General features: G+C 64.0%; 52 protein-coding genes and 2 pseudogenes (1 of these 54 running past the window's edge). 23 read left to right on the forward strand and 31 right to left on the reverse strand.

What is annotated here, in order from left to right; translation table 11 throughout:
* The 8 genes and pseudogenes from C100_RS32370 to C100_RS32405 all read right to left on the reverse strand — a co-directional run.
* A pseudogene (locus tag C100_RS32370) lies at positions 1–250 on the reverse strand (hypothetical protein); the annotation flags it as partial.
* A 4-nt stretch (positions 251–254) separates the two neighbouring features.
* A complete protein-coding gene (prsR, locus tag C100_RS32375) occupies positions 255–1,619 on the reverse strand; it encodes a PEP-CTERM-box response regulator transcription factor (RefSeq protein WP_024019172.1) in 1,365 nt (454 codons plus the stop codon).
* Positions 1,620–1,690: 71 nt separating this feature from the next.
* Positions 1,691–3,760, reverse strand: coding sequence for an XrtA/PEP-CTERM system histidine kinase PrsK (gene prsK / locus C100_RS32380; RefSeq protein ID WP_024019173.1), 2,070 nt, complete (start codon positions 3,758–3,760; stop codon positions 1,691–1,693).
* A 9-nt stretch (positions 3,761–3,769) separates the two neighbouring features.
* Entirely contained in the window at positions 3,770–5,158 is a 1,389-nt protein-coding gene (locus tag C100_RS32385) for a TIGR03013 family XrtA/PEP-CTERM system glycosyltransferase (protein ID WP_024019174.1), read from the reverse strand.
* A gap of 163 nt (positions 5,159–5,321) precedes the next feature.
* On the reverse strand, positions 5,322–5,570 hold the full coding sequence (locus C100_RS32390; protein ID WP_024019175.1) for a hypothetical protein: 249 nt from the start codon (positions 5,568–5,570) through the stop codon (positions 5,322–5,324).
* Positions 5,571–5,619: 49 nt separating this feature from the next.
* The gene (locus C100_RS32395) at positions 5,620–6,255 is read right to left on the reverse strand and encodes a sigma-70 family RNA polymerase sigma factor (RefSeq protein ID WP_031309027.1); all 636 of its coding nucleotides are present in this window, start codon (positions 6,253–6,255) and stop codon (positions 5,620–5,622) included.
* A 116-nt stretch (positions 6,256–6,371) separates the two neighbouring features.
* On the reverse strand, positions 6,372–6,500 hold the full coding sequence (locus C100_RS49310) for a hypothetical protein (protein WP_024019177.1): 129 nt from the start codon (positions 6,498–6,500) through the stop codon (positions 6,372–6,374).
* A 78-nt stretch (positions 6,501–6,578) separates the two neighbouring features.
* On the reverse strand, positions 6,579–7,370 hold the full coding sequence (locus C100_RS32405) for a response regulator (RefSeq protein ID WP_024019178.1): 792 nt from the start codon (positions 7,368–7,370) through the stop codon (positions 6,579–6,581).
* Positions 7,371–7,459: 89 nt separating this feature from the next.
* Here C100_RS32405 and C100_RS48575 point away from each other — a divergent pair, with 89 nt between their 5' ends.
* Positions 7,460–7,891: a NepR family anti-sigma factor gene (locus C100_RS48575; RefSeq protein ID WP_161633904.1), complete on the forward strand. Its 432-nt coding sequence runs from the start codon at positions 7,460–7,462 to the stop codon at positions 7,889–7,891.
* A gap of 7 nt (positions 7,892–7,898) precedes the next feature.
* On the forward strand, positions 7,899–9,491 hold the full coding sequence (locus C100_RS32420; protein ID WP_024019181.1) for a sensor histidine kinase: 1,593 nt from the start codon (positions 7,899–7,901) through the stop codon (positions 9,489–9,491).
* Between the two features lie 3 nt (positions 9,492–9,494).
* On the opposite strand, the gene tgt is transcribed toward C100_RS32420, so the two are convergent.
* Together tgt and C100_RS32430 are read right to left on the reverse strand one after the other, a co-directional pair.
* On the reverse strand, positions 9,495–10,625 hold the full coding sequence (gene tgt, locus C100_RS32425; RefSeq protein WP_024019182.1) for a tRNA guanosine(34) transglycosylase Tgt: 1,131 nt from the start codon (positions 10,623–10,625) through the stop codon (positions 9,495–9,497).
* Positions 10,626–10,672: 47 nt separating this feature from the next.
* On the reverse strand, positions 10,673–10,852 hold the full coding sequence (locus C100_RS32430; RefSeq protein ID WP_024019183.1) for a hypothetical protein: 180 nt from the start codon (positions 10,850–10,852) through the stop codon (positions 10,673–10,675).
* A gap of 238 nt (positions 10,853–11,090) precedes the next feature.
* On the opposite strand from C100_RS32430, the gene C100_RS32435 reads away from it, so the two are divergent.
* Positions 11,091–12,041 carry a crotonase/enoyl-CoA hydratase family protein gene (locus C100_RS32435; protein WP_024019184.1) on the forward strand — a complete coding sequence of 317 codons (951 nt, stop codon included), beginning with the start codon at positions 11,091–11,093 and terminating at the stop codon, positions 12,039–12,041.
* 12 nt (positions 12,042–12,053) lie between these two features.
* On the opposite strand, the gene C100_RS32440 is transcribed toward C100_RS32435, so the two are convergent.
* Positions 12,054–14,036 carry a putative bifunctional diguanylate cyclase/phosphodiesterase gene (locus tag C100_RS32440; protein ID WP_024019185.1) on the reverse strand — a complete coding sequence of 661 codons (1,983 nt, stop codon included), beginning with the start codon at positions 14,034–14,036 and terminating at the stop codon, positions 12,054–12,056.
* 106 nt (positions 14,037–14,142) lie between these two features.
* Complete coding sequence (putA, locus tag C100_RS32445) at positions 14,143–17,745, reverse strand: trifunctional transcriptional regulator/proline dehydrogenase/L-glutamate gamma-semialdehyde dehydrogenase (protein ID WP_024019186.1); 3,603 nt, start codon at positions 17,743–17,745, stop codon at positions 14,143–14,145.
* A 98-nt stretch (positions 17,746–17,843) separates the two neighbouring features.
* Here putA and C100_RS32450 point away from each other — a divergent pair, with 98 nt between their 5' ends.
* Positions 17,844–18,335: an Lrp/AsnC family transcriptional regulator gene (locus C100_RS32450; RefSeq protein ID WP_024019187.1), complete on the forward strand. Its 492-nt coding sequence runs from the start codon at positions 17,844–17,846 to the stop codon at positions 18,333–18,335.
* Here C100_RS32450 and C100_RS32455 read toward each other — a convergent pair.
* The 8 genes from C100_RS32455 to C100_RS32490 form a co-directional block, all read right to left on the reverse strand.
* The gene (locus tag C100_RS32455) at positions 18,319–19,548 is read right to left on the reverse strand and encodes an SGNH/GDSL hydrolase family protein (RefSeq protein WP_024019188.1); all 1,230 of its coding nucleotides are present in this window, start codon (positions 19,546–19,548) and stop codon (positions 18,319–18,321) included. The genes C100_RS32450 and C100_RS32455 overlap by 17 nt on opposite strands.
* 110 nt (positions 19,549–19,658) lie before the next feature.
* On the reverse strand, positions 19,659–22,556 hold the full coding sequence (locus C100_RS32460) for a TonB-dependent receptor (RefSeq protein WP_024019189.1): 2,898 nt from the start codon (positions 22,554–22,556) through the stop codon (positions 19,659–19,661).
* A 145-nt stretch (positions 22,557–22,701) separates the two neighbouring features.
* On the reverse strand, positions 22,702–24,168 hold the full coding sequence (locus C100_RS32465; RefSeq protein ID WP_031309029.1) for a mannitol dehydrogenase family protein: 1,467 nt from the start codon (positions 24,166–24,168) through the stop codon (positions 22,702–22,704).
* A complete protein-coding gene (uxaC, locus tag C100_RS32470) occupies positions 24,165–25,580 on the reverse strand; it encodes a glucuronate isomerase (protein ID WP_024019191.1) in 1,416 nt (471 codons plus the stop codon). Before uxaC ends, C100_RS32465 begins: the two co-directional genes overlap by 4 nt.
* A 2-nt stretch (positions 25,581–25,582) precedes the next feature.
* Positions 25,583–26,869, reverse strand: coding sequence for an MFS transporter (locus tag C100_RS32475; protein ID WP_024019192.1), 1,287 nt, complete (start codon positions 26,867–26,869; stop codon positions 25,583–25,585).
* Between the two features lie 50 nt (positions 26,870–26,919).
* Positions 26,920–28,131: a D-mannonate dehydratase ManD gene (gene manD, locus C100_RS32480; protein ID WP_024019193.1), complete on the reverse strand. Its 1,212-nt coding sequence runs from the start codon at positions 28,129–28,131 to the stop codon at positions 26,920–26,922.
* Positions 28,132–28,208: 77 nt separating this feature from the next.
* A complete protein-coding gene (locus C100_RS32485; protein WP_024019194.1) occupies positions 28,209–30,596 on the reverse strand; it encodes a glycoside hydrolase family 3 N-terminal domain-containing protein in 2,388 nt (795 codons plus the stop codon).
* Positions 30,593–32,932 (reverse strand): glycoside hydrolase family 3 N-terminal domain-containing protein, encoded by a 2,340-nt coding sequence (locus C100_RS32490; RefSeq protein WP_024019195.1) that lies wholly within the window; start codon positions 32,930–32,932, stop codon positions 30,593–30,595. Before C100_RS32490 ends, C100_RS32485 begins: the two co-directional genes overlap by 4 nt.
* 176 nt (positions 32,933–33,108) lie before the next feature.
* On the opposite strand from C100_RS32490, the gene C100_RS32495 reads away from it, so the two are divergent.
* Together C100_RS32495 and C100_RS32500 are read left to right on the forward strand one after the other, a co-directional pair.
* Positions 33,109–35,253, forward strand: a complete 2,145-nt coding sequence (locus tag C100_RS32495; protein WP_031309032.1) for an alpha-glucuronidase family glycosyl hydrolase — start codon at positions 33,109–33,111, stop codon at positions 35,251–35,253.
* A 74-nt stretch (positions 35,254–35,327) separates the two neighbouring features.
* Positions 35,328–36,401: a LacI family DNA-binding transcriptional regulator gene (locus tag C100_RS32500; RefSeq protein WP_024019197.1), complete on the forward strand. Its 1,074-nt coding sequence runs from the start codon at positions 35,328–35,330 to the stop codon at positions 36,399–36,401.
* 66 nt (positions 36,402–36,467) lie between these two features.
* Here C100_RS32500 and purB read toward each other — a convergent pair whose 3' ends face one another.
* Positions 36,468–37,784 (reverse strand): adenylosuccinate lyase, encoded by a 1,317-nt coding sequence (gene purB, locus C100_RS32505; RefSeq protein WP_024019198.1) that lies wholly within the window; start codon positions 37,782–37,784, stop codon positions 36,468–36,470.
* A 276-nt stretch (positions 37,785–38,060) separates the two neighbouring features.
* Here purB and C100_RS32510 point away from each other — a divergent pair, with 276 nt between their 5' ends.
* Positions 38,061–38,501, forward strand: coding sequence for an EF-hand domain-containing protein (locus C100_RS32510; RefSeq protein WP_031309033.1), 441 nt, complete (start codon positions 38,061–38,063; stop codon positions 38,499–38,501).
* Between the two features lie 218 nt (positions 38,502–38,719).
* Here C100_RS32510 and C100_RS32515 read toward each other — a convergent pair whose 3' ends face one another.
* A complete protein-coding gene (locus tag C100_RS32515; RefSeq protein ID WP_024019200.1) occupies positions 38,720–38,914 on the reverse strand; it encodes a hypothetical protein in 195 nt (64 codons plus the stop codon).
* Positions 38,915–39,079: 165 nt separating this feature from the next.
* Here C100_RS32515 and C100_RS32520 point away from each other — a divergent pair, with 165 nt between their 5' ends.
* From C100_RS32520 to C100_RS32550, 8 genes are all read left to right on the forward strand, one after another.
* Positions 39,080–40,225: a fumarylacetoacetate hydrolase family protein gene (locus C100_RS32520; protein WP_031309035.1), complete on the forward strand. Its 1,146-nt coding sequence runs from the start codon at positions 39,080–39,082 to the stop codon at positions 40,223–40,225.
* Positions 40,222–40,998, forward strand: coding sequence for an SDR family NAD(P)-dependent oxidoreductase (locus C100_RS32525; protein ID WP_024019202.1), 777 nt, complete (start codon positions 40,222–40,224; stop codon positions 40,996–40,998). The genes C100_RS32520 and C100_RS32525 overlap by 4 nt, the downstream gene beginning before the upstream one ends.
* A 1-nt stretch (position 40,999) precedes the next feature.
* The gene (locus C100_RS32530) at positions 41,000–41,875 is read left to right on the forward strand and encodes an SMP-30/gluconolactonase/LRE family protein (RefSeq protein ID WP_031309037.1); all 876 of its coding nucleotides are present in this window, start codon (positions 41,000–41,002) and stop codon (positions 41,873–41,875) included.
* Between the two features lie 21 nt (positions 41,876–41,896).
* On the forward strand, positions 41,897–43,309 hold the full coding sequence (locus tag C100_RS32535) for a sugar porter family MFS transporter (protein WP_031309038.1): 1,413 nt from the start codon (positions 41,897–41,899) through the stop codon (positions 43,307–43,309).
* Positions 43,310–43,326: 17 nt separating this feature from the next.
* Complete coding sequence (locus tag C100_RS0124370) at positions 43,327–44,196, forward strand: aldose 1-epimerase (RefSeq protein WP_031309039.1); 870 nt, start codon at positions 43,327–43,329, stop codon at positions 44,194–44,196.
* A 32-nt stretch (positions 44,197–44,228) separates the two neighbouring features.
* Positions 44,229–44,579 carry a lipopolysaccharide assembly protein LapA domain-containing protein gene (locus C100_RS32540; protein ID WP_024019206.1) on the forward strand — a complete coding sequence of 117 codons (351 nt, stop codon included), beginning with the start codon at positions 44,229–44,231 and terminating at the stop codon, positions 44,577–44,579.
* Positions 44,576–45,250 (forward strand): orotidine-5'-phosphate decarboxylase, encoded by a 675-nt coding sequence (pyrF, locus tag C100_RS32545; RefSeq protein WP_024019207.1) that lies wholly within the window; start codon positions 44,576–44,578, stop codon positions 45,248–45,250. Before C100_RS32540 ends, pyrF begins: the two co-directional genes overlap by 4 nt.
* Positions 45,251–45,413: 163 nt before the next feature.
* On the forward strand, positions 45,414–45,707 hold the full coding sequence (locus C100_RS32550; protein ID WP_024019208.1) for a hypothetical protein: 294 nt from the start codon (positions 45,414–45,416) through the stop codon (positions 45,705–45,707).
* 160 nt (positions 45,708–45,867) lie between these two features.
* Here the strand turns inward: C100_RS32550 and blaSGM are convergent, their stop codons facing one another.
* The 4 genes from blaSGM to C100_RS32570 are packed head-to-tail and all read right to left on the reverse strand — an operon-like array spanning position 45,868 to position 49,345.
* Complete coding sequence (gene blaSGM / locus C100_RS32555; RefSeq protein ID WP_024019209.1) at positions 45,868–46,833, reverse strand: SGM family class A beta-lactamase; 966 nt, start codon at positions 46,831–46,833, stop codon at positions 45,868–45,870.
* An 8-nt stretch (positions 46,834–46,841) separates the two neighbouring features.
* Positions 46,842–47,177, reverse strand: coding sequence for a 2Fe-2S iron-sulfur cluster-binding protein (locus C100_RS32560; protein ID WP_024019210.1), 336 nt, complete (start codon positions 47,175–47,177; stop codon positions 46,842–46,844).
* An 18-nt stretch (positions 47,178–47,195) separates the two neighbouring features.
* Positions 47,196–48,284, reverse strand: a complete 1,089-nt coding sequence (locus C100_RS32565; protein ID WP_024019211.1) for a cysteine desulfurase family protein — start codon at positions 48,282–48,284, stop codon at positions 47,196–47,198.
* Positions 48,281–49,345: a cysteine desulfurase family protein gene (locus C100_RS32570; RefSeq protein ID WP_024019212.1), complete on the reverse strand. Its 1,065-nt coding sequence runs from the start codon at positions 49,343–49,345 to the stop codon at positions 48,281–48,283. Before C100_RS32570 ends, C100_RS32565 begins: the two co-directional genes overlap by 4 nt.
* A 168-nt stretch (positions 49,346–49,513) precedes the next feature.
* Between C100_RS32570 and C100_RS32575 the strand changes: the two genes are divergently transcribed.
* Entirely contained in the window at positions 49,514–50,170 is a 657-nt protein-coding gene (locus C100_RS32575) for an alpha/beta hydrolase (protein WP_024019213.1), read from the forward strand.
* Positions 50,171–50,326: 156 nt separating this feature from the next.
* Here C100_RS32575 and C100_RS32580 read toward each other — a convergent pair whose 3' ends face one another.
* The 3 genes from C100_RS32580 to C100_RS32585 all read right to left on the reverse strand — a co-directional run bounded on the left by C100_RS32580 (position 50,327) and on the right by C100_RS32585 (position 51,643).
* Positions 50,327–50,875 carry a hypothetical protein gene (locus C100_RS32580; RefSeq protein WP_031309043.1) on the reverse strand — a complete coding sequence of 183 codons (549 nt, stop codon included), beginning with the start codon at positions 50,873–50,875 and terminating at the stop codon, positions 50,327–50,329.
* Positions 50,876–51,092: 217 nt separating this feature from the next.
* Positions 51,093–51,347, reverse strand: coding sequence for a hypothetical protein (locus C100_RS0124380; protein ID WP_031309045.1), 255 nt, complete (start codon positions 51,345–51,347; stop codon positions 51,093–51,095).
* Between the two features lie 86 nt (positions 51,348–51,433).
* The gene (locus C100_RS32585) at positions 51,434–51,643 is read right to left on the reverse strand and encodes a hypothetical protein (protein WP_024019217.1); all 210 of its coding nucleotides are present in this window, start codon (positions 51,641–51,643) and stop codon (positions 51,434–51,436) included.
* A gap of 164 nt (positions 51,644–51,807) precedes the next feature.
* Between C100_RS32585 and C100_RS32590 the strand changes: the two genes are divergently transcribed.
* Both C100_RS32590 and C100_RS32595 read left to right on the forward strand, forming a co-directional pair.
* Positions 51,808–52,917, forward strand: coding sequence for a sensor histidine kinase (locus C100_RS32590; RefSeq protein ID WP_024019218.1), 1,110 nt, complete (start codon positions 51,808–51,810; stop codon positions 52,915–52,917).
* A 7-nt stretch (positions 52,918–52,924) separates the two neighbouring features.
* The gene (locus tag C100_RS32595; protein ID WP_024019219.1) at positions 52,925–53,668 is read left to right on the forward strand and encodes a LytR/AlgR family response regulator transcription factor; all 744 of its coding nucleotides are present in this window, start codon (positions 52,925–52,927) and stop codon (positions 53,666–53,668) included.
* A gap of 28 nt (positions 53,669–53,696) precedes the next feature.
* Here C100_RS32595 and C100_RS48845 read toward each other — a convergent pair whose 3' ends face one another.
* The gene (locus C100_RS48845) at positions 53,697–53,864 is read right to left on the reverse strand and encodes a hypothetical protein (protein WP_024019220.1); all 168 of its coding nucleotides are present in this window, start codon (positions 53,862–53,864) and stop codon (positions 53,697–53,699) included.
* 104 nt (positions 53,865–53,968) lie between these two features.
* Between C100_RS48845 and rpiB the strand changes: the two genes are divergently transcribed.
* The 5 genes and pseudogenes from rpiB to C100_RS48245 all read left to right on the forward strand — a co-directional run bounded on the left by rpiB (position 53,969) and on the right by C100_RS48245 (position 57,410).
* Positions 53,969–54,406 (forward strand): ribose 5-phosphate isomerase B, encoded by a 438-nt coding sequence (gene rpiB / locus C100_RS32605; RefSeq protein ID WP_024019221.1) that lies wholly within the window; start codon positions 53,969–53,971, stop codon positions 54,404–54,406.
* Positions 54,407–54,417: 11 nt separating this feature from the next.
* Entirely contained in the window at positions 54,418–55,719 is a 1,302-nt protein-coding gene (glyA, locus tag C100_RS32610; protein ID WP_024019222.1) for a serine hydroxymethyltransferase, read from the forward strand.
* Between the two features lie 111 nt (positions 55,720–55,830).
* Positions 55,831–56,292 carry a transcriptional regulator NrdR gene (nrdR, locus tag C100_RS32615; RefSeq protein ID WP_024019223.1) on the forward strand — a complete coding sequence of 154 codons (462 nt, stop codon included), beginning with the start codon at positions 55,831–55,833 and terminating at the stop codon, positions 56,290–56,292.
* Positions 56,293–56,381: 89 nt separating this feature from the next.
* A pseudogene (locus C100_RS32620) lies at positions 56,382–57,095 on the forward strand (RNA methyltransferase); the annotation flags it as partial.
* Positions 57,096–57,149: 54 nt separating this feature from the next.
* Positions 57,150–57,410 (forward strand): hypothetical protein, encoded by a 261-nt coding sequence (locus C100_RS48245; RefSeq protein ID WP_152536429.1) that lies wholly within the window; start codon positions 57,150–57,152, stop codon positions 57,408–57,410.
* 32 nt (positions 57,411–57,442) lie between these two features.
* On the opposite strand, the gene C100_RS32625 is transcribed toward C100_RS48245, so the two are convergent.
* Positions 57,443–57,671 carry the final stretch of a competence/damage-inducible protein A gene (locus C100_RS32625; protein WP_024019225.1) on the reverse strand. 533 nt of this gene lie beyond the right edge of the window, so the window shows 229 of its 762 coding nt (coding positions 534–762); the start codon falls outside the window, past its right edge; its stop codon occupies positions 57,443–57,445.

Below are 57,671 nucleotides of genomic sequence, written 5' to 3' on the forward strand. Positions count from 1 at the left end.
CTGCGCCATCGCCCAGTTCGGCGAGCGCCCGTGCCTGCGCGGCCCGTGCGTCGGCGGAGCGGGGATTGCCCTTGATCGCGTTCATCAATTCGACCCGCGCGGTGCGAACATCGCCCTTGTTCAGCGCGGTGATGCCCCGTGCCAGAGCCGCGCTGCCATCGCGTTCATGCGCGCGCCATTGCCACAGCCCCACCATGGCGAGGAGCAGGCCGGCGATCCCGGCGATCAGGAACAGGCGTGACCGGCGCATCGGATCAGCCTTGAATCTGATATTGTTTGAGCAGATCGTAGAGCGTCGGCCGACTGATGCCCAATATCCTCGCCGCACCGGAGATATTACCGTCCGTTCGGGCAATCGCGCGGCGGATCGCGCGGCGATCGGCCATTTCACGCGCGGCCTTGAGGTTCACGACATCACCGCCGTCCGCGCGCTCCTCGTCAAGGTCGAGGTCAGCGGCGGTAATCAGCTTGCCATCCGCCATGATGATGGCGCGCTTCATGCGGTTTTCCAGTTCCCGCACATTACCGGGCCAGCCCCACGCGTCCAGCGCCGCAAGCGCGTCAGGCGCGAAACCCTTGACCTGCGGGTTCATGTCCGGCGCGAAGCGGTGGAGGAAATGCCGCGCGAGCAGCGCCGGATCCCCCGGCCGGTCCTTCAGCGCGGGGATGCGCACGACGATTTCGGCGAGTCGGTAATAGAGATCCTCGCGAAAGGTGCCCGCGGCGATCATCTCCTCAAGATTCTGGTGCGTGGCGCAGACGATGCGCACATCGACGGGGGCGGGCGGAGGTCCGTCACGCCAGTCGACCACCCGCTCCTCCAGAAAGCGCAACAATTTCACCTGGAGCGTGAGCGGAATATCGCCGACTTCGTCCAGGAACAAAGTGCCGCCATGCGCCTGCGCGATCTTGCCCGACAACGTTCCGGTCCCGATGGCCAAGGCGCCTTTCTCATGCCCGAACAGTTCCGATTCCAGCGAGGTTTCGGGAATGGCCGCGCAATTGACGGCGACGAACGCTCCTTTGCGGCGCGGGCTGGCATCATGAAGGCCCTGCGCCAGCAATTCCTTGCCAGTGCCGCTGGCGCCCAGCAGCAGGACGGATATGCCGGCGTTCGCAACCCGCTCGATCGTGCGGGCGACCCTGGCCATTTCGGATGCGCCGGTGATGAGCCGGCCCAGCACGCGCCCATCCTCCGGCGCGGTTTCGGCGAGGCGGGCATTTTCCCGTTCCAGCGCATGGACATGGAAGGCGCGGCGGACGATCAGGCCCAGTTCGTCGATATCGACCGGCTTCTGATAGAAATCATAGGCCCCGCCCGCAATGGCATCGAGCGCGCTTTCGCGCGCGCCATGGCCCGATGCAACGATGACCTTGGTGTCCGGCTTGATCCTGAGCATCTCCGCCAGCGCCGCGAAGCCTTCGCTGGTTCCATCGGGATCGGGCGGCAGACCCAGGTCCAGCGTCACCACATCCGGCGCCTGCGCACGCAGCATCTCGATCGCCTCATCCCGGTCGCCGGCGATGAAAAGCTGATAATCCTCATAGGCCCAGCGCAACTGACGCTGGAGGCCCGGATCATCCTCGACGATCAGCAATTTGGGGCGCATGTCGCTCATCAGGCGGCCTTCTCGTTCGTCGGGGTTGCCAGAGTCCGGGGCGCCAACGGCAGGCGCAGGGGGAAGCGGCATCAGGCGGCCTTCTCGTTCGTCGGGGTTGCCAGAGTCCGGGGCGCCAACGGCAGGCGCAGGGTGAAGCGGCTGCCGATGCCCGGCTTGCTCTCCACCTCGATCCGCCCGCCCATCGCCTGCGCCAGCGTCCGCGCCTCGAACGCGCCCAGGCCAAAGCCACCTGCCTTGCTGGAGGCGAAGGGCTTGAACAGGTCGCGGCGGATGAACTCGGCGTTCATGCCCCGTCCCCTGTCGATCACCTCCACGATCGCGTCCTGCCCGTCGGCGGACAGGCGCAGATCGACCGGACTGCCGGGCGGACTGGCGTCGATCGCATTCTGCACCAGATGGGTGAGTATCTGTTCAGTGCGGACCGGGTCGGCCAGGACGGGCGGCGCATCGCCTGTGACGATGACCGGATGCTGACGCGCCCGCATCCGCGCCACCTGGGCCAGCAGGTCGCCCATCGGCATCGGGCGCGGTTCTTCGGTCCGGCCCTTGTTATGCTGAGACAGGCGGGCGAGCAGATCGTTCATCTTGCCCACGGATTCCTTGAGCGTCAGGACCATGTCGGCGCGGAAATCGGGATTGTCGGCGTGCCGTTCGGCATTGCGGGCAAGCAAGGAGAGCTGGCTGACCAGATTCTTGACGTCGTGCATGATGAAGGCGAAACGGCGGTTGAACTCGTCGAATTGCCGGGCGTCGGCAAGCGCCTGCTGTCCCTGCGCCTCGCTGATATGGCTCGCCGCCTGCCGTCCGGCGGCGCGCAGCATGTCGAAATCCTCCCAGTCCAGCCGGCGGTCGCCCGGCGGCCGCGCCAACAAGATCGCGCCGATCAGTCGACCATAATGGATGAGCGGCACCAGCGCCCAGGCGCGCCGGTCCCGCGCCAGCCAGCCCGGAAGCTGCTGCGCCTGGTCCGGCTTGCCCAGATCGGCGATCCATCCCTGCTCCAGCCGCATAGCCAGGTCCACAGGGATCGTTACCGCGTCGGGCAGGTCTATGCTCCAGTTCCAATCGGTTTCCAACGACAGGGCGCCACTTTCATCGCGCAGCAGCAACATGGCCGAAGGCGAATCGGTGATGTCCGCCACCGCTTTCGCCACGCGCTGGCCGAGCGGCGCGGGGTCTTCGCCCGGACGACCGATGGTTTCGCCAAAGCGCATCCATTCGGTGCGATAGTCATAGCGGTGCTGGAAGAAATGCTTCGCTACCTGCACCTTCCAGAAGGCGCGCAGTTGCGGCGAGGGCAGCAGCACCAGCACGGTTACGGCCGTGAAGAAGACCGCGCCGATCTCCACCAACCGCGCATATGGTCCGGCGATCAGTTCGATCAGCACCGCCACCGCCGCCAGCAGGATCACGTAGAGCGCGATGGCGAAGACTGACAGCGACTGGAAGGTGAGGGTGCGGGAAAGCTGGAGACGCCCGGCCATGTCCTTGCGCACGCCCACGGCAACGACTGGCGCAAGCAGCGCCATCAGCAGGCCACGCAGCGCATACAACTCGTTCACTCGGCCGGGCGCGAAATAGCCGATCGCATAGAGGTTAAGGTCATAGGTCCACATCGCCGCCAACGCGCCGAGCAGCAATGCGACCCGCGCCCGATCACGGGACGGCCAGGCGGTATAGAGTTGATGTACGAGCAGCAGGCTGCCGATCGCGGTCATCATCCGCAGGATCAGAGAGCAGGTGATGAGCGCGGTCTGCACGTCGCTGGCGAGCGGCAACTGGCGCCAGACAAGGTCGGTGAAGCTTTGCAGCAGGATCAGACCGGCGACGGCGGCATAGACGGCCACCACAGCGCCAAATGTGCCGTTCCGCCCCACCGGGCCGCGCCGCAGCATGACAAACATCGTCAGCAGCCAGGCGGCATTACGGATGCTCTCGCCAATACCCGACAGCGGCTTCGACACGCCGCCGAAGGAGACATAGAGCGCCCAGCAGGATGTCAGCAGCAACGCGGCCGACAGGATGCGCAGTTCGACCGCCTCTTCCCGCCGGCGCAACAGGAAGATGCCAAGTGCCGCGAACAGCACCGCCGCCAGCGCATGGCCCCAATCGCCGACAAACTGGAGGAAGATGCCCACGCCCTATCCTCAGCGCGCGCCGTCGGGCCAAAGGACGACGCGCACCGTTTGGAGCAGGATCAGCAAATCAAGGAAGGGCGTGTAGTTTTTCGCGTAATAAAGGTCATATTCCAGCTTGTGCCGGGCATCCTCGATTGATGCGCCATAGGGGTAGTTGATCTGCGCCCAGCCGGTGATGCCGGGCTTCACCATATGGCGCTCGGCATAATAGCGTAGATGCTGTTCCAGATCCTCGACGAACTGGCGGCGTTCCGGCCGCGGGCCGACGAAGCTCATCTCGCCCTTGAGCACCGTCCAGGTCTGCGGCAATTCATCGATGCGCAGCTTGCGCAACCAATAGCCCAGCCGCGTGATACGCGGATCGTCCTTTTCCGCCCAGACTGCCTTTCCCGCGACTTCGGCATCCTGGCGCATGGTGCGCAGCTTCACGATCCAGAATTCCTGGCCATAGAGGCCCACGCGCTGCTGCCGGTAGAAAGCCGGCCCCTTGCTGTCGAGCTTCACCAATATGGCTGCGAGCAGGATGATCGGCCCGGTCAGGATCAGCAGGATCAGGCTGGCGGCGATGTCGAAAACCCGCTTGGCGATACTCGACAAACGCCGGCCGGCGGAAAAGCCGTCTGAAAAGATCAGCCAGCTCGGGTTGACGCTGGCGAGGTCGACCCGACCGGTTTCCCGCTCCAGAAAGCTGGAGAGGTCGTTGACATGGACACCCGTGGTCTTGATCCGCAGCAGGTCCGACATGGGAATGGCATTGCGTCGTTCCTCCAGCGCCAACACGACCTCACTGGCGTTCAGGCGGACCACGAAATCGGCCAGGTTGAAGACCGCGTCGCGATTAATCGCTTCCTCGATCACCTGCGATCCGTCGTTCATCGCGATATAGCCGACGACAAGGAAGCCCGAACCCTTGCGGCGTTCCAGTTCACGGATCCGGTGGGCGCGATTGCCGGCGCCCAACACGACCAGCCGACGCTTGAACGCTTCGCCGCCCAGCATCGAGCCCAGCAGCAGCCGGATGAGCAGCAGCAGCGCCAGGGCAAGGCCCATGGCGTAGAGCGAATTGGATCGCCAAAGCGTCATGCCCGGCATCAGGAAGTACAGGATGGAGAGAAAGATGACGCCCAGCGACACGGCCACCAACAGACGCGCCAAAGCAAAGCGAATCGACTGAAGCGCTTCGGGTCCGTAGACACCGACTGCGATCATCGCGGTCTGGATCGCCAGCGCGAAGCTGAGCAAAGGCCCCATGCGACTCGCGATCGGCTCCACGGCCATATCGATCTGATGCGCCCGCAGAACCCATCCCGCCTCGGCCGCGCCGAACAACAACAGGAAATCGAGCAGCCCCAGCAGCAGCACCGCGTGCGGCACATAATGTTTGAACAGCCTGATCATCGTCGCGCTTCATCCCGCTGTCGCCGCGGGCGACATGGCCGCGCCGACGCTTCCTTACACTCGCTGTAAGAAAATCCGACGCTGTGCGCAGAGTTGACCGAAAATAACAAAAAAACTCTGAATCAAGCGCAAGATAACGAGGCGAAGCGACTGACCGGCTTCATCAATTATGGTTGCGCAGGTCGTGAGCGGCGTCTCTGGCCGCATCGCCCACGCCAATGACCATCTGGTCCGCGGAGTCAGCGGCCCGCGTCACCTTGTCGGCCCGACTATCGCCTCGGCGGTCGTTGGTGAGGTAAAAAAAGCCGATAGCCAGAATGAGCGCCAACGCGACTAGAGCCAGTATCACCCCGCTGCCGGAGCGCGCCGGGTTGGGGTTTGAGGGGGGTAGTGCGTCGGGATCATCGCCCATGTCGTATCTCTCCTACCAAGACAACGGCATAGGCGAGAAACCGTTCCGGTCAGTCTGCTCCGCCTCGTCCCTCGCCACCGCGGCTCAAGCGATCTACATCTTCCATGATCTCGTCCAGCACCGCAGTTTCCGTCGTTTCCTGGCTGCGGCGCGAAGGAAGATCGCCACTTTCCAATATCTGTTCCAGCGCCGCGCGACCACGCGCAACGCGGCTCTTTATCGTGCCTACGGCAACACCGCAGATCTCGGCCGCCTCTTCATAGGCGAAACCGCCGGCACCCACCAGAATCAACGCCTCCCGCTGGGGCTGGGGCAGTTGCAACAGCGCACGCTGCATATCGCTGAGTTCGACATGCTTATCCTGCCCGGCCGGCGCGGCAAGGATGCGATCAGCCGTCAAATCATCCCAATCGCCGCGAAACCGGGACCGTCGCATCTGCGAGAGATAATGATTGCGCAAGATGATGAAGGTCCAGGCACGCATATTCGTCCCGGCCTGGAACCGCGCGCGTGCGGCCCAAGCCTTCAACAGCGTTTCCTGCACCAGATCGTCTGCGACATCACGGTTGCCCGATAGCGAGCGTCCAAAAGCGCGCAAATGGGGGATGACGGCGGCCAGTTCCTGCTTGAAATCCGAATCCGACAGCGCAGCGCGCTCCTCGGAGCCGGCAATATCCTCATTCATGGGAACAACCCCCGTGCTGGCTGCCGCTCCCGTCGTCTGAACCGACATCGTCAAAGCCATAAATCGCCCATATCCTAACCCGTTTGCTTCTCAAGACCAATCGCCATGTGCTGCCGTCACATCCAGAGCACCAGCAGCATCACTATCACGGCGAGTCCGAGCGAGATGCCGAGCACATAGCGCACGACATTTTCGGTCGAACCGGCCCGCGCTTTATCCGTCGCGACATGTGGTTCATCGACCATGATCTGTCTCCCGATCGTTACGCTTGATTAACGCGACGTTCGTGTGGGAGTTCCGTATCGATCGAAAAGGGGCGCCGTTCAGGCCGGTGCCGTTGCCTGGTCGAAGAACAACGCTTGGGAAATGGCCGCCTTCACCGTCGACCGCTGAAACGGCTTGGTGATGAGGAAGGTCGGCTCGGGCCGCTCGCCGGTCAGCAGCCGTTCGGGGAACGCAGTGATGAAGATCACCGGCACCGAAATTTCGGCGAGAATATCCTTCACCGCATCGATCCCGCTCGAATCGTCGGCAAGCTGGATGTCGGCCAGCACCAGTCCGGGCCGCTCGCTCATCGCTTCGCGCACGGCATCCTCGCGCGTCACGGCAATTGCCGTGACCTCATGCCCCAGGTCACGCACGATCGTCTCGATATCCATGGCGATGATCGGTTCATCCTCGATGATCAGCACCTTCGCACGAGTCTGCGCCTCGATCTCCGTAAGCGCTTCCTCCACCAGTGCCTCAACATCGGCGCTGTCCATGCCGATCAGATAGGCCACGTCCTCGACGGTAAAACCTTCGAGCGCCGTCAGCAGCAGCGCCTGGCGCGGCAGCGGCGTCAACCGCGCGAGCCGGGCCTGCGCAATCGCTTCGCGACCATCGTCCCCCATGAAAGGGCCATCTTCCATGTGCGCGGAGGACCAGATAGCGTGAAAAGTCTTGTAAAGCCCCAGCCGCGGATCGACGTCGGACGGAAATTCCTCCGGCGCGGCAACGATTGCTTCCAGCGTAGCTCGAACATAGGCGTCGCCATGCGCCTGGCTGCCGGTCAGCGCCCGCGCATAACGGCGCAGAAACGGAAGATGGGGGTGCAATTTCTGTCCAAGCGACATCGTCAAATCTTCTCCCTGCCCATAACAGGCTTCGTGTAACCCGGCCTCGTGAGGCAAATGAAAAGGGAGGATGGAATGTCAATGCCGCCATGGCAAGCCCCGCCCCCCTCTGTCATGACCGCCAAACCGGCAGCGCCAAAAAAAAAGCGCTTCGCTCACCGGAACCATCGACATGCCAAATTGTTTCGCAGCCATATGGTTTTTTTCGACGATTTCGTGAATTTGGCGCAGATGGAGCGGAACGACGAATTGACGTTCGGCGCATTTCCCGCAACTACGGGCAAACTGGCGTGACAGAGATTGCTTCAGAGGGGCAGATTTTGGTTTCTTCAACGACGGAACGACAGTCAGCCGGCTCCGGTGAGAATGGGAGCGGCAAGACCCCCGCTCCCCGCAAGGGCCGCGCAGCCGGGGCCAAGGAGGAGGGTCATGTCTCGCAAGCGTTGCGGACTGTCTATCAACGCGCGGTGGACGAAGCCGTCCCGGCGGAAATGCTGGATCTTCTGAGCAAATTGGACTGAGAATGTCATGATCGGGGGCAGCCATCCTCCGGCAGCCCGGTCGCTGACGGAACCGCTCTTCCGCTTTTTCGGGTCCACCGGCGTCAAGATGTTCCTCATCCTGACGCTGGCCCTGCTGCCACTCGGCATCATCGCGCTGGTCGCATCGCTCCAGGCGATCCAGACCGCTGACCTCGAAAAAGAAGCGCTGCTGCGAGTGGCCGTGACTCAGAGTGCGCGCAAATTGACGGCGGACCTGGAATCCGACCGCACGGCGTTGCAACTGACGGTCAATAACCTTGCGGCCTCTCCGTCCGACACAAGCATCTGCGACAGGTTCAGCCTGTTCCTGGCCTCGAACGACCGGGACGGCGGACGCTATTTCATCTATGACAGAGCCGGTCGCAAACTCTGCGCGTCGCCCGAGGGCGAGCCAGCCATCCTGCCCAGAGAAGCGCGCTTCGATGGTCCGGCGGCCCAGTTGCTGGACAACGCCCCCTATCTGCTGACGCGGATGCGTAGCCGGGACGGCCGGCTGGTCGGTCTGGTCTATTACTCGCGCGCGCATCTGGAAAGCGTGGCCGATCCCGCAACCGCACTTCAGAACGGACGCCTCAGCCTGCACGAAGGCAAACGGCGTCTGGCCATCACCCCGCCCCGCGCGATTCCCACCGGCGGGGCGATAACCAGCCTGTCGGCCCGATTGGAACCGCCCAACATCGTCCTGACCATGACAGTGCGCGATCCGCCCGAAACGCTGGCGCGCACCCTGTCCTTGTTCCTGCCGCTGGTAATGTGGTTCGCGGCGGCGGCGGTTGGATGGTTCGTCGTCAACCGGCTGCTCATTCGGCCGCTGGTGCTGCTGCGCCGCGCTGTCGCGGGCTACCATCCCGGCGAAGTGTTAGAACCGATGCGCCGGGTTCGGACCCCCGCGCGGGAGATCATCGCCCTGGGCGAGACTTTCCGCGAGATTAGCGAGGATGTCGCCAGCCATGAGGCCGAGATGGCGGAGAGTCTGGAAACGCAGCGCAAACTGACGCGGGAGGTCCATCACCGCGTCAAGAACAACCTCCAGATCATCGCCAGCCTCATCAACCTGCACGCGCGGTCGGCGCATGATCCCGAAGCGGTCGAGGCCTATGCCTCGATCCAGCGGCGCGTCGATGCCCTGTCGGTCGTGCATCGCAATCATTTCGCGGAACTGGAGGAAAATCGCGGCGTGGGCGTGCGCGCGCTCGTCAGCGAATTGTCCGCCAGCCTGCGCGGCACGGCGCCCGCCGATGCCCGCCGCTTCGGCATTCAAATCGACAGCGACGACCTGCACATCAGCCAGGATGTTGCCGTGCCGATCGCCTTCCTGGTCACTGAACTGGTGGAACTGGCCATGCGGCTCGATCCGCTGGGCAAGATGCGGATTTCAGTCCATCTGCAAAGCGACGACAATGCGCGCGCGCTGCTGGCGATCGATTCCCCCGGCCTGCGGCATTCGCCGGCCATGAGTTCATTTCTGGACGACCGCTATGGACGAGTACTGACCGGCCTGTCCCGTCAGTTGCGCGCGCCCCTGGACCATGATGGCGACGCAGGTCGGTTCGCCATCGCCATCAGCGTCCTTCCCTGACCATCAGGCGCGCCGATAATCCCGGCGAAAGTCGGCAGCGAAGGCGGCAAAGCGGCCTGCGGCGATGGCATCGCGGATCGCCTGCATCAACGCCTGATAGAAATGGATGTTGTGCTGCGTCATCAGCATGGCGCCCAGCATCTCGCCCGCCTTCACCAGATGATGAAGATAGGCGCGGCTCCATGTCGCACATACCGGACAATCGCAACGCGGGTCGAGCGGTTCCAGATCCTCCGCGAAGCGCGCGTTGCGGATATTGAGCGGTCCGGCCCAGGTGAAGGCCTGTCCATTGCGGCCCGACCGGGTCGGCAGCACACAATCGAACATGTCGATGCCGCGCTCGACCGCGCCGACGATGTCGTCGGGCTTGCCCACGCCCATCAAATAGCGCGGCTTGTCGAAGGGGAGCATGTCGGGCGCGAAGTCCAGAGTTGCGAACATCGCCTGCTGCCCTTCACCGACGGCAAGCCCGCCGACCGCATAGCCGTCAAAGCCGATCTCGATCAGCTTTTCCGCCGAGACGCGGCGCAGTGCTTCATCCAGCGAACCTTGCTGGATACCGAAGAGCGCAGCGCGCTCCGCATGGTCGCCGCCGGCATCGAACCCGTCGCGCGAACGCTTCGCCCAGCGCATGGAGCGCTCCATCGACTTCGCCGCCTCGTCATGGGTGCAGCCATTTTTGGTACATTCGTCGAACGCCATGACGATGTCGCTGTCCAGCAGCCGCTGAATCTCCATCGAACGTTCGGGCGTCAGCATATGCTTTGAACCGTCGATATGGCTGGAAAAGGCGACGCCCTCTTCATTCATCTTCGTCAGCGCCGAAAGGCTCATCACCTGATAGCCGCCACTGTCGGTCAGGATCGGCCGGTCCCAGCCCATGAAGCTGTGCAGCCCGCCCAGTCGCGCCATGCGCTCGGCGCCGGGGCGCAGCATCAGATGATAGGTGTTACCCAGGATGATGTCGGCGCCGGTCGCGCGCACCTCGGCGGGGCGCATCGCTTTGACGGTGGCCGCCGTGCCTACCGGCATGAAGGCTGGCGTTCGAATTTCGCCACGACGCATGTGGATCGCGCCGGTGCGGGCCTTGCCGTCAGTTGCAGCGATAGCGAAGGAAAAGCGGGGCATTGTCATGGTCGGCGCTCTAGGAGCGAACGCACCCGCGCACAAGGATGCGCGGATCAGCCGGCCTTGCGCACGCCCTCGAACAGCAGCATCGCATCGATATTGAATCCCTCCACCCGACGATAGGGACCAATGAAGCGCAAACAGTCCGCCGACAGCCGCAGCGGCCAAGGTCCGCCGGCCGAATCCTGGAGGTTCAGGGTGACAGGTGTGGATGAGATCTGCCTTTGATTCATGCGTTCGGGGATAATTCGGAAGGGTTAACAAAGGGCTGATCAAATTATTTCCCGATCGCGCAACAACCAGCCTTGTGGCTTTTCCGCCACAACACGCTCGATTCATGGCATTTGGTGGCGTCCTTCGCGCAACAGTTTCACGTAAAAAAGGTTAACGGGCTGTCAATCACCCCCCGGTTGCAGGCATCTTGCGGGCACGCCTGATCTGTTCATTCAATATAGGAATTCGGGGTCGCAGATGATTGATTCAGGACCGTTTAATCCGACGAGAGACGAGCTGGAACACGCCTCTGAAAGCCCCTTCTCCGGCGAAGGTTCGCCAGAGCAGAGCGCCGCTACGGAAACGTCGCTCACATCCGCATTTCGCCAGTCAACCCTGTTTGACCTGGGTCAGATCGACGTGCGCTGGGAAGAGGAATTGGGGACGCTATGGGCGTTCATGACGCCGCTGGAGCGGCCTAACTCCAACCTCGGACTGATTCGCGACACGATGACATGGCAGCAGGAAAGCCGCCGCGTGTTTGGCGACGGGAACATGCTTAAGTTCATGGTGCTCGGCTCACGCTTTCCCGGCGTCTTCAACCTGGGCGGCGATCTGGAGATGTTCGCCGAATGTATCCAGCGGCGCGACCGTGAAACATTGCTCAAATATGGCGTGGCCTGCTGCGAGATTGTTGACCGAATTTGGCACTGCAACGACATGAACATCATCAATATCGGCCTGGCCCAGGGCGACGCGCTGGGCGGCGGGCTGGAGGCGCTGATGTGCTTCGATGTCATCATCGCCGAACGACAGGCGCGCTTTGGCCTGCCTGAAGTGTTGTTCGGTCTGTTTCCCGGCATGGGCGCCTATTCGATCCTGCAACGCCGTGTCGGGCCGGTGCTGGCGCGGCAGATGCTGTCCGAGGGCCGCATCTACACGGCGGAAGAAATGTTCGAGATGGGCCTTGTCACCCAGGTCGTGGAAACCGGAGAGGGTGAGGCGGCGACGGCGCAATGGATTCGGGAGCACATGCCCCATCATGCCGGCTATGTCGGGATCAACCGCGCCGGGCGGCGGGTCAATCCGATGACCCTGACCGAACTGATCGACATTGTCGAAATGTGGACGGAAACCGCGCTGTCTCTGTCCGACCGCGACCTGCGCATGATGCGACGACTGGCTGCCGCCCAGACGCGATTGCGCTGAACCTCAGCGTTTTCAGGCCCGACGGCGCCGCGTCTGGATGATCGGGTCTGGACGCTCCGTCCCTTCCAGCGGCCCGGCGGCGATCATTTCGGCGATGCGCTCGCTGGGCACCGGCCGGCTGAACAAATAGCCCTGGACATTGGTGAAGCCGGCTTCGCGGGCATGGCTGAGTTGGTCCGCCGTCTCGATCCCTTCGGCGACGGTGTCCATCGACAGGTCGCGCGCCAGATTGCCGATGGCCCGTACGATCGCACGATCCTCCGCATTGGCGCTGACACCGGCCATGAAACTCTGGTCCACCTTGAGCGTGTCGAACCGGTAGGAGCGGAGATAGGAGAGCGACGAATAGCCGGTGCCGAAATCGTCCAGCGCCAGCCTCAGGCCGATACGCTGCAATTCGCGCAATATGGCGTTGGTCTGGCCGCTATCGTCCAGAAAGATCGATTCGGTCACCTCCAGTTCCAGGCGCCGCGCCGAAATGCCTGTTTCCAACAGCGCCGCGATGACGTTGCCGGGCAATTCGGGCGATTTGAGCGAAGCGGGCGAAATATTGATCGCGATGCGGATCTCGCCGGGCCAGGATGCCGCGGCCTGACAGGCCTGGCGCAGCACCCATCCCGTCATCGCCTCGATCATGCCGATATTTTCGGCGATGGGGATGAATTCCGACGGTGGGATGGGACCAAGAACCGGGTGGTCCCAGCGCAGCAGCGCCTCGCACGCATCGATCTCGCCGGTCGCCAGGTCGACGATCGGCTGAAACAGCAGCTTGAGTTCACCGGCGTCGAGCGCTCGCCGAAGGCCCGTCTCGATTTCGTGCAGGCGGTTGAACCGTTCCTTGAGCGACCAGTTGAAACTGGCGGAACGATTGCGCCCCTCTCCCTTCGCTTCATACAGCGCCAGGTCGGCGTGCTGCATGAGTTCGTCCATGTCGCGCCCGTCCTGGGGCGCGACCGCGTAGCCGATCGATGCCGTCACCTGGAGATGATTTTCGCCCAGGTCGAAACCATGGGCGAAATAGGAAACCAGTTCCTGAGCCAGACCGGCAGCAGTGACACGATCGGTATCGGGACATATGATGACAAATTCGTCGCCACCGAAACGCGCGATCCTGCCCCGCTCCTGCACCACGTCGCTCAGCCGTTCGGCCACCGCGCGCAGCAACTGGTCGCCGACCATATGGCCGAGAGAGTCGTTGATCTCCTTGAACCGGTCCAGATCCATCCACAGGATCGCGACCGCGTCATTGCGCTTTTGATTGTTCAGAAAGATGTCGCGCAGCCGCATCTGCATCGCCATCCGGTTTTCAAGGCCGGTGAGGCTGTCGAACCGAGCCAGACGCTCGAACTTTTCGGCCAACAGGGATTTGTCGCGCTTGCCGATCAGCGCCTGAACGACAATGCGGTGGGTAGTGGAGCTGATTTCGGCGAGGCCGAGGACCATCATCACCATCGCAACCGACAAAACGCGATAACCGGTCGATCCTTCCATCCACAGACCGGTGGCCGTCGGCAGCAACGTCAGGCACACCTGACCGATGGCAATCTGCACGCGACCGGCGTTGCGCCCTGAAATACCGCCGGCATAGCCGGTCGCCATCGACACGGTCAGCATATGGATCACGCTGTTGGCCGATCCGATCAGCGAGACGAAGGCCATCAGGCCGAGCAGCCCGGCATAGACCCAGGCGCCCAATTCATAGGCCAGTTCCCAGCCGCGTGACGCCACCGCCGCGCCGCGCACCAACTGGCGGTGAAAAAAGACCGCCGATATGACGCGCATGGTGGCCACCAGACAAAGCAGCGCCACGACGCTGTGGATCGCCGCTCCATCGGACAGGCTGCCCACGACGAGGCCAACAGCCACACCGGTCACCGCCCCGATGGTCAGGGATGCCGGCGAGGCATAAAGAGACTCGATCAGGCTGCTACGAACTTCCGCATCCTGCGATGGCCCGCGCGCGCGCTTTTCCAGCAATGTCTTCAAAACGCGCAAAGGGCGGGTCTCCGGTTCTCCTCTGCTTTTCCCATTTTCCCTTTATTTTTTGGTTAACCGAAACATCCGCTCGACAGAAGGTGATCAAGCGCGGCTGGCACGCCCCTCACCCGATCATCATCAGGCTGGCATTGCCGCCGGCGGCCGTCGTGTTGATGGAGGTCGATACCTCCTCCAGCAACCAATCGAGACAATAGCCATGGCCATGATCGTCTGCATGAACCGACATGATTGCTCCCGGCAGATCCGCGACGCATTGCGCCGTCGCCGCGATCTTCGCCGCATCCCCTTCCACCAGGGCGGCCGCGAAGGGACCACTCGCATCCACAGGAAAACGGGCTGCAACCTCGGCGGGCAGGCCGGGCGGCAGGGTCATGCCCTGGACGACGCCGCGATTGCCGGTGGCGAGGACCGCCGCCATCTGGCGGAACAGCCCCTGCCGCGTCGCTGGCCGCAACAGGATCAGGCCGCGCGGATGAAGGGCATAAAGGTTGCGCTCGCCCACCGGGCCGGGCAGCGTCAGTTCCACCCCCAGCGCCGAAGCGTCCCCGGTGCGGCGGGCCTGGGCCGCAGCCTCTCCATCCCCCTGCCGATCGAGCCAGTCGGCAAAACTATGCAGCGGCGAACGCAAATGGCTGACTCGGGCGGCGAAAACCGGGGGCGTCGTGACCAAACGGCCGATATACAGCGGGCCGCCGGCCTTGGGACCAGTGCCAGACAGCCCGCAGCCGCCAAAGGGTTGCACGCCGACGATCGCGCCGATGACGTTACGGTTCACATAGATATTGCCGACCTTGATGCGGCTGGTGACGCGGGCGACGGTTTCGTCAAGCCGGGTGTGCAGGCCGAAGGTCAGGCCATAGCCGGTGGCGTTGATCTGATCGACCAGCGCGTCGAGCCGGTCGCGGCGGAAGCGCAGGACGTGCAGCACGGGACCGAAAATCTCGCGACTGAGATCAGCGATGGAATCGATCTCGATGATCGTCGGCGGGACGAAGGTGCCGTGCGCGGTCTCGGACGGCAGCGGGCTCTGATCGACCTTGCGGCCCAGCGCCTTCATCGCGTCGATATGCTGGACAATGCCGTCCCGCGCCTCGGCCGTGATGACCGGGCCGATGTCGACCTTAAGCGCGTCCGTGCGGCCGATCCGCAGCTCCGCCAACGCGCCCTTGAGCATCGCCAGCGTCCGGTCCGCGACATCTTCCTGAAGACAGAGGATGCGCAGCGCCGAACAGCGCTGGCCCGCGCTGTCAAAGGCGGAGGCAATGACGTCGGCGACAACCTGCTCGGCCAGCGCCGAACTATCGACGATCATCGCATTTTGACCGCCGGTTTCAGCGATCAGGGGGATGGGCCTGCCGGACGGGGACAAGCGCGTGGCCAGTTGGCGCTGGATCAGTCGGGCGACCTCGGTCGAGCCGGTGAACATCACCGCCGCCGTTTCGGGCGCGGCCACCAGCGCCGCGCCGACGCGGCCGTCGCCGGGCATGAGTTGTAGCGCATCGGCGGGGACGCCCGCTTCGTGCAGCAGGCGCACCGCTTCAGCGGCGACAAGGGGCGTTTCCTCCGCCGGCTTGGCGAGCACGGGATTGCCCGCAACCAGCGCGGCTGCGACCTGGCCCGTGAAGATGGCCAATGGAAAGTTCCAGGGGCTGATGCAGGTGACGGGGCCGAGCGCCTGCTGCTGCGGGCCAAAGGTGCTGCGCGCCTGCTGGGCATAATAGCGCAGAAAGTCGATCGCCTCGCGCACTTCGGCGATGGCGTTGGGTAGCGACTTGCCTGCTTCGCGGACGATCAGGCCCAGCAGGACCGGCATCCGCGCCTGCATCGCGTCGGCGGCGCGCTCCAGCGTCGCGGCGCGATCGGCGACCGGGCTGTTGGGCCAGCGCGATTCAGCAGCGCGAATGGCGGCGGCGCGGGCTTCTTCGGGCCTGGTCTGCGTCACGCGACCCACCACATCGCGGTGATCCGCCGGATTGAACACGCTATGCGCTGCCCCCGTTCCCCCCTCGGGGGCCGCAGTCCAGGCCAGCGTGACGCTATGACGGAGCGCTTCGCCCAAGCCGGCAAGCGTCGCCTCATCGCTGAGATCAAAACCATCCGAATTGCGGCGGTCGGGATAAATGTCGGCAGGCAGCGCGATCTGGTCGTGGCGATGGCCCGGATGGGCCATGGCGCGGACCATATCGACCGGATCAGCGATCATTTCTTCGATCGAGACCTCAGGGTCGGCGATACGGTTGACGAAACTGCTGTTCGCGCCATTTTCCAGCAGGCGGCGGACGAGATAGGCGAGCAGGGTCTCATGCGTGCCGACGGGTGCGTAGATGCGGCAGGGACGGCCCAGCTTCGTTGCGCCAACCACCTGTTGGTAAAGCGGCTCGCCCATGCCGTGCAGGCATTGAAACTCATATTGGCCGATCTGGAAGTCGGGACCGGCAAGATGATAGACCGCGCTGAGCGTCTGGGCATTATGGGTCGCAAATTGCGGAAACACCGCGTCGGGCGCGGCAAGCAGTTTTTGCGCGCAGGCGATATAGGCGACATCGGTGTGGACCTTGCGAGTATAGACCGGAAAGTCGGCGAGGCCATCGACCTGCGCCCGCTTGATCTCCGCATCCCAATAGGCCCCCTTCACCAGCCGCACCATGATCCGGCGGTCGGCGCGGCGCGCCAGATCGACGATCCAGTCGATGACGAATGGGCAGCGCTTGCCATAGCCCTGCACCACAAAGCCAAGCCCATTCCATCCGGCCAGATCGGGGTCTGTCGCCAGACTTTCGAGCAGGTCGAGCGACAATTCGAGCCGGTCGGCCTCCTCCGCATCGATGTTGAAGCCGATGTCATAGCTTTTTGACAGCAAGGCAAGTTTCTTCACGGCGGGGAGCAGTTCTCCCATGACGCGATCCGCCTGTGCCCGGACATAGCGCGGATGCAGCGCCGACAGCTTGATCGAGATGCCGGGGCCGGCATAGATGCCGCGACCGGCCGACGCCTTGCCGATGGCGTGGATCGCCTGTTCATAATCGACAAAATAGCGCGCGGCGTCGGCGGCGGTCGTCGCCGCTTCGCCCAACATGTCATAGCTGTAGGAAAAGCCCTTCGCTTCCATCTCTCTCGCGCGTTTCAGGGCTTCCTTGATCGTCTCACCCGTGACGAATTGTTCACCCATCATACGCATGGCAAGGTCCACGCCGCGGCGGATCACGGGCTCGCCGGCGCGCGCGACGAGGCGGGCGAGCGCAGCGCCCAGACCGCGATCATCGACGCTGCCGACCAGCTTGCCGGTGACGACCAGCCCCCAGGTCGCGGCGTTGACGAACAGCGACTTGTCGCCGCCCAGATGCGCACCCCAGTCGCCGTCGGCGATCTTGTCGCGGATGAGCGCATCGCGGGTGGCGGCGTCGGGAATGCGCAGCAGCGCTTCAGCGAGGCACATCAGCGCCACGCCCTCCTGGCTGGAAAGCGCATATTCCTGCACCAGTCCCTCGACACCGGTGCCCTTGTGATTGGCGCGCAGCGCGGTGACGAGCGTGCGAGCCGTCGCTGCGATGGCGGCGCGCAGCTCGTCGGGCAGACTCGCCGCCTCGATCAAGGGTGCCAGCGCCTCTGCCTCATCGCGGCGATAGGCGGCGGTGATGGCCTGGCGCAGCGGCGATTGCGGGCGGATGGGGGGCGCGAAGATCGCGAAAGGGGTCTGGTCGGTCATAGCGCCAGAATAATCCAGGCCGAACTTTCATTCCGCCTTTTGTATCGCCTCAACTCAGACCAAATGACTTATTAAGGGCCTTATGCTAGTCGGATCGGATGGACAGCAAGCCCCAAACAGTCGAAATGGATGAGTTCGATCGACGCATCATCGCCGCTTTGGTCGATGACGGGCGGATCACGGTCACCGATCTGGCTGCCTTGGTCGGCCTGTCCAAGACGCCCTGTCAGGTGCGGCTGAAGCGCTTGCAAGCGGCGGGCGTCATTCGCGGCTTTCGCGCGATCGTCGATCCGGCCAAGCTGGGCATGGATCATATCGCCTTTACCGAGGTGAAGCTGAGCGACACGCGCGAGGCGGCGCTGCGCGAGTTCAACACGGCGGTGCGGCGCATTTCAGAGGTCGAGGAATGCCATATGCTGGCGAGCAATTTCGACTATCTGCTCAAGGTGCGGACTGCCGACATCCGGCGCTACCGCATGATATTGGGCGAGAAGATCAGCGCCCTGCCCCATGTCGCCAGCACATCGACCTTCGTGGCTATGGAGACGGTGATGGAGGCGGGGCACCGGCGCATCAATCGAAAAGGCTGAGCGGGATCGCCTCCCCCATCGCCTTGTAACCCGTTGGCGAGGGGTGCAGCGCATCGCCGCCGTCATAAACGGGCAAGAGCCGGTCGGGATGCGCAGGATCGCGCATGACCGTGTCGAAATCGATCACGGCGTCGAAATTCCCCGGCGTTCTGATCCAGGCATTCACCGCCTGCCGGTCCGCTTCGTTCTGCGCATCGGCGTGATAATAATCATTGCCGACGAAGGGCATGATGGTCGCGCCGATCACCTTGATCCCCTTCGCATGGGCGCGGACGATGATCTGGCGATAGGCGCCGATGATGCGCGCGACATGCGTGTGATGCGCCTCAAGGCTCACCGGCGCCTCGCGTGTAAGGGTGCCAAGATCATTGACGCCTTCCAGCAGGATCAGATGGGTCACGCCCGGCTGCGCCAACACATCACGGTCGAGCCGCGCCAGCGCATTGGGGCCAAGACCGTCGTCGAGCAGGCGATTGCCGCCAATGCCCTGATTGACGACGGCGATGGCGCGACGCTTCGGATCGGCCTGGAGCCGCTGGGCCAGCCGATCCGTCCAGCGGTCATTGCCGTTGGTGGTCGATCCCTTGCCGTCCGTGATCGAATCGCCGAGCGCGACGACCAGCTTTGCGGGCGTGCAGCGTTCGACTTCCAGCGCGGCAAGGTTGAACCAATGGTCAAAACTCTCGGCGCCCGTCATCGCCGGGTCCGCCAGATGATCGCCCGGCAGATGCCAGGAGGTAGCGCGCGAACCGGGGTGCGAGGTCTGTTCCGGTTCCCCGTCATAACGGATGGAAATGGCGATATGTTCGAGCGCCTGCACGGCGAAGGGCAGTGGATCGGACAGATAGTCGGCGCCGGCGGGAATGACCACTTCGGCCTGGCCATCAAAGCGCAGCGCGGTGACCGTCGCCGGGGTGATCGCCGGCGAGGTCGAGCCATCCGCGCGGGCGATGCTGGCGCCCACGATGCGCAGCGGCCTAGTCCCCGCGAAGTTGGAGAGGCGCACGCGCAGCTGCTGGCCCGCTATCGACGGCCGCACGACCTGGCGCAGCGTTTGGTTCCTGAGCGTGCCGGCCGGCAGCGCGGCATCGCCGGTGGGGCGGAATTGCGACGAAGCCCAGCCGGCCACCCAGGTCGGCGCACAGCCTCTCGCCTCGGCCGGCATGGCGATCAGGGCGGCCAGCGGGAGCAGAAAAGAGGTCAGGCGCAGCATCAAGGCATCCCTATCATGTCGCCCGCAAAATGCCGGGCCGGACTGTCCGCATCGTCAAGAAAATAGGGCCGGCATTGCGGCCGGCCCTGTCAGTTGTCCTTGGGGGAGGATCAGAAATTCGCCCGGAAGCCGGCCAGGACCGACGTGCCCGGATAATAGACCGAATAGGGCGCATTATCATATTCGAACAAGGTGCGGATCGGTTCATTGGTGATGTTCAGCACATCGACCGTCAGGCGCACCGCCTTGTTGAAGAAGGGCAGTTCATATCCCGCCGACAGGTCAAGCTGGCCGCGAGCCGCTGAACGCAGCGACGCATCGCTGATACCATTTTGCGGCTTGTTTACCGCGATGGCCTTGTCGTTCCATACATAGTTCAGGCTGACCGACAGGCCATGATTTTCGTAGAAGCCCTGGAGGTTATACGAATATTTGGACACACCGGTCGCCACAAGTCCCGAAGATGAGGATTGGTCGAGATAGGTGCCGTTGGCCGAGAAGCCGAGGCCCGTAACCAGGAAGTCGAGCGGCTGGACCCAGGTAAGCTCCAACCCCTTGATCTTGAGGTCGGCCAGGTTGATCGGGCGGTTAACGCTGATCAGCAGATCGTTGATCGCCACGCCCGTTGCGGCCGACCGGTCATTGAGCGCACCTTGCTGCGTCGACTGCAAACTGCTGAACGGAATATTCAGCGACCCGAATGTGACGTCGTTCGAAGTCGTGACGGTGAAGCCCTGAATATTCTTCATGAAGGCCGACACGCCGACATAGCCAATGCCACCGGTATAGAATTCGCCGCCCAGATCATAATTGTCCGAGGTATAGGGCGTCAAATCCGGGTTACCCGCACTCGCCACCTGCGCCGTCGGATCGGAAAAGGTGATGCCCGGCAGAATTTGGCCAGCATCGGGCCGAGTCATTGTTCGCGATGCCGAAGCGCGCAGCCTGATATTGCTGGCGACATCATAGGTCAGGTTGATCGACGGCAGGAAATTCTCGTAAGTCGACCGCGAGGTGATGTCGATGATATCCGCACCGATCTGGCTGGGTCCGACAACTTCCTGTTTGGTGCGGGCATAGCGCATACCGGCGTTGATGTGCAGGTCGCGCCCGGCGATCGTCGTCACGCCGTTCAATTCGAAATAGGCGCCCATCACCTTTTCATCCATGTCGCCCGTCGCGCCGCCGGTGACCGCACCGCGTGCCTCCGGTGCGCCGTCGCGATAGCTTTCATAATCGGTCGCGTCCTTGATCGCGCCGAAATCGGGGCGGATATATTGGGTGAAGCCGATATTTCCGCTCGCCAGGTGCCCGAAATTGCTTGTCGATCCCGGCATCAGATAGCCCGGAATGGCGCTGGTCGGGATACTACCGGTGTCGCCGGTGCAACCAGTTCCGCACACCGACAACTGATAGGCCGCGCTATTGTCATAGGCCCGGATGGAACGAGTCGCTCTATCGTAGGCCGCGCCAACCTTCACATTGAAGAAATCGTCACCATAGGTCACATCCAGATGCGCGCCCTTGGTTTCAGTTTTGCGCCTGACGAGCGCGACATTCTGGCGATACCATTCCCAAAGACCGTTATTGGGGTCATTCAGGTCGATATTGGTGGTGATCGACGGATAGTCGCCCTGCCCCGTATTGTCATAATAAACATCGACGCCGGACTGCGGCGCGGTCTGGAAAACCCAGCTCGGCTGCTCGCGGAAGAAGCGACTCTTGGACCAGTTGGCGCTCAGGTCGACCTTCAGATTGTCAGCCGCCTGCCAGCTGACACTTGGATTGATGTTCCAGAATTTGGTGGTCTGCTTGAACTGGCTTGCTTCCATGAAAAAGGAGGAATTGGCGAAAGTGCCGCTGGTCACGACATTATTCTCATCGACGGTCAGGTCGATCGGGATCATGCCGCCGGTGGACTGGGCAGTAGTCCCAGGACCGGAATTCCGGACCTGCCAGTTCATGATCAGGCGATCATAATTGCGGATCGACTTGGCCCAGATGCCGTCAAGAGCAAAGTGCAGTTCATCGCTGGGCCGCCATTCGAGCGAGGCCAGCGCCGAAATGCGCGAACGATCGCCCTGCGTCAGCGCCTGACGACCAAGACGCGGGATGAGCGCGGTGCTGAGTTGATCCCGAGTCAGGCCCGATGTGGCAACCACATCAACCGGGTCACCTGCGACCAGTCCGTGACCTGCGTTGTTGGGAACGGCCGAGGCGTAGAAGAAATTATTGCCGCCCGGATCGCCCGTCCCCAGATTACCATCGCTATAGCCCAGCGTCTCGAACCCATCGACCCGCGTCTTGGTCTTCACGCCCGCAACGCCGAGCAGGATACCGAACGTATCGGTCGTGTGGCTGGCGACGATCGCCCCGCGCGGGCTGACCTTGCCGTTGCTGTCGGTATATTGGCCCTGCGCCACGACGGTGACATGCGTACCCGGCTTGTCGAAGGGGCGCGCATTGTGCAGGTTCACGGTGCCGGCGATGCCGCCTTCCAGCGTCGAGGGCGACGGGCTTTTGGCCAAATCCAGGCGGGTGAACAGTTCGGACGGGAAGAAGTCGAGATCAACCTCGCGATTGGCGCTGCCGCCGTTGGTGCCGCCGTCCGACGCGACCTGAAGCTGCGATCCGTTCAGCAGGACGCGGGTGAAGCTCGGCCCCAGACCGCGGATCGCGACCTGCGTGCCTTCGCCGTTAATGTCGCGGTTGAGGCGGACGCCCGGCATCCGGTTGAGCGTTTCGGCAAGATTTGTTGCGGGCAGCTTGCCAATGTCCTCGGCAAAGATCGAGTCGCCGAATGCGACCGCGCTTTTCTTTGCATTGGTCGCGCTTTGCAGCGAACCGCGAATGCCGGTCACGACGATGTCGGCGACGTCGTCCTGCGGTGCGACGGCCGCCGGCTGGGCCGCGCCATCCTGGGCAAAAGCACTCTGAGACAAGGCCAGCGAGCCGATTGCGGAAGCCGCGAAAAGAGCTGAGCGAAAATGACGATGATGTGAAGACATGACTGATACCCTCTCCTGAGCGCCGCTCCCGTATCTCCGGTGAGCAAACTGGTAGCGCTATCACATTGCCTTCAATAAACGCCGCATCCTGATTGTCAAGACGCGGCGTTGTTGAATATGGTAACGTTAAAAGTTGACTACGCTGTCAGCGATCTAAGCTCGTCAGTGCGTTTCGCGCGCCCTGGCTTTCCAGCAGGCTCAACCAGCGCGTCAACGCTTCAGCGAACAAGGGGTTGCGCCCCAGCGCAGGTGGCACGATCGCTTCAAAGGCGAGAATCGCGGTGACGCGGGCGCGGGCATCCCCCGCATCCGCCAACGCCGCGGCGATCGGTGCGGCCAATGGATCGTCTACCGCATGGGCCTGCCCCAGATCATCCTTGCCTGCCTGCCAACGTATCCATGCCGCCACGGCAAGCGACAGGGCGTCGATCCCCTGCCCCGCCTCCAGCCGCGCCGCGATCGTCGCGAGCAGGCGCTGGGGCAGCTTTTGCGAACCATCCATCGCGATCTGGCGCGTACGATGGCGCAGGGTGGGATTGTCGAACCGCGCTATCAGCGCGCTACGATAGGCAATGATGTCCAACTCGGGCGGCGGCGACAAGGTGGCCTCCGCCTCATCCCACAGCGCCTCGACGAACCGCCGCGCCTCCGGCAGGGCGAGCACCTCATGGACATGCTCGATGCCCGCCAGCCCCCCCAGATAGGCGATGCCGCTATGCGCGCCATTGAGCAGACGCAGCTTCGCTTCTTCCCAGGGCGCGACGGCGGCGGTCAGCTGGACGCCCGCGCCGAAATCGGGGCGCGGACCGCAGAATTTATCCTCGATCACCCATTGGAGGAACGGCTCGGTCTTCACCATCGCCTGATCCTCAACCCCCAGCCGCTCTGCGAGCGCGGCGACATCTTCCGCCGTCGTGGCGGGCACGATGCGATCGACCATGGTTTCGGGAAACGCCCCCTCCGCCGCGATCCAGTCCGCCAGCGCCGGATCATGACGGCGGGCCAGTTCCAGCACGGCATGGCGCAGGCGCGTGCCATTATGCGGCAGATTGTCACACGAGATCGCCGTGAAGGGGGGCAACCCCGCGCGCCAACGAAGCGCCAGCGCGGCGACCAGATAACCCGGAGCGGTCTGCGGCGACGCGAGCGAACCGAGATCGGCCGCAAGTTGGGGGTCGTCCTCCATCAACGCGCCGGTCGCAGGATCAAGCTTATAGCCCTTTTCCGTCACCGTCAGCGTCACGATATGCGTCTCGGGCGCCGCCAGTGCAGCGAGCAGCGCCTGCGGCGCATCGGGCGCGACCACCACCTGGCGCACTGCCCCGATGATGCGCGCCTGCTCGACCGACCCGTCACGCACCAACATGGTGTAGAGCCCGTCCTGCGGCGCCATCTGCTCGCGCACGGCGGGTGAGCGCAACGACGCGGCGACGATGCCCCAGCGCAGATCGCCCGCGTTGAGCACATCATCGAAGACCAGCGCCTGATGCGCGCGGTGAAAGGCGCCGATGCCCAGATGGACGACTCCGCAGCGCGTCGCTGTCCGATCATAGTCGGGGCGCAGCACCTCCGCCGGCACATCGGCCAACGTGGCAGAAGAAAGCCGGTTCACAGCTTATAGGCCTGCTTGGCAAGGTCGTAGGCCAAGGCGCGCGCCACTTCGAACGCCTCATCCTCTTCCAGCCGATGTTCGGCGACGAGCTGGGCCAGCCAGCCGCAATCCATGCGGCGGGCCATGTCGTGCCGCGCCGGGATCGACAGGAAGGCGCGGGTGTCGTCGTTGAAGCCGACCATATTGTAGAAGCCGGCGGTCTCGGTAGTGCGTTCCCGAAAACGGCGCATCCCTTCGGGACTGTCGTTGAACCACCAGGGCGGTCCCAGCCGCAGCGCGGGATAATGGCCCGCAAGGGGCGCCAGTTCGCGCGAATAGACATCCTCGTCCAGGGTGAAGAGGATCAGGGTCAGGCGCGGGTCGTTGCCATAGAGGTCGAGCAACGGCTTGAGCGCCTGCACAAATTCGCCGGCGGTCGGAATGTCGCCGCCCTTGTCCTTGCCGAAACGGTCCAGCACGGCGATGTTGTGGCTGCGATGGACGCCAGGGTGCAACTGCATCACCATGCCGTCCGCGATCGACATGCGCGCCATTTCGGTCAGCATATGGCCGCGGAACAGCTCAGCCTCCGCGCGGGTGGCCGGGCCGGTCGTAATCTTGGCATAAAGCGCCTCAATCTCCCCGCGCGGCAAATTGGCGGTGAAAGCGGACGGGTGGCCATGATCGGTGGACGTCGCCCCTGCCTCGCGGAAATCGGCGCGGCGCTTCTCATGCGCGCGCAGATAGCCGGCGAAGCTGCCCGCATCCTCGCCCGTCATGGCGCAGAAGCGCTGCACATTGTCGATGAAGCGCGGATCGTCGGGGTCCAGCACCGGATCGGGGCGATAGGCCGTGACGACCTTGCCACTCCAGCCCGACGCGCGAATGGCGCGGTGATGATCGAGCGGGTCGAGCGGCCCTTCGGTGGTCGCGATCACCTCGATATTGTAGCGCTCGAACAGGGCGCGCGGGCGGAAGGCGTCGGTCTTCAGCGCGGCGTCGATGATGTCGTAATAATGGTCAGCCGTGTCCGGCTCCAGCCGCACATCGATACCGAACGCCTCGGCAAAGACCCAGTCCAGCCACATGCGCGACGGCGTGCCGCGAAAAAGATGGTAATGCGCGGCGAAATGCCGCCAGATGGCGCGCGGATCGCTTTCGGTGGCGCTACCATCGACGGTCGGCACGCCGAGTTCGTCCAGCTGAACGCCCTGGCTGTAGAGCATCCGAAACACATAATGGTCCGGCACGATCAGCAGTTCTGCGGGATTGGCGAACGGCGCGTCATTGGCGAACCAACGCGGGTCGGTATGGCCGTGCGGGCTGATGATCGGCAGATGCTTGACCGTGGCGTAGAGCGCACGGGCGATGTCCCGCGTCCTGGGGTCGGACGGGAACAGGCGGTCGGGATGGAGGCGAAGGGGTTTGGTCAAGATCAGGCTCCTGCCGCACCGGCCACGCCACCTGTGGCAACGACCTGATAGCGCGGAATGATGAGATGAATGGTGCAAAGCGCGACGAGATAGGCGCAGGACGCGACGGCGAAGATCGGCCCGTAGCTGCCGATCCTTTCCAGAATGACGCCGGCGAACTTGGCCATCATCATGCCCCCGATTGCCCCGGCCAGTCCGCCAAGGCCGACCACCGATCCCGCCATCCAGCGGGGAAAGACATCGCCTGGCAGCGCATAGAGATTGGCCGAAAAGCCCTGATGCCCCGCACAGGCAAGGCCGATCAAGCCGACCGCGACCCACATGGATGGCGCATGAGTGGCGAAAGCGATCGGCACCGCGCATAGCGCCGCCAGCAACATGGCGCTCTTGCGGGCGCGGTTGACGCTCCAGCCCCGACCCATGAAGCGCGAGGACGCCCAGCCACCCGCGACCGAGCCGATGTCCGCCAACAGATAGACGGCGATCAGCGGCGGACCAAAGTCCAGCATCTTGACGCCATATTGCTTGTTGAAGAAATCGGGCAGCCAGAAGAGGAAGGTCCACCAAACCGGATCGATCAGGAAACGTCCGGCCATATAGGCCCAGGTCTGGCGATGACGGAACAGGGTCGCCCATTTGACCGGGCGCTGCTCCTCCACCGGATCGGTTTCGATCCACGCCAGTTCCTCCGCCGAAAGCCCCTTCTTTTCCCGCGGACGACGATAAAAGCCGAGCCAGGCGGCGAGCCACAGCACGGTCAGCAGGCCGGTCAGGATGAAGGCCCAGCGCCAGCCCAGGCCAACGGCGATGATCGGCACCACCAGCGGCGTCAGAATCGCGCCTACGTTGGAACCAGCGTTGAAGATGCCGATGGCGAAAGCGCGTTCCTTTTTGGGGAACCATTCATTGGTCGCGGCGATGGCAGCGGGAAAGGTGCCCGCTTCCCCGATCGCCAGGGGGATGCGCGCGATCAGCATCCCCGCCGTGGACGTGAAGAAGATATGTGCGATATGGCCGATGGTCCACAGGCTCACCGCCAGCGCATATCCCGCCCGCGCGCCGACCTTGTCGATCAACCGGCCAAAGGCGACATAGGCGATGCCATAGCCCGCCTGGAACCAGATGGCGAGGTCGGCATAGCCGCTCTCGCTCCAGCCATAGCGGGCCTGTAAATCAGGTTTCAGCGTCGGCAGGACCAGCCGGTCGATATAGCTGAGCACCACGGCCGCGAAGAGCAGACCGCAGACGATCCAGCGCACTTTGCCCGAAGGCTTGGGGATTGTGGTCATTGCCCTCTCCAAAACACATCCGTCATGAGGGGAATAGGCGGCTCAAGGGATCACCAATTATACATGGTGCCGTCTTCGAGCCGGTTCACCGGCAGGAAGGCGCGCTTATATTCATATTTGGCGGCGAGTTCCTCATCGAGGTCGACGCCCAGCCCCGGCTTGTCGCCCGGATGCATCATGCCGTCCGCGAAGCTGTAGGCGTGGGGGAAAACCGCGTCCGTTTCTTCGGTATGCCGCATATATTCCTGGATACCGAAATTCGGCACGCTGAGGTCGAAATGCAGCGCGGCGGCCATGCACACCGGCGACAGGTCAGTCGCGCCATGGCAGCCGGTGCGGATCTGGTAGAGGTCCGCCAGCGCGGCGATGCGGCGCAGGTGGGTGATGCCGCCGGCATGAACCACCGTCGCGCGGATATAGTCGATCAACTGGTTCTGGATCAGATCCTTGGCGTCCCAGATCGAATTGAAAATCTCACCCACGGCCAGCGGCGCGGTGGTATGCTGGCGGATCAGCCTGAAGGCTTCCTGATTTTCGGCCGGGGTCGCATCCTCCAGCCAGAAGGGGCGATAGGGCTCCAGATCCTTGCCCAGGCGACCGGCCTCGATCGGGGTCAGGCGGTGATGGATGTCATGGAGCAGATGCACGTCCCAGCCCAGCGCCTCGCGCGCGGCTTTGAAGAGTTCCGGCACGACGCGCATATATTTGCTGGTATTCCAGACATTTTCGGTCGGCAGGTCGGCGTCGGCCGGCTCGTAGAAATATTTGTCCTTCGACACGCCATAGGTGGACGCCATCCCCGGCACGCCGCACTGAAGGCGGATCGCCTTATAGCCCTGCGCCTGATAATCGAGCGCGACCTTGATGGTATCCTCGATGCTGGTGCCATTGGCATGGCCATAAACCATCACGCCTTCGCGGCTCGCGCCGCCCAGCAACTGATAGACCGGCAGGCCCGCAATCTTGCCCTTGATGTCCCACAGCGCCGTATCGACGGCCGCGATGGCCGACATCGTCACCGGCCCGCGCCGCCAATAGGCGCCCTTGTAGAGATATTGCCAGACATCCTCGATCCGGTGCGCATCCCGGCCGATCAGGCAGGGAATGACATGGTCGGTCAGATAGCTGGCGACGGACAGTTCGCGGCCATTGAGCGTCGCGTCGCCCAGACCGTAAATCCCCTCGTCCGTCTCGATCTTCAAGGTCACGAAATTGCGGCCGGGCGACGTCACGATCACCTTGGCGCCGGTAATGATGGGCATGGGAGACTCCGTAAATTGGTAAAACCAATATCTAGAAAATTCGCATTTGCGTCAACAGCGGCCTGACCAATATGGATTCAGGCAATTTCGAGCGTCATTGACTGAAGCGCCTCGCTGTCCGGCCCGACCATGACGTCGAACAGGCCCGGTTCGACGACTTCCTGCATGTCGATGTTCCAAAGGGCAAAGGCTTCGGGACCAAGGTCTAGCCGCACGGTCTTGGTTTCACCGGGCGCCAGGGTGACGCGCTCGAAGCCCTTCAGTTCCTTGATCGGCCGGGTGACGCTGGCGGTCTGGTCGTGGACATAAAGCTGGACCACCTCGTCCCCTGTCCGGTCGCCGATATTACGAATATCGACTTCGACCGTCACCGTGCCGCCGACACCGATGCGCGACGCGGACAGCCGCGGCTTTCCAAACTCGAACGTCGTGTAGCTGAGGCCATAGCCGAAAGGAAAAAGCGGCGTGATGTCCTCGAACACATAGCCGCGCCGTGCCGATGGCTTTCGGTTGTAGAAGACCGGTATCTGCCCCGCATCGCGCGCCACGGTGACAGGCAGCTTCGCGCCGGGATTGACGTCGCCGAACAGGATGTCGGCCATCGCGGCGCCGCCTTCCTGTCCCGGATACCAGCATTCGAGCAGCGCGTTCGCGCCCTCGACCACGGCGGGATAGCTGGGCGGGCGGCCATTGATCGCGCAGACCACTACCGGTTTTCCGGTAGCCAGACATGCGGCGAACAAGTCATTCTGCTCACCCAGAAGATCAAGGCTGGTGCGATCGCCCAGATGGTTCTTGGCAAAGCCCTCGCGACTCGTCTGCTCGGTATCGCCGATCGCCAGAAGGATGACGTCGGCGCTCTTCGCGACCTCCACCGCTTCGGCGATCAGGGCGCGGTTCTTCGCCGGGTCGGCCAGGAACACCTCGTCCACTGATCGATCCTCGCTCTGGGTGATGAAGACCCCCTGGTGGTGGACGACCTCCGCCTTATCCTTGAGCTTGGCCTGTACGCCCTCCAGCAACGAAATTGTCTGGCGGGGAGTCGATGAATAGCCGCCCAGCCGCGCGATGGCGGCGTTTGGCCCGATCACCGCGACCCGCCGGTGCGCGCCGGGCGCCAGCGGCAAGATGCCGTCATTCTTGAGCAGCGCGATCGACCTGTGCGCCGCCTTCAACGCCAGCGCGCGAGCCTCTGCATTGCCGGTCAGCGCGTCATAGTCACGACGCGGCCAGGGATTTTCGAACAGGCCCGCGCGGAACTTGAGGGTCAACATGCGCGTGCAGGCGATGTCGACAGCCTCGACGGGCACCCTGCCCGCGCGGACCTGCTCCACGAGCGTCCGATAGGCCAGGCCATCGGGCAACTCGCAATCGACCCCGGCCCGCAGCGCCGCGCGGGCCGCCGCTTCCAGGTCGGGCTGGACATGGTGGATGGTGTCGAGTTCGGGCACGGCGCCATAATCGCTGACGATCGCGCCATCGAAATGCCACTCGCCGCGAAGAATGTCGCTCAGCAGCCATATATTCTGATGCGACGGCATGCCGTCAATCTCGTTATAGGACGGCATGACGGCGGCGATCCCGGTGCGCTTGACCACCTGCCGGAAGGGCGGGAAGAAATTCTCCCGCAACTCGCGCTCGGAAATCGGCGCGGGCGCGACATTCTCGCCGCTCTGCGGTTGACCATGGCCGGTCATATGCTTGAGCGTCGCCATGACCTTGTCCGGGCCGATTTGCTGGCTCTCGCCCTGAAGGCCGAGCACCGCCGCAACGCCCATCTCGCCGCAGAGATAGGGGTCTTCCCCGAACGTCTCCTCGATCCGGCCCCAGCGCGGATCGCGCGCGATATCGACCACCGGGGACAGCGCCAGATGCACGCCCCGCGCCCGGACTTCCCGCGCGATGACCGACTGGACTTCGCGCATCAGGTCACGGTCGAAGCTGCCGGCCATGCCGATCGCCATCGGGAACATGGTGGCGTCGGTCGCCATATAGCCGTGCAGCGATTCTTCATGGAACAGCACCGGAATGCCGAGCCGCGTCTCCTCCACCGCCCATTTCTGGACGGCGGTGATGAAGGCCACGGTGTCGGCCGGCGTGCGCCAGCGCGCGCCGACGCCCCCCGCCTGGGTCGATCCGTTGGGCGCGCCGCGCCGGTCGGAGGGACGTGTGATCTGGCCGAAGCCTTGTGGATAGGCCTTGCTCGCCTTGGCCGGTGAAAAAGTCAGATCGTCCATGATGTCGGCCTTGGTCGCCCAAAGCGCGATGATCTGCCCGACCTTCTCCTCCAGCGTCATCCGCCCCAGCAGGTCGCGGACGCGCAGGTCGATGGGCGCGCTCGCATCCTTGTAGAGCGGGCCGCTCTTCGCCTTGGCCGTAAGGGGCGCAGCGGCGAGCAGCGAGGTCGAACCCAGCAGGCCCAGCGCCTGCCGCCTGCCGAATTTATGTGCGAAACCCGCGCTCATGGCGTCACCGTCAGGGTGGTGGACTGAAGCGCGACCGAACTGTTGCCGGTCATGATGTCGAATTCGCCCGGTTCGACCACCCGGTGCATCTGGTCATTCCACATCTGGAGGCTTTCGGGGCTGATCGTGAAGGTGACAGTGCGGACTTCGCCGGGTTTCAGCGTCACGCGCTCGAACCCCTTCAATTCCTTGATCGGCCGGGTGACGGAACTGACCTTGTCGCGGATATAGAACTGGACGACCTCGTCGCCGGTGCGCCGGCCGGTGTTGCGAACATCGACCGAGACGCCGGTGCTGCCGCCGGTGCCGATGCTGATCGCGTCGAGGCGCGGAGCCGACAGGCTGAACGTCGTATAGGAAAGCCCAAAGCCGAACGGGTATAGCGGGTCAGTCGTGTCGAACAGATAGCCGCGCCGGGCCGATGGCTTCACATTATAGAACATCGGCAACTGGCCGACCGATCGCGGCACCGTGACGGGCAGCTTCCCGCCCGGATTGACATCTCCGAACAGCACGTCGGCCACGGCATTGCCGCCCTGTTCGCCCAGATACCAACCTTCCAAGATGGCGTTGGCCTGCTCGCTCACCTTCACGGTGGAGGCAGGACGGCCGTTGATCAGCACCACGGCGATCGGCTTTCCCAGCGCCTTCAACGCATCGAACAACGCCTGCTGCTCGCCGACCAGATCGAGGCTGGAGCGGTCGCCCAGATGATTGTCAGCCCAGCCTTCGCGGCTCGATTGCTCGGTATCGCCCAGCGTCAGGACGATGCGGTCGACATTGCGCGCGGCCTCGACCGCCTGTGCGATCAATTCGCGATTCTCGGCCGGGTCGGACTTCACGACCTTGTCGGCCCACCAATCGTCATCCTCGGTAATCTTGACGCCCTGCGCGAAAACGATGCTCGCGCGGCTTCCCACCTTGGCCTTGATGCCGTCGAGTATCGACACCGTGTGCGGCGGTTGGCCATAATAGCCGCCCAGCCGCGCGACCGCCGCGCTCGGCCCGATGACGGCGATACTGCCTTCTGGCTTCAGCGGGAGCATCCCGTCATTCTTGAGCAAAGTGATGGACCGCTGCGCCGCCCTGAGCGCCAGCGCGCGAGCGTCGGCATTGTTGGTGATCGCTTCAGCCGTGGCCGCGTCGGCATAGGGATTTTCGAACAGCCCGGCGCGGAATTTGAGCTCCAGCATCCGGCGGACGGCCTTGTCGACCTTCGCCTCGCTCACCTTGCCCTCGCGCACCAGCTTGCCCAGCGTCGCATAGGACAGGCCATCGGGCAGGTCCGCGTCGACGCCGGCATCAAGCGCGCGGGTCGCCGCCTCCTCCAGACTACCGGCGACATGGTGGATGCTCATCAGCTGGTCGATCGCCGAATAGTCGGACACCACTGCCCCGCGAAAACCCCATTCCCCGCGCAGCACGTCACCCAGCAGCCAATGGTTCATATGGCTGGGTACGCTGTCAATCTCGTTATAGCTGGCCATGACCGCCTCGATCCCGGTGCGCTTCACCACCTGTTCGAAGGGGGGAAAGAAATTCTCCCGCAATTCGCGTTCGGAATAGGGCGCGGGACCGACATTGGTGCCGCTTTCGGGCTGGCCATGGCCGGTGAGGTGCTTGAGCGTGGCGAAAACCTTGCCGGGACGCAGGTCGCGCGCATGACCTTCGCCCTGCAATCCCTCGACCGCGGCGACGCCCATTTCCCCAACCAGATAGGGGTCTTCGCCAAAGGTTTCCTCGATCCGGCCCCAGCGCGGGTCGCGGGCGATGTCGACCACGGGGGACAGCACCATCGGCACGCCGCGCGCCCGGATTTCGCGGGCGATGACGCTATTCACATCGCGCAGCATGGCCGTGTCGAAGGAGGATGCCATGGCGATCGATTGGGGAAAGCTGGTCGCGCCAACGGCGGCGTATCCGTGCAGCCCCTCCTCATGAAAGAGGATCGGGATGCCGAGGCGGGTCTGCGTCATCGCCCATTTCTGGAGCGCATTCACCAGCGCTACTGTCGCGCGCGGATCACGACCCGGCGCGACGCGGGGGCTGACCGCGCCCTTCGCATCGGACGGGCGCGCAAAATGGCCCAAGCCATTGGGATAAAGGGCGCGCAGCTTGACCGGGTCGAGTTGCAGCCGGTCGTTGAAAATCTTGACCTTGCTTTCCCAGACGGTGGTGATCTGCGCGATCTTCTCGTCCAGGGTCATGCGCGCCAGCAGATCATCGACCCGCGCGTCGACCGGCGCCGAAGCATCTTTGTAAAGGGGGGCGGCGCTGGCGGCGGCCATTGCCGAATCGACCGTCGCAACCGGCAAAGCCAAGCCCAACGCCAACATCGAAGCAGCGCCTATAATCTTGCCGGTGCGAATCACGAAGCCCCTCTCCCTTTTTCTCACCAAGCGCGCTTTTCACTTGCAGCGCGTCCGCTGATAACGTTACCATTGCGCAGACAGATCGAGCTTGTCAATGCCGTTCAGGTCGATGACAGCCCGACATCAAGGGAGAGGGATGAGTGATAGCGCGCCTGTTCTGCTATTTGATAGCCGTGGCTATGATAAGCGTCGCCCCGGCCGCGTCGGCCGAGGACGGTTATGATTTATGGCTCCGTTACGCCCCGGCGAACGACGCGCGGGCGGGCGAGATCACCCGCCACGCAACCGCAATCGCGACAACCGGCCACAACGCCACGCTGACCGCCGCGACGCAAGAGTTGCAGCGCGGCCTTTTGGGCATGACGCATACCACTCCTGCCCTGACCCGCGCCGTGGCGCAGGGTGCGCTCTGGCTGGCGACGCCGGCGACCGATGCCACGCTTCCCGTCGCGCTCGATGGCCTTGGCGACGAAGGCTATGCCATCCGATCGACACAGGCCGATGGCAAGGCCGTGACCCTGATCGCCGCGAACAGCGACGTGGGACTTTTGCACGGCGCCTTCCACTGGCTGCGCCTGGCGCAGAGCGGCGCGCCGCTGGACCGGCTCGACATTCGCAGCGCGCCTAAGATCAAGCTGCGCCTGCTCAACCATTGGGACAATCTGGATGGCATGGTGGAGCGCGGCTATGCCGGCCAGTCGATCTGGGACTGGTGGCGCCTGCCCGATTATAAAGGGCCGCGCTACACCGACTATGCCCGCGCCAACGCCTCGATCGGCATCAACGGCACTGTCCTCAACAATGTGAATGCCAAGGCGACCAGCCTGACCGCCCCCTATATCGCCAAGGCGGCGGCGCTGGCCGATGTCTTCCGTCCCTATGGCATCAAGGTCTATCTGTCGGTCAAATGGACCGCGCCGATGGAATTGGACGGCCTCAAGACCGCCGATCCGCTCGATCCCCAGGTCGCCGCCTGGTGGAAGGCGAAGGCCGACGAAATCTACAGGGCGATCCCCGATTTCGGCGGGTTCCTGGTCAAGGCAAACAGCGAAGGCCAGCCGGGACCGCAGGATTATGACCGCACCCATGCCGACGGCGCGAACATGCTGGCCGCAGCGGTGAAGCCCCATGGCGGCATCGTGATGTGGCGCGCCTTCGTCTACGCGCATGACAATCCCGACGACCGCGCCAAACAGGCCTATGACGATTTCAAATCGCTCGACGGCACGTTCGCCGACAATGTCATCGTGCAGGTGAAGAATGGCGCGATCGACTTCCAGCCGCGCGAGCCGTTCCATCCCCTGTTCGGCGCGATGCCGAAAACGCCGCTGATGATGGAATTCCAGATCACCAAGGAATATCTGGGCCAGTCGACCCACCTCACCTATCTTGGCCCCTTGTTCGAAGAGACGCTGGACGCCGATACCTATGCCAGGGGCAAGGGCTCGACCGTCGCCGAGGTGATCGACGGCACGCTCGACGGCCATAAACTGACCGGCATAGCGGGCGTCGCCAATATCGGCGTCGATCGCGACTGGAGCGGGTCGATCTTCAACCAGGCGGACTGGTATGCCTTTGGCCGCCTCGCTTGGAACCCGGACCTGTCGGCCGAGGGGATCGCGCGCGAATGGGCCGCGATGACCTTCACGCCCGATCCGAAGCTGGTGAAGCCGGTCGTCGCCATGATGATGGGATCGCGTGAGGCGGCGGTCGATTATATGACGCCGCTCGGCCTTGCCCACGTCATGGGCACTGGCCATCATTATGGCCCCGCCCCCTGGATATCCGACCTTGCCCGGCCCGAATGGAACCCGGTCTATTATCACAAGGCGGACGCCACCGGCATCGGCTTTGACCGGACGAAGAGCGGCAGCAACGCCATCGCCCAATATGCGCCGCCGGTCGCAAAGATGCTCGCCGATCCGAAGACCACGCCGGAGAAGGAATTGCTCTGGTTCCATCATCTACCCTGGGACTATCGCCTGAAATCGGGCGAGACTTTGTGGGATGGCCTGGTCCATCATTATGATCGCGGCGTCGCCTATGTCGCCGACATGCAGAAGACATGGGAGAACTTGCGTCCACTGGTCGATCCCGAGCGGTTCGCCCAGACCGAAGCCTTTCTGAAAATCCAGCATCGCGAAGCGAAATGGTGGCGGGATGCGAGCATCGCTTATTTCCAGTCCATTGCGAAACGCCCCCTGCCCACGGGGTCCGACGCGCCGGCGCATGACCTGGACTGGTACAAGGCGCAGGATTTTCCTTACGCGCCAGGCAATCCGTGATTTTTCGCTTCTATTATGGGGGGTGATGTCGCTACCAATTCCCAGCACCTCTTTTTTTCGGAAAGCCGCCGAATTTGACCGATACCCGCTCTTCCCGCCGTCAGCGCAACGCGCCCACCATCAACGATGTCGCGCGCCGAGCCGGCGTGTCGCCAATGACGGTATCGCGCGTGATCAACGGCGAGCAGGTGGTGCGCCCGGAAACCCGCGAGAAGGTGCAGGCGGCGATTGCGGCGCTGAACTACGCCCCCAGCGCCGCCGCACGCAGCCTGGCCGGCGGCGACGAGATCCGCATCGGCCTGCTCTACAGCAACCCGTCCGCCTCCTATCTCAGCGAATTTCTGGTCGGCAGCCTGGATCAGGCCAGCCGCAGCGGCATCGACCTGGTCGTCGAGAAATGGGATGAGCAGACATCGGTGCAGGATGTGGTCGCCCATCTGCTGCGCGGTCGGATCGACGGCGTGGTGCTGCCCCCGCCGCTCTGCGATCTGCAGGAGATGGTCGAGGCGCTGACGGCCGCCGGTATTCCCGCCGTCGCGGTGGCGACCGGCCGTCCACCGGCGGATCTGTCCGCCGTCAGCATCGACGACCGGCAGGCCGCCTATGAAATGACCCGGCACCTGATCGCGCTTGGCCACACTCGCATCGGCTTCATCAAGGGCAATCCGAACCAGACCGCCAGCGCCAAGCGGTTCGAAGGCTATGTCGAAGCGTTGCAGCAGGCCGGGCTGGCAATCCAGGACGAGTTGATCGCCCAGGGTTATTTCACCTATCGGTCCGGGCTGGACGCGGCGGAACATATCATGGCGCTGGCCGACCCCCCCACGGCCGTCTTCGCCAGCAATGACGACATGGCGGCCGCGACGGTGGCGATCGCGCATCGCAGCGGACTGGACGTGCCGGGCGACCTCACCGTCTGCGGTTTCGACGACAGCTCGCTGGCGACGACGATCTGGCCGGAACTGACCACCATCCGCCAGCCGATCAGCGCCATGTCGCGCGCGGCGGTGGAGGTGCTGGTGCGGCGGCTTAAGGGGCGCAGGAGCCAGAAGAATGGCGAAACCGAGCATCTGGTGCTCGATCATGCCCTCATCCGGCGCCAGTCCGACGCCGCGCCCAGGGTGCGGCCGCGAATGGGCGGCAGGTAACGAAACCCGTTCGTTTCGCGCGGGCGTTGCTCTCTACCGCGTCATTTCAGGTAAAGTGATCCGGCCTTAAATCGCGCCGAACACCCGTTCGAATATCGTGTCGACCTGCTTGAAATGATAGTCGAGGTTGAATTTCTCCTCAATCTGTTCGGCGGGCAGCGCCGCTGTGACATCGGGGTCGGCCTTCAGCAATTCCAGCAGCGACAATTGCCCGTCCGACTCCCACACCTTCATGGCGTTGCGCTGGACATAGTGATAGCTGTCCTCGCGGCTTACCCCCGCCTGGGTCAGCGCCAGCAGCACGCGCTGCGAGTGGACGAGGCCGCCCATCTTGTCGAGATTCTTCATCATCCGCTCGGGATAGACGAGCAGCTTGTCGATCACGCCGGTCAGGCGGCCCAGCGCGAAGTCGAGCGTGATGGTCGCATCAGGGCCGATATAGCGTTCGACCGACGAATGGCTGATGTCGCGCTCATGCCAAAGCGCCACATTCTCCATCGCCGGCAGCGCATAGGCGCGGACCATGCGGGCGAGGCCGGTCAGATTTTCGGTCAGCACCGGGTTGCGCTTGTGCGGCATGGCGCTGCTGCCCTTCTGGCCGGGCGAGAAATATTCCTCCGCCTCCAGCACCTCGGTGCGCTGAAGGTGGCGAACCTCGACGGCCAGGCGCTCGATCGAGCTGGCGATCACGCCCAGCGTCGCGAAAAACATCGCATGGCGGTCGCGCGGGATGACCTGGGTCGATACCGGCTCGATCGCGAGGCCCAGTTTCTGCGCGACATGCTCCTCGACGCGCGGATCGATATTGGCGAAGGTGCCGACCGCGCCGGAAATGGCGCAGGTTGCGACTTCGGCGCGGGCCGCGATGAGACGCGCGCGGCAGCGACTGAATTCGGCATAGGCTTCGGCCATTTTCAGCCCGAACGTGACCGGCTCGGCATGAATGCCGTGGCTGCGGCCGATGGTCGGGGTCAACTTATGTTCAAAGGCGCGGCGCTTGATGACCGCGAGCAGCTTATCAATATCCTCGATCAGCAGGTCGGACGCGCGGGCAAGCTGCACGGCGAGACAGGTGTCGAGCACGTCGGAGCTGGTCATGCCCTGATGCATGAAGCGCGCTTCGTCGCCGACCTGCTCGGCCACCCAGGTCAGGAAGGCGATGACGTCATGCTTGGTGACGGCCTCGATCGCATCGATCGCGGCGACATCGATGGCAGGGTTGGTCGCCCACCATTCCCACAGCGCCTTTGCCGCCGACACAGGCACCACACCCAGTTCCCCCAATTTCTCGGTCGCGTGCGCCTCGATCTCGAACCAGATTTTGAACCGGGCTTCCGGTTCCCAAAGGGCGGTCATTTGCGGGCGGGCGTAACGGGGGACCATGGGCGAATCCTGCGTGGCTAGATGTGAATGTCGCCGCGCCGACTAGCAGTGTCGCCCCGACCTAGCAAATCACCGCCGATACTGCCCCGCTTCGCCATCCAATTACCCGCCACGGCAGGCAAAACAGATGAATCGAACATATATATTGGACGAACGACGGAATATGAACGGATATTCAGGAACAACAGCCGATGTTCGACTATTATAGCTTCACGAATTCAGGAGTCGGCCGATATGGCTGTGCTTCCCAAGAAGGTCGCACAACAGGAGATCGCAATGATCCGCGCGTTTTTGTTCACAACGGCACTCGCTATTGCCGCGCCGGCTATGGCGCAGCAGTCGATGAGACCTAACCAGCCCATGATGCCGGGCGATCCCCAATCCACCCAGCCAGCGACGCCGGCGCAACCCGCGCAGCCCCAGGGCGCGATGCCGGCCGCGCCGTCCCAGCCCGCCCAGCCCCAGTCGGTGGCCTCCATCGTGGACAGCGAATTTCCGGCCTATGACGCCAATAGCGACCGCCAGCTCGACCAGTCGGAATTTTCGCGCTGGATGCTGGCGCTCAAGCATCAGGAGATGAAGGCTACGGGTCAGCCGCTTGCGGCGGATCAGATAACGGCATGGGCCAATGGCGCCTTCAAGACGGCCGACACCGACAAAAACGGCATGATCAGCAAGCCGGAACTCATTGCCTATCTCAGCGGCGGCGGCGCTTGAACTGACGCCGACTGGATTCCCCGCCTTGTCACGAAGGGCGGACAAAAAACCCGCAACGGGTCGCATTATGGGCGGCATGGAACGAAGGCCATGCCGCCCTTTTTTTATGTAGAGCTCGTGCGGACAAGTGAGACCCGGTCTTCCGCATAAAATGATTCGAAAACAAATGACTAGGACAGAAAACGGAGCAGCTCCGCCCTGCTTCCGCCAGGCGCGAATCAGGTCTTCTTGCGGGCATAGAGCAGCGCGGCGACGATGGCGGCCGACCCAATTCCGACCGCGGTCCCCATCCATATCCCCTTGCCGGCGGATGCCCGCGCCGCGCCCGCCAAATCGGCCTGGTCCGCTGTGGAATTGATCGGGGTAGCGTCCTGTACGCCGGCGGCCGGCGCGCTGTCTTCGGTCTTGCTCATAGTGGATGCGATTATGCCGTAAAGCGCGCGTGCGGAAAAGATGCCTTGCTGTGTGCCGGCATGAACGCCTCCCACAGCGCCTTTTGCGCAACACCTCTTGACTTCGGACCGGCTTCCATGTTGGTAGCGCTATCAAATTAACAACCATCCGTTTAGGAGTTGATGATGCCGGGGGATGTTTCCTTGCTCGACTGCCTGCCGGGCGATTGGCGCCGTGGCTTGTTCATCGGCCGCGTCCAGACCGCCGACGGCCCCAGCCCGATCTTCGTTGCCCAAGGCATTGCCTACGACATGAGCCGGGTCGCGCCGACCGTCGCGCAATTGATGGAAAAACTGCCGCTTTCCGCCAATGCCGGCACAGCGCTTGGCCCGCTCGAAACGATCGGCCTGCCACTGCTCAGCCCCGTCGACCTGCAATGCGTCAAGGCGTGCGGCGTTACCTTTGCCCTTTCCGCGCTGGAGCGCGTGATTGAAGAGCGCGCGCGCGGCGACGCCGGCGCAGCGGCCGACATTCGCGGTCGGTTGGAAGAGCGCGTGGGCGGTTCCATCCGCGCGGTCGTCCCCGGCACGCAGGAAGCGGCCGCCCTCAAGACCGCATTGATCGAGGATGGTCTCTGGTCCCAATATCTGGAGGTCGCGATCGGCCCCGATGCGGAGGTCTTCACCAAGGCGCCGGTCCTATCGACGGTGGGCGCTGGCGCCCAGATCGGTATCCGTTCCGATTCCACCTGGAACAACCCCGAACCCGAAGTGGTGCTGATCGTCGATACAGCCGGAAACGCCATTGGCGCGACTCTGGGCAATGACGTGAATTTGCGCGACTTTGAGGGCCGCTCGGCGCTGTTGCTGGGCAAGGCGAAGGATAATAATGCGTCCTGCTCGCTCGGACCGCTCATCCGCCTGTTCGACGGCGACTTTTCCATCGACGACGTGCGCAATGCCGAGGTCGAGCTGACCATCGAGGGACCGGAAGGCTATCGCCTGGAAGGCGCCAGCAGCATGAACCAGATCAGCCGCGATCCGCTGGAACTGGTGCGCCAGACCCTGTCCGAACATCAATATCCCGACGGTTTCGCCCTGTTCCTGGGGACGCTGTTCGCGCCCGTACAGGACCGGGACGAACCTGGCCGCGGCTTCACCCACAAGGTCGGCGACGTGGTGACCATCGCAACCCCGCGCCTGGGCAAGCTGGTCAACCAGGTGGTGACATCGAAGGATGCGGCGCCCTGGACCTTCGGTCTCACCGCATTGATGACCAATCTGGCCGCGCGCGGCTTGCTGACCCCTGCCCAAGAGAAAGAGACTGCATGACCAGCGTCCCCTCCCCCAGCCGCGCTCAATATCCCAGTCTCAGCGGCAAACGGGTTTTCATTTCCGGCGGCGGCAGCGGCATCGGCGCGGGCCTGGTCGAAGCCTTTGCCCGGCAGGGCGCGAAGGTCGCCTTTTGCGACATTGCCGTGGCCGAGAGCGAAGCGGTGGTCGCCCACCTTGGCGACGCCGCGTTCACGCCCGTTTTTCATGCGGTCGACCTGCGCGACATCGACGCGGTGCAGGTGATGATCGGCGCGGTCGATGACCAGCTTGGCGGGATCGACATCTTGATCAACAATGCCGCCAATGACGACCGTCACAGCATCGACGATGTGACGCCGGCCTATTGGGACGAACGGATGGCCGTCAATCTGCGTCATTTCTTCTTCGCCAGCCAGGCGGCCGTCCCCGCGATGAAGCGCGCAGGCGGCGGCGTGATCCTCAACTTCGGGTCGATCAGCTGGCACCTCGCCTTGCCCGAACTGACACTATACCAGACCGCCAAGGCAGCGATCGAGGGGCTGACCCGCAGCCTCGCCCGCGATCTTGGCCGCGACAATATCCGCGTCAACACCATCATTCCGGGCAATGTAAAAACCCCCCGCCAGGAAAAATGGTATACCCCCGAAGGCGAGGCGGAGATCGTCGCGGCGCAATGTCTGGACGGCCGCATCCTGCCGCACGACGTTGCCGCGCTGGCGATGTTCCTGGCGTCGGACGATGCGCGCTTCTGCACCGGCCATGACTATTTCATCGATGCCGGCTGGCGCTGAGATGCGGACTGCCGTGCCGCAGAGCGTCCTGACGGTCGGCGCCATGCTGGGCGAAGGTCCGGTATGGGTAGCGCGCGACGCCGCTTTGTGGTTCGTCGATATCAAGGGGCATCGCATCCACCGCTTCGACCCGGCGCTGGGCGTCGGGCGCAGTTGGGCGGCGCCCGGCCAGGTGGGCTGGATCGTGCCGACCGACGACGGGCTGTTCGCGGTCGGGCTGCAATCGGGCGTGCACCGATTCGATCCGGCGCGGGGCAGTTTCGTTGCGATCCACGCGCCCGAAGCGCATCTGCCCGGCAATCGCCTGAACGACGCCTGCGTCGCGCCCGACGGGGCGCTCTGGTTCGGGTCGATGGACGATGCGGAGGAGGCCGTTAGCGGCTATTTCTATCGGTTCCACAAGGGCGTCTGCATTGAAACAGGCCTGCCATCGGTGTCGATCACCAACGGCCCCGCCCTCTCACCCGATGGCCGTAACCTTTATCACACCGACACGCTGGGCAAGCGCATCTGGCGCACCGAACTGGCGGCGGACGGAACGGTCGGCAACACGCACCTGTTCGCCCGGATCGAGGATGGCGCGGGCTATCCGGACGGCCCGACGATCGACGTCGAAGGATGCCTGTGGACCGGCCTGTTCGGCGGCTGGGCCGTGCGCCGCTATGATCCGGCGGGCACGCTGATGCGCGAAATCCGCTTCCCGGTGGCGAACATCACGAAAATCGCCTTTGGCGACGAAGACCTGCGCACCGCCTATGCGACGACCGCGCGCAAGGGGCTGGACATGACAGCGTTGACAGAACAGCCGCTGGCAGGCGATCTGTTCGCCTTCGACCCTGGCGTCGCAGGGCTGCCGGGGCATGTTGCGACAATATAGACGATCAGGAAGGACAGGATGATGAGTGAGGGGAGCGCCGAGAGGGTCAATATGGCCTTCATTGCAGCGATCGTCGCGGTAGCGACGATCGGCGGTTTCATGTTCGGCTATGATTCGGGCGTCATCAACGGCACGCAAAAGGGGCTGGAAAGCGCCTTCGACCTGGGCAAGCTGGGCATCGGCATCAATGTCGGCGCCATCCTGGTCGGCTCGTCCATCGGTGCGTTCGGCGCGGGCCGCATGGCCGACATCATCGGCCGGCGCGGCGTGATGATGCTGGCCGCCATCCTGTTCCTGGGCAGCGCGCTGCTGGCCGGCGCGGCCGGTTCCTCGGCCATCTTCATCTTCGCCCGCATCATCGGCGGACTGGGCGTCGGCGCGGCCAGCGTCATTTCCCCCGTCTATATCTCCGAAGTCACCCCCGCCGCCGTGCGCGGGCGCCTGTCGTCGGTGCAGCAGGTGATGATCATTTCCGGCCTGACCGGCGCCTTCGTCGCCAACTTCGTGCTCGCGCGCTATGCGGGCGGCTCGACCGCTGAACTGTGGCTGGGCTTCCCGGCCTGGCGCTGGATGTTCTGGCTTCAGGCGATCCCTGCCGCCATCTATTTCCTGGCGCTGCTGGTGATCCCGGAAAGCCCGCGCTACCTCGTCGCGCGCGGGCAGGAAGAACGCGCCCATGCGGTGCTGACCCGGCTGTTCGGCGGGCAGGAAGCGACGCGCAAGGTGGCGGAGATCCGCGCCAGCCTGGCTGCCGATCATCACCGGCCCAAGCTCAGCGACCTGATCGACAAGGCCAGCGGCAAGGTCCGCCCGATCGTGTGGACCGGCATCGGCCTCGCCGTCTTTCAGCAGCTCGTCGGCATCAACGTCGTCTTCTATTATGGCGCGACGCTGTGGGAAGCCGTCGGCTTTTCCGAAGATTATGCGCTTCAGATCAATATCCTGTCCGGCGTCCTGTCGATCGGCGCCTGCCTCGCCACCATCACCATGGTCGATCGGATCGGGCGCAAGCCGTTGCTGCTGATCGGCTCGGCGGGCATGGCCCTCACGCTGGCGATCGTCGCCTATGCCTTTTCCACTGCCGTCACCGGCACGGACGGCGCTGTCATGCTGCCGGGCAATAACGGGGTGATGGCGCTGATCGCGGCCAATCTCTACGTGATCTTCTTCAACATGAGCTGGGGCCCGATCATGTGGGTCATGCTGGGCGAAATGTTCCCGAACCAGATCCGCGGTTCGGGACTTGCCGTCGCGGGCTTTGCCCAGTGGATCGCCAATGCGGTCGTCTCGGTCAGCTTCCCTTCGCTGGTGGTCTGGCCGGGTCTGGCGGTCGCCTATGTCGGCTATGCCGTGTTCGCCGCCATCTCCTTCTTCTTCGTGCGCGCCATGGTCAATGAAACCAAGGGCCGCGAGCTTGAGGATATGGTCGGCTGAGCCAGAAGGTCATCATCCTGCGGGCGGGGGCGCTGGAGGCAGCGCTCTCGCCCGCGATCGGCGGGTCGCTGCTGCATCTGGCGCTGGACGGCGCCGACCTGCTTCGGCGCGCGTCCGCCGGCGCCGACGATCCGCTCGCCACGGCGAGTTTTCCGCTGGTCCCTTATGCCAACCGGATCGCGGAGGGGCGCTTCGATTTTGACGGGGCAAGCTATCGGCTTCCGCTGAATTTCGGCGATCATCCGCACAGCCTCCATGGCTTTGGCTGGCAGGCGAAATGGACAGCGAAAGCGACAGGTGCAACGACCGCGCAACTCGTCCATGACCATGGTGGCGATGCTGGCTGGCCATGGCCCTATCGCGCGGAGCAGCAAGTCGCGCTGACTGCGTTGCAGCTGTCCATTTCGCTGTCACTTTTCAACGCGGGCGACCGCCCGATGCCGGCAGGCCTGGGCTTTCATCCCTATTTCATGGCCGATGCCGCGACGACGCTGCGCTTCGGCGCGCGCAGCCTGTGGCTGTCGACGCCAGACATGCTGCCGGACCGCGAAGCGCCCGCCGACGCGCTGGGCGACTGGTCGCGGCTGGCAATCGTGCGCGGCGACCGGCTGATCGACAATGTCTATGGCGGCTGGGACGGCGCGGCGACGATCGAGCGCGGCGACGGGCTGCGCCTGACGCTGACCGCCACCGGCGCGGACTGGCTCCATGTCTATCGCCCGCCCGGCAGCGCCGATTTCTGCCTGGAGCCGGTCAGCCACATGCCCGACGCGATCCATCGCGGGACCATGCCGATTCTGCCGCCAGGCGGCACGGCCAGCCTTTCCATGACCATCGCGATCGACAAAAGCGATCAGACGCTTCCGAAATCCGACGCGATCGCCTAAGCTGTCACAAACGGCAGCGAGGGTATCAGCCAATGCAATTTCTGCGGACCGCCTTCTGGGTCGTCATCGCCGTGGCGCTCGTCTTTTTCTGCATGGCCAATTATGTGCCCGTGACCGTCAGGCTATGGGGCGACCTGGTCATGGAAACCAAGCTGCCGGTGCTGCTGATCGGCGCATTCCTGCTCGGCGCGCTGCCCTTCTGGGTGATGGCGCGGGCGACGCGCTGGCGGTTGAAGCGGCGGCTCGACAACACGCAGCGCGCGCTGGTCGCGGCCACCGCTGCGCCGGCCGTTCCGGCAACTCCGCCGTCCTATTCCGACGCGCCGGCCCTTTCGGCTGGCGAACCCCTGCCCTCCACCCCCAACATCACAGGCCCTGCATGAGAAGTCCCATCTATGTCGCCATCGACACGCCAGACCTCGCCAAGGCGCAGCATCTGGCGGGACAGGTGCGTCATCATGTCGGCGGGCTGAAGCTGGGACTCGAATTTTTCTGCGCCCATGGCCATCATGGCGTGCATGAAATGATGAAGTTCGAACTGCCGATCTTCCTCGACCTCAAGCTGCACGACATTCCCAACACGGTGGCGAAGGCGGTGCAGGCGCTGCACCTGCTGGAACCGGCGATCCTGACTGTCCACGCCGGGGGCGGCCGCGCGATGCTGGAGGACGCCAAGGCGGCGGCGGGGGTCAATACCAAGGTCGTGGCCGTGACCGTGCTAACCAGCCTCGACGATGGCGACCTGCTCGACATCGGCGTGGGCGGCAAGGCTGGAGATCAGGTCCGTCGCCTGGCCGACCTGGCGCAGAGCGCGGGACTGGACGGAATCGTCTGTTCCGGCGAGGAAGTCGCGATGGCGAAGGCCGCCTGGCATGACGGCTTCTTCGTCGTGCCCGGCGTGCGCCCGGCCGGCGGCGCGCTGGGCGACCAGAAGCGCGCGGTGACCCCGCGTCATGCACTCGACAACGGCGCGTCGATCCTGGTGGTGGGACGGCCGATCAGCCTGGCGGAAAACCCCGACCTCGCCGCACGGGAAATCGAAGCGACGCTATAAGGCGGCTGGGTAGCTTGCCGACATGCGCGAATGCCCGTGGCGGGTGGGTAGGCGACTGTCTGCTTTTGGAGAGATGACCGGTAATAGCTGACGCTGGGCTGTAAAGATCGTTCGGCAACAATCGCCCACTGGCGGACATTGCCTCATATGCTACGACAGCCCTATGACCTACACTCAGTCGCTGGCCATCCATATCGTTACCGCAGTCGCGGTTGGGGTGGCATTGGATTGGGCGATTTTCGAGCGCTTCAAGATGATTGTCGGAGCGTTTGGGGATAGTGGCGAGGTTCGATACCGCGAACTACCGTCTTGGCGCGTGGTCGTAGTTATTCTTGCGTCCGCAATTGTAGGCATCAGCTTGGCGGCTCCAGTGCTGCTCGCTTTTCCGTTCTGGATCGGGACAGCACTGTTCGTTATGTCGAACATCTGCGCAAACGCTGTCGCCTTAAGGCGCTGATTATATCGGCCTGTATGTAAGCAGGAACGGCAGCTTTCCACCAATTTCGTCTTTCAGCGTTCAACGGGCCATCTAAATGAGTGGCCAGTTTCAGGGATAAGGATAATCTGGCAGAGTGACCAAAAATGGCCGCTACCGGCCAGTCCGCCCGGCGCGCGGTCTATTCCAGCCCGCTTTTCTGCGCCTGCCCCACGAAGTTCAGCGCCGCGCGCGCGGTTTCTGCGATCGCCGCCTCGGCCTTCTTCGCGTCCACCGTCGGCCGATCGAGATAGATGGCGAGGATATATTCGTCGCCGGCCGGCGATTTCACCAGCGCCACGTCATTATAAGCATTGCCGCATGTCCCGGTTTTGCTGCCCGATGTCCAGCCTTCGGGCAGGCCCGCCTTGATCCGCTTGTCGCCCGTGCTGCTGGCGTTGAACCAGGCGCGCAGCGTGTCGGCGCTCTGTGCCGACATGTCGCGAAAGAAGAGGCGCCCCATCAAACCGGCCATGGCGGCGGGCGTGGTGGTGTCGCGCGGGTCGCCCTGCGCATTTTCATTGAGCGTCGGCTCATTGCGATCCAGCCGCGTCACGCTGTCGCCATGTGCGCGGATGAAGGCGGTCAGCCCCTCCGGCCCGCCCAGCATCGGCAGCAACAGGTTGGCCGCGCTGTTGTCGCTCACCTCCACCGCCGCCTGCGCCAGTTCGCTCATGCTCATGCGGCCGCGCTTCTTGTTCTTCTTCACCACCGGGGCGTAATCGAGAATGTCGTCGCTGCCGAAGGGGATTTGCCCCTCCAGCCCGAACTTGCCGCCTTCCGCGCCGGTCAGCACAGCGGCCGCCAGCGGCGCCTTGAAGGTCGAGCACATGGCGAAACGCTCGTCGCGGTTGAAGCCGAGGATCAGCGCGCCCTGACGATCGACCAGCGCGACGCCCAGCCGACCGCCGGTTTCTTCCTCGATCTCCTTGGGATTGCGCACCTCCGCCAGGGCCGACTGCGGCACCAGGTAGCGCGGCGCGGCGGGCATCAGCGAATCCAGATTGCCGGTCGGCACCGGTTCCTTGACCGGCTGTTTCTGCTGGTTTGCGGCGGTCGCGGGCGCGGCGAGCAGGGCCAGCGCGGCAAAGGCGGTCAACATCTTCATGGCCGGGTTCACATTCCCTGCATATTGTAGGATTCGTCCGGGATGCGGACGGTCAGCGTGGCCAGCGCATCATTCAGGATGATCTGGCAGGACAGGCGGCTGGTGCGGGTGGCGGCGGCGGCCAGGTCGAGCATGTCTTCCTCATCCTCACTGGCGCGCGGCAGTTTCGCGAAATCATCGGCATCGACGATCACATGGCAGGTGGAACAGGCCATCTGCCCCTCGCATGTCCCCTCCAGCGGCTGGCCGACGGCCTGTGCGACGTCCAGCAGGACCGATCCCGCCGGGGCATCGACCTCCTGCCGCCGCTCTCCGTCAGCGCTGATGAAGGTGACCCTGGTCATTGATGCGACGCTCCCTTGTCACGGCGCCGCTTGTGCGATTGCCGCCTCATTCAATGCCTTTGCAGCCCTCTCCAGTTCGTCCGGCGTCGTGTAGCGGCCAAAACCGATCCGCACCGATCCGCGCGCCTGCCTGTCCGTCAGGCCCAGCGCGCGCAGCACATGGCTAGGCCGCCCGGACCCGCTTGCGCAAGCGCTACCGAGCGAAAAAGCAATATTGCGGCAATAAGACAACAGCCGGGCGCCGTCGATGGCATCCTGCCGCAGGTTGAGATTGCCCGGATAACGCCGCCTCTCGCTGCCGTTCAGCGTCCACGCCCCGAACAGGTCGCGCGCCATGCGGGCGAGGTTTTGGACATGGGCGCGGTCGGCATCCGCGCGTTCGCGCATCAGCCGCGCGGCGACACCGAAGCCAGCGCACAGCGCGGGTGAAAGCGTGCCCGAGCGCAGCCCCCCTTCCTGACCGCCGCCATGGATCAGCGGAGCGGGCTTTACCCCATCGCGCAGCCATAATGCGCCGACCCCTTTTGGCCCGTGAATCTTGTGTGCGCTGATCGCTATCATGTCGCACGCATCCGGGATCGGCACGCGGCCATAGCCCTGCACCGCGTCGCACAGGAACAGCGCGCCCGCCTGATGCGCCAGCCCGGCCAAATCCGCGATCGGCTGGATCACGCCGATTTCATTGTTGACCAGCATGGCCGCGACCAACGCCACGCCGGGGCGAATGGCGGCGCGCGCCGCTTCCAGGTCGACCAGTCCGTCGGCGCCGACCGGCAGCACCGTCACGGCGCGGCCCGCGCGCCGCATCGCTTCCACCGTGTCGAGTATGGCCGCATGTTCGGTGGCGATGGTGACGATGCCGCCCGGCGGCGCGCCCTGGATCGCGATGTTGAGCGCCTCGGTCGCGCCGGAGGTGAACAGGACATGCCCGTCCGGCGGCAACAGTCGCGCAACCTCTTCGCGCGCCACTTCCACCTGCGCGGCGGCGGCGCGGCCCGGCCGGTGGGCGCTGTGCGGATTGGCGAACTGGTCGCGCAGCAGCGGCACCATGGCGTCGAACGCTTCGGGCGCGAGCGGCGTCGTCGCCTGATAATCGAGATAGATCATCGCCGCGCATATCCCCTGGCTTTGGCCGCCATGCCGGTCCAGACGGTGAGGAAACGGTCGATGTCCGCGTCACCGGTCTGCGGGCCGAAGCTGACGCGAACCACTTCGGACGCCGCCGCATCGTCCCAACCCATCGCCCCCAGCACATGGCTGGTCTTGAGCGAGCCGGATGAACAGGCGCTGCCCGCCGACACCGAAATCCCCTGAAGGTCGAACTGGATCAACTGGGCGCGCGCCGACAGGCCAGGCATCCGGTAGCTGGCGATGGCGGGGCTGCGCGGCGCATCCCGCGCGACGATGACGCCGCCCGCCGCCTCGATACCCGCGTCGAGCCGCGCGCGCAGCGCCGCCGCCCGGTCCAGCCAGCCTGTCCCCGCCTCCAGCGCGGCGGCCATGGCCAGGATCGCGGGGAGATTTTCCGTGCCGGGGCGATAGCCCTGCTCCTGCCCGCCGCTCGGCTCGATCAGCGCCAGGTCACGGAGCAACAGTGCGCCGATCCCCGGCGGCCCGCCAAATTTATGCGCGCTGATCGCGATCATGTCGGCGTTTGGCAGCGGCAGCTTGCCCGCGCTCTGGGCGCAATCGGCGAACAGGATCGCACCGTGGCGATCAAGCTGGTCGAGCGGCTGGATCACACCCGTCTCGTTATTGACGTGTTGAATGGCCAGCATCGCGTCATGCCCGTGAAAGCCGGCATCGCCTGATGGGGCAAGGGAAACCATGCCGTCGCCATCCACCGCCAGGCGCTGCGCATCGTTCGTCACGCGCAGGACTGCGTCATGCTCGACCGGCGAAGTGAATATCCGGCCCGCCTTCGCCCGCGTGAGCCCGATGGAGATCGCCTCGCTCGCGCCGGAGGTGAAGATGACATGCCCGCCCCAACCCAGCGATGCTGCGACGCGGCGCCGCGCCTCTTCCAGCATGGCGCGCGCCGCGCGTCCATCGGCGTGCGGGCTGGACGGATTGGCCCACCCCTCCATCGCGGCCGCCATGGCGACGCGCGCCTCGGGCAGCATCGGGGTGGTTGCGGCATGATCCAGATAAAGACGGTCGGCGGCCAAGCGGGCGTTACTCATTGATTGCGGAAATGGCGGCGCCTTCTATATAGGCGGTTTGCCGTGCCGCGCCAGCGCGAAGCCCCGATGCCCAGCCATGGCGCGCGCGATCCGAATCCATTTGCCGCTTGGCTCCCTGTCGGGGCCGGGCGGCCCAGAACCATAACAGGTGCCATGCCCGACGTAATCTTTCCCGGACCCGAAGGTCGCCTCGAAGGCCGCTTCAGCCCCCCGCCCCGTCCGCGCGCGCCGGTCGCCATGATCCTGCACCCGCATCCCCAGGGCGGCGGCACGATGAACGACCGCATCACCCAGGCGCTCTACAAGACCTTCGTGCGGCGCGGCTTTGCCGTGCTGCGCTTCAACTTCCGGGGCGTGGGCCGCAGCCAGGGCACGTTCGACAATGGCATCGGCGAACTGAGCGACGCCGCGGCGGCGCTCGACTGGGTGCAGAGCTTCCATCCCGAAGCGCAAACCACCTGGATCGGCGGCTTTTCCTTCGGCGCCTGGATCGGTATGCAATTGCTGATGCGTCGCCCGGAAATCCGCGGCTTTATCTCGGTCGCACCGCCCGCGAACATGTATGATTTCTCATTCCTCGCGCCCTGCCCCTCGTCGGGCATCATCGTGCAGGGGACGTCTGACGAAGTGGTGACCGCAAGCGCAGTGCAGAAGCTGGTCGACAAGCTGCGCACCCAGAAGGGCATCACAATCCATCATGACGAGATCAAGGGCGCGAACCATTTCTTCGAACATGAACTCGACCAGCTGATGAAGTCGGTCGACAATTATCTCGACATGCGTTTGTCGCCCGATTCGCCGATCCGCTGAAGATCAGCTGTTCGACTGAGCAAAGGGCTGCCGATCGGCCGCCCTTTTTTCGTCGATCGTCGGCGCAAAAAAGGGCGCGGCCGGCCCGTGCCGTCGCGCCCCTTCCGATCCGCTGGATCAGCCGTCCTTCCCCCCGGAGAGGACGGCCAGCGCGGATCAGTTCGCCTTGCTCATGTCCACCTTTTCCACCCATTCGGGGTAGAAGGTCGGCTCGCGGTTGGACCAGCCCGCCGCTGTCGCCGCCGCTTCGCTGATCGACTGGAGCAGCAACCGCCGCTTTTCGGGATGGAGATGCGGCAGGCTGGCCGCCGCGCAGAAGGCGCCCGGCAACCACGGCCGCGATCCCGCGCCCAGCAAACGTTCATACAGGAAGCGATAGGCCGAAAAACTGCCCAGCCGGTCCTGCCCCAGGTCGAAGGCGGAAATGGTCACCAGCGGCGCCATGAAGGGCTCCACCTGCTCCAGCCCGCTGTCGTCGGGCACCCGCCCCTTGATCTCGTCCAGCCGGCCGTAGATGCGCGCCTGCGCGCGGATGGAGGCTTCCTCCACCAGGTCGCGCGACCATAATTTCATCGCGTCGCGGCGGCGCAGCCCGATATCCAGTGATCGACGAATATAACGTTGCGTGGCAGATTCGAAGCTGGCGAATTCACGCAACTCCGCCAGGGTGATGGCCCCGTCCGCCGGTCTTGCACTTGTGCCCATGTCCTTGCCCTCCGACTTCAAGTCGTACGGCAGAACATGCGCCCTCTATGGTTACTGGAAGCTTAAGCGCCGGTTCCACCGTCATTCACAGGGGACCAGATTTCTTTTTGCGGCGCAACATGAAAATCGGGCCGATGCGACAGGATGATGACAGCGCAGCGCGGCGCGTCGGTCAACCTGTCTAGACCGATGTCGGCGACGTCATAGCCAGACATTCCTATGCCCCGGCCCGGGAGCCAAGCACTGCGCCGATCATGCTGCGCCAGACCGCCACGTCGCCGGCCTGCGCCATCTGCGCGTCGGGCTCCCGCAATGTGTTGAGAATGGCATAGGCATCCTCGACATGATCGCGCCATGCGGCATCCACGGCGCCCGAAGCGTGGGGGTCTTTACCCTCGCCGTTCAGGCTCAACTGTCGTCCGGCCAGCACTCGGGCAATGCGTTCGACAGCGGGGGTGCAGGACGTGGGCATGAACGGTCGCTCCTCTCTCACCAGGGTTGCGGCGGCCAATTCGCGCTTCCGCCCTGGTAAAATAGCATAAATCGACGCCGCCGCCATCAATCCCGTTCGCGATAGCCCGAAGAAGGAACCGGGTCGCCGTTATCGCCCGGTCGGGTGGTCGCCGGCGGGTCGGATGCGTCCATCGAATCCTTCAGGCCTTCCTCCAACTTCTCCTCGCGCGTCAGGGCATGGTCCTGCGTGTCGGTTTCCCGTTCGTCGCCGGCTTCCTCGCGGCTGTTGGGCCGGACGTCATTTTTGTCGTTCATCTTTGCTCTCCTTGCGCCGCAGGGGGCGTGCACATTTGTCCCGGATCAACGGCCGGTTCGGGGCGGCGGTTCCGCTGTTGATCGTTCGACAAACAAGCATGGCCTTTCGACCAGCTACCAGCGGACGGGGCGACAAGCGGCGCGCGAGCGCGTAAACAGGCCACATGACACTGTTCCCCGACGACGGCGAACGCGGCGTCTCGCCTGCGATCGCGCTCTATTCCATATTGGGTTTCTGGCTTTTCTACACGATCCTGGTCAGCCTGCGCGCCACCGTCATCGGGTTCGATTCGCAAATGGAGATGGCCGCGCGCCGCATGGTCGTGGCGGTGATCGGCATCATCATCACCTGGATTCTCTATCTCGTCCTGCGCCGCTTCGACACGCGGCCGCTGGCGCAGCGGGTGGTGGCGGCCTTCTCGCTCGCCTTGCCCTTCGCGCTGGCGATGGCGGCGGCCAATTATTACATGTTCAATGTCTATGATCCGACCATGTTCGCCGACGCCGAGATGCAGAAGAAAGCGGCGGAGGAAAATTACGCCCTGGTCAGCATCGTCGAGGACGCGATCAGCCGCTTCTTCTTCCTGTCCGCCTGGGCCGGCCTCTATCTCGCCCTTTCCTATGCCGGCGAAGCGCGCCGGGTGGAACGCCGCGCCGCCCGGCTGGAACAGGCCGCGCAACAGGCCGAATTGCGCTCCCTACGCTATCAGGTGAATCCGCATTTCCTGTTCAACACGCTCAATTCCCTCTCTTCCCTGGTCATGAAGGACCGGCGCGATGAAGCCGAGCAGATGATCATGTCGCTCAGCAACTTCTATCGCACCAGCCTGACCGGAGACCCGCTGGAGGAGGTGCCGCTGGAAGAGGAAGTGCATCTCCAGAAACTCTACCTGGATATCGAGGCGGTGCGCTTCCCCGACCGGCTCAAGACCGTCATCGACATTCCGCCGGCACTGATGGGCGCCTGCGTGCCGGGCCTCATCCTTCAGCCGGTGGTCGAAAACGCGATCAAATATGGCGTGTCGCGCACGTCGAAGCCGGTGGAAATCCGCATCACCGCGCGGGAGGATGGCGACCTCATGCATATCAACGTCACCGACGACGGTTCCAACCCGCCCGACAAGGCGGATGGCGGCAGCGGCATCGGCCTTGCCAACGTCCGCGACCGGCTGACCGCTCGCTTTGGCGATCAGGGGCGCATCGTCTATGGTCCGCGCGATGCCGGCGGCTTCGCCGTCCTGCTCACCCTACCCATCATTCGCCGGGGCTGCTGAAACCATCATGTCCATCCGCACGATGATCGTCGATGACGAGCCGCTCGCGATCGAGCGCCTCCAGATGCTGTGCGCGCGCGAGCCGCGCATCGCCCTGGTCGGCACCGCCGGCGATGGCGAGGCGGCGCTGCGCCTGATCGAAGGATTGAAGCCCGACCTGGTCATGCTGGACATCGCCATGCCGCTGCTCGACGGCATCGGCGTCGCGCGCGCGGTCGGGCGGCTGGGCATCCGCCCGGCGGTGATCTTCGTCACCGCGTTCGAGGGCTTCGCGGTCGAGGCGTTCGATCTGGCCGCAGTGGATTATATGCTCAAGCCCGTCGCGCATGACCGGCTGACCCGCGCGATCGACCGGGTGGAGGCGGCACTGCGCAACCGGCTGCCCGAAACGGCCGCGCCTGCAAGCGAGCCGCAAGCGGAGTGGGCGGAGGAATTCTGGGTGCCGCATCGGTCGGAACTGATCCGCATCGCCGCCGACCAGATCGACCGGATCGAGGCGGAGCGCGATTATATGCGCCTGCATGTGGGCGCCCACAGCTATCTGCTCCACCAGACGATCAGTTCGCTGGAGGAACGGCTGGACCCTCAGCAGTTCGTCCGGCTGCATCGATCGCACATTGTGCGCCGCGACCATATTGCGCGCCTGCGCCACGACGGCAGCGGGGTGTGGTTCGCCGCGCTGGCGGATGGCGGCGAAATCCGCATCGGCCGCACCTTCCTCGCCAATGCGCGGGCCATGACCGGGCGTTGATGCGTCCCCGCTTCAGGAGCAGTTGCGGCTAGTCCAGCGGTATTGCTGCAATCATCACATTGGCGAACATCACCAGCCCGGCGACGATCATCAGCGCCCCGCGCTTGCGATCGCCCTTGCTGATGATCGCATATAGGCCGCCGCCGGTGAGCAGGATGCCCGCGAGCATCAAGATGGAAAGGATCGCGCCGTTCATGCTTCGCGCCATAGGCGTCACGCTGGACTGTGGCAATTGGCGAGCCATCCTCCTATGAGGCGCGCAGACACGAATCACCCGCCGGTGAAGGGACGCAGCAACCCATGAAAATCGCTATCGCTTCGGATCATGCCGCCATCGACATGAAGGCGGACCTTGCCCAGTGGCTGCGCGACGAAGGCCATGAGGTCGACGATCTGGGTCCAGCGACCACTGATCGCGTCGATTATCCCGATTTTGGTTACAAGCTCGCGACAGCAGTCGCGTCCGGCGCGGCGGAGCGCGGCATCGCGCTATGCGGATCGGGCATCGGCATCTCTATCGCGGTCAACCGCAATCCCGCCTGTCGCTGCGCGCTGGTGGGCGAGCCGCTTTCGGCCGCCCTGGCGCGCGAACATAATGACGCCAATGTCCTGGCCATGGGCGCCCGCCTGACCGGCGCCGACATGGCCAGAGCGTGCGTCACCGCTTTCCTCTCCACGGAATTCGGCGGAGGCCGCCATACCGGCCGCGTCGATAAATTGTCCCAGCCCGCGCTCTGAAAGGATCTTCGATGAGCACTGACACCCTCGCCCCCGCCATTCGTCAGGCCGGCTTCTTCAACGAAGATCTCGCCAGCGCCGATCCCGAAATCTTCGATGCGATCGGCAAGGAACTCAAGCGCCAGCAGGACAAGATCGAACTGATCGCGTCCGAAAATATCGTGTCCAAGGCCGTGCTGGAGGCCGCCGGCTCGATCTTCACCAACAAATATGCCGAAGGCTATCCGGGCAAGCGCTATTATGGCGGCTGCGAATATGCCGACGTCGTCGAAACGCTGGCGATCGAGCGCGCCAAGCAGCTGTTCGGATCAAACTTCGCCAACGTCCAGCCCAATAGCGGCAGCCAGATGAACCAGGCCGTGTTCCTGGCGCTGCTCCAGCCGGGCGACACCTTCATGGGCCTCGACCTGTCGTCAGGCGGTCACCTGACCCACGGGTCGCCGGTGAACATGAGCGGCAAATGGTTCAACCCCGTCGCCTATGGCGTGCGCCAGGACGATCATCTGATCGACATGGACGAAGTCGCCCGCATCGCCCGCGAGTGCAAGCCCAAGCTCATCATCTGCGGCGGCACCGCCTATTCGCGCGTGTGGGATTTCCCGCGCTTCCGTGAGATTGCGGACGAAGTGGGCGCCTATCTGCTTGCCGACATGTCGCATTTTTCCGGCCTGGTCGCAGGCGGCGCGCACCCTTCGCCCGTGCCGCACGCCCATGTCACCACGACGACGACGCACAAGTCGCTGCGCGGTCCCCGCTCGGGCATCATCCTCTCCAATGACGAGGCGATCGCCAAGAAGCTCAATAGCGCGATCTTCCCCGGCCTTCAGGGCGGCCCGCTGATGCACATCATCGCGGCCAAAGCGGTGGCGTTCAAGGAAGCGCTGACGCCGGAATTCAAGGCCTATGCGCATCAGATCGTCGCCAATGCGAAGGCGCTGGCGGAAACGCTGGCCGAGGCCGGCCTGTCGATCGTGTCGGGCGGCACCGACAATCACCTGATGCTGGTCGATCTGCGCGCCAAGAACACCACCGGCAAGGCAGCGGAAAAGGCGCTCGATCGCGCTTACATCACCTGCAACAAGAATAATGTGCCGTTCGACACGGCCAGCCCCTTCGTCACCTCCGGCGTGCGGCTGGGCACCCCGGCCGGCACGACACGCGGCTTCCGCGAGGAAGAGTTTCGCCAGATCGGCCGCCTGATCGCGGAGGTCGTGGACGGCCTCAAGCGCAATGGCGACGAAGGCGATGGCCAGGTCGAGGCGCATGTGCGGGAAAAGGTGCTGGGCCTGACGGCGCGCTTCCCAATCTATTAAAGGCTGGCCGATCTATTAAAGGCTGGAGAGCCGTTCGTTTCGAGCTTGTCGAGAAACGGGTTCCGCGACATCGTTTCCCGACCCGGCTCGAAACGAACGGAGATTATATAAATGCGCTGCCCCTTCTGTTCCCATGAAGACAGCCAGGTGAAGGACAGCCGGCCGACGGAGGATGGCAACGCCATCCGCCGCCGCCGCCAGTGCGAAGCCTGCGGCGCGCGCTTCACCACCTTCGAACGCATCCAGTTGCGCGACATCTGGGTGGTGAAGAGCGAGGGACGGAAGGAAGCATTCGACCGCGACAAGCTGGCGAGGTCCATCGGCATCGCCAGCCGCAAGCGGCCGATCGATCCCAGCCGCCTCGAAAAGCTGGTATCAGGCATCCAGCGCCAACTCGAAACCAGCGGCGAGGGCGAAGTGCCCGCCCGCGCGATCGGCGAGATGGTGATGGAGGGGCTGAAACGCCTGGACAGCGTCGCCTATATCCGCTTCGCCAGCGTCTACAAGGATTTCACCGACGCCAAGGATTTCGAGGAATTCGCCGGGACGGTGAAGGCCGTCGGGCGGGATTGAGGGGATTTATTCCTCTTCTCAAACGTCGCCTTCACTCAGGGCGAATGGGGGAAGGGGCGGCAGAAAAGAATGGCATGATGAACACTCCTTCCCTACCCCCCGTCATCGTCCTCGTCCGCCCGCAACTGGGCGAGAATATCGGCAAGGCCGCGCGCGCGATGCTGAATTTCGGACTGACCGAAATGCGGCTGGTCTCGCCCCGCGACGGCTGGCCCAATCCCGATGCAGGCCCGTCGGCCGCCGGCGCGGATTTCATCCTGGATCAGGCGCAGGTCCATGAGACGCTGGCCGATGCCGTCGCCGACTGCGCCCATGTCTACGCCACCACGGTGCGCAAGCGCGGCGTCACCAAGCCGGTCGTCACGCCCGAAGCGGCCGCCCGCGAAATCCATGCTGCGCAAGGCCGCAGCGCCTTCGTCTTCGGGCCGGAACGATCCGGGCTGGAAACCGACGACGTCGCCCTCGCCCGCAAGATCCTGACCGTGCCGATCAACCCGGAATTCGGTTCGCTCAACCTGGCCCAGGCCGTTATCCTGTGCGCCTATGAATGGTCGAAACAGGCATCCCTGGAACAGCCGACCGTCACCGACATGCTCGAACCAGCGCCGCAGGTCGAGTTGGAGGGCATGATCGATCAGCTCGACACGATGCTGGAAAGCGCGGGCTATTTCTTCCCTGCCGATCGCGCGCAAGCAACCAAGCGAACATTGCGCAACCTGCTGACCAAACCGGGTTGGAACCATCTGGAGGTGCGCACCTTCCGCGGCGTGCTGTCCACCCTCGCCAAGCCGCGTTCACGTTGACACCGACCTGCAACTAAGCAACAATATCGCGGCAGGAATGACAGGAGAAGCTCGATGCGCATCGCAACCGCTACCATCCTCTCTTCACTTCTTTTTGCCAGTTCGGCTCACGCTGTAGCTCCGACGGCTACGGAAGACAACGATGAGACGACGACCGGCCAGTTCGTTTGTCGTTACATTGTGCATCCGCACAGTTCTCGCATGGCCGGCAGCAAAACGTGCGGAACGCCGGAACAATGGGATGCCTATGTTGCAAAACAGCGCGCCAAGGATAAGCTTCGACTGATCCTGAGGGCCACAAACGGAAATCGCTGAACGGCGATGGGGTGCTCGCCCCCTTTCGTATATCAGATACCGCCGGGGTAAACCGCCCAGCCGCCCCGTTCCAGCCCCGCGCCCAGCGCCGCCATACAGGCGTCGAGCCGGGCCTGCTCCGTTGAGCGCACAACGAAATTGGCGCCCGTCCGGCCGTCGCGGAAAAAAGGATAGCTGCCGATCTGGCATCCCTCATGCGCCCGCTCGATCGCGCCCAGCAAGTCGGCGATCTCGCTTTCCGCCACCCAGCAGCCAATCGTA

This window comes from Sphingobium sp. C100 (assembly GCF_000508185.1).
GTDB lineage: Bacteria > Pseudomonadota > Alphaproteobacteria > Sphingomonadales > Sphingomonadaceae > Sphingobium.

Coding starts and splice junctions, on each gene's coding strand:
- prsR (WP_024019172.1), bottom strand. CDS start 1,619: ATGAGCGACATGCGCCCCAAATTGCTGATCGTCGAGGATGATCCGGGC.
- C100_RS32385 (WP_024019174.1), bottom strand. CDS start 5,158: ATGATCAGGCTGTTCAAACATTATGTGCCGCACGCGGTGCTGCTGCTG.
- C100_RS32390 (WP_024019175.1), bottom strand. CDS start 5,570: ATGGGCGATGATCCCGACGCACTACCCCCCTCAAACCCCAACCCGGCG.
- C100_RS32395 (WP_031309027.1), bottom strand. CDS start 6,255: ATGAATGAGGATATTGCCGGCTCCGAGGAGCGCGCTGCGCTGTCGGAT.
- C100_RS49310 (WP_024019177.1), bottom strand. CDS start 6,500: ATGGTCGATGAACCACATGTCGCGACGGATAAAGCGCGGGCCGGTTCG.
- C100_RS32405 (WP_024019178.1), bottom strand. CDS start 7,370: ATGTCGCTTGGACAGAAATTGCACCCCCATCTTCCGTTTCTGCGCCGT.
- C100_RS48575 (WP_161633904.1), top strand. CDS start 7,460: ATGGCAAGCCCCGCCCCCCTCTGTCATGACCGCCAAACCGGCAGCGCC.
- C100_RS32420 (WP_024019181.1), top strand. CDS start 7,899: ATGATCGGGGGCAGCCATCCTCCGGCAGCCCGGTCGCTGACGGAACCG.
- tgt (WP_024019182.1), bottom strand. CDS start 10,625: ATGACAATGCCCCGCTTTTCCTTCGCTATCGCTGCAACTGACGGCAAG.
- C100_RS32430 (WP_024019183.1), bottom strand. CDS start 10,852: ATGAATCAAAGGCAGATCTCATCCACACCTGTCACCCTGAACCTCCAG.
- C100_RS32435 (WP_024019184.1), top strand. CDS start 11,091: ATGATTGATTCAGGACCGTTTAATCCGACGAGAGACGAGCTGGAACAC.
- putA (WP_024019186.1), bottom strand. CDS start 17,745: ATGACCGACCAGACCCCTTTCGCGATCTTCGCGCCCCCCATCCGCCCG.
- C100_RS32450 (WP_024019187.1), top strand. CDS start 17,844: ATGGACAGCAAGCCCCAAACAGTCGAAATGGATGAGTTCGATCGACGC.
- C100_RS32455 (WP_024019188.1), bottom strand. CDS start 19,548: ATGCTGCGCCTGACCTCTTTTCTGCTCCCGCTGGCCGCCCTGATCGCC.
- C100_RS32460 (WP_024019189.1), bottom strand. CDS start 22,556: ATGTCTTCACATCATCGTCATTTTCGCTCAGCTCTTTTCGCGGCTTCC.
- C100_RS32475 (WP_024019192.1), bottom strand. CDS start 26,869: ATGACCACAATCCCCAAGCCTTCGGGCAAAGTGCGCTGGATCGTCTGC.
- manD (WP_024019193.1), bottom strand. CDS start 28,131: ATGCCCATCATTACCGGCGCCAAGGTGATCGTGACGTCGCCCGGCCGC.
- C100_RS32485 (WP_024019194.1), bottom strand. CDS start 30,596: ATGAGCGCGGGTTTCGCACATAAATTCGGCAGGCGGCAGGCGCTGGGC.
- C100_RS32490 (WP_024019195.1), bottom strand. CDS start 32,932: ATGTTGGCGTTGGGCTTGGCTTTGCCGGTTGCGACGGTCGATTCGGCA.
- purB (WP_024019198.1), bottom strand. CDS start 37,784: ATGGTCCCCCGTTACGCCCGCCCGCAAATGACCGCCCTTTGGGAACCG.
- C100_RS32510 (WP_031309033.1), top strand. CDS start 38,061: ATGATCCGCGCGTTTTTGTTCACAACGGCACTCGCTATTGCCGCGCCG.
- C100_RS32515 (WP_024019200.1), bottom strand. CDS start 38,914: ATGAGCAAGACCGAAGACAGCGCGCCGGCCGCCGGCGTACAGGACGCT.
- C100_RS32520 (WP_031309035.1), top strand. CDS start 39,080: ATGCCGGGGGATGTTTCCTTGCTCGACTGCCTGCCGGGCGATTGGCGC.
- C100_RS32525 (WP_024019202.1), top strand. CDS start 40,222: ATGACCAGCGTCCCCTCCCCCAGCCGCGCTCAATATCCCAGTCTCAGC.
- C100_RS32530 (WP_031309037.1), top strand. CDS start 41,000: ATGCGGACTGCCGTGCCGCAGAGCGTCCTGACGGTCGGCGCCATGCTG.
- C100_RS32535 (WP_031309038.1), top strand. CDS start 41,897: ATGAGTGAGGGGAGCGCCGAGAGGGTCAATATGGCCTTCATTGCAGCG.
- C100_RS32540 (WP_024019206.1), top strand. CDS start 44,229: ATGCAATTTCTGCGGACCGCCTTCTGGGTCGTCATCGCCGTGGCGCTC.
- pyrF (WP_024019207.1), top strand. CDS start 44,576: ATGAGAAGTCCCATCTATGTCGCCATCGACACGCCAGACCTCGCCAAG.
- C100_RS32550 (WP_024019208.1), top strand. CDS start 45,414: ATGACCTACACTCAGTCGCTGGCCATCCATATCGTTACCGCAGTCGCG.
- blaSGM (WP_024019209.1), bottom strand. CDS start 46,833: ATGAAGATGTTGACCGCCTTTGCCGCGCTGGCCCTGCTCGCCGCGCCC.
- C100_RS32560 (WP_024019210.1), bottom strand. CDS start 47,177: ATGACCAGGGTCACCTTCATCAGCGCTGACGGAGAGCGGCGGCAGGAG.
- C100_RS32565 (WP_024019211.1), bottom strand. CDS start 48,284: ATGATCTATCTCGATTATCAGGCGACGACGCCGCTCGCGCCCGAAGCG.
- C100_RS32575 (WP_024019213.1), top strand. CDS start 49,514: ATGCCCGACGTAATCTTTCCCGGACCCGAAGGTCGCCTCGAAGGCCGC.
- C100_RS32580 (WP_031309043.1), bottom strand. CDS start 50,875: ATGGGCACAAGTGCAAGACCGGCGGACGGGGCCATCACCCTGGCGGAG.
- C100_RS0124380 (WP_031309045.1), bottom strand. CDS start 51,347: ATGCCCACGTCCTGCACCCCCGCTGTCGAACGCATTGCCCGAGTGCTG.
- C100_RS32585 (WP_024019217.1), bottom strand. CDS start 51,643: ATGAACGACAAAAATGACGTCCGGCCCAACAGCCGCGAGGAAGCCGGC.
- C100_RS32590 (WP_024019218.1), top strand. CDS start 51,808: ATGACACTGTTCCCCGACGACGGCGAACGCGGCGTCTCGCCTGCGATC.
- C100_RS32595 (WP_024019219.1), top strand. CDS start 52,925: ATGTCCATCCGCACGATGATCGTCGATGACGAGCCGCTCGCGATCGAG.
- C100_RS48845 (WP_024019220.1), bottom strand. CDS start 53,864: ATGAACGGCGCGATCCTTTCCATCTTGATGCTCGCGGGCATCCTGCTC.
- rpiB (WP_024019221.1), top strand. CDS start 53,969: ATGAAAATCGCTATCGCTTCGGATCATGCCGCCATCGACATGAAGGCG.
- glyA (WP_024019222.1), top strand. CDS start 54,418: ATGAGCACTGACACCCTCGCCCCCGCCATTCGTCAGGCCGGCTTCTTC.
- nrdR (WP_024019223.1), top strand. CDS start 55,831: ATGCGCTGCCCCTTCTGTTCCCATGAAGACAGCCAGGTGAAGGACAGC.
- C100_RS48245 (WP_152536429.1), top strand. CDS start 57,150: ATGCGCATCGCAACCGCTACCATCCTCTCTTCACTTCTTTTTGCCAGT.